Genomic DNA, 55,844 nt, shown 5'->3' on the forward strand with positions numbered 1-55,844 from the left:
TCAAGCGCTCAAGGAGTGGCAGCATAAGAAACCAGAGTTATTCGTCAAACGCGTTTATGACCAGGCGAGACTTGACAACTAACTTGTTCCAGCTGCGGTCACACGTAGCGCATTCCATAAATTTCCTATCTTTTTTTGTGAGTTAAAGAAAAAACTAACTTCAAAACATCAAAAATATGTCGCGTCCAGAGGGGGGATGTCCGGCACGCGCGCTCACAGCGTGGTATCGAAATGGAACTGGCAGAGCTGGCCTCGCAACTGGGCCAGCGCGGCAATGGCGACCCGCGCCGACGTCGAATTGGCCGCATCTGGCATGACCGTCACGCGCACATGGATCAGGCGCGGTTCGTAGATGGCGATCGCGCGCGTCAACACCAGTTCCCAGCGCTGCAGATCGGCGGCCAATTGCGCTGACAAGGCCAGCGTATCGGGCAAGCCGTAATCGCGCGGCGTGGGCGCGCCGTCCAGATACGCGCTCACGGTCATCCCATTGCGCGCGTTGAACAGGCGCGTGAGGTCGAGCCGCAGCGAGAGCTGAAGCGCTTCCAGGGCGGTCAGGCGGATGCCCGGCACCTCGACAAAGCGGTCGAACAGGGGAAGTGACGAGTGGGTAAGATGCATGCGCGGAGCCGTTTGATTGGGTTGGCGCCCTGTAATGATGGCGGTCGGGAGGATGGTAGAACCCGGGAACGGCGTAACACAAGTAACAAGTGAAGTAACAGCGGCAGTAACAGCGACGGCCACCGCGCTATCGGACGCGGTGGCGCGCGGGCCCGCCGGACGCTCTACTGGACTGGATACGCCTGCGCGATTTTGCTGCCCTGCTTGTAATGTGTGCCGGGCTGCGCGGTAAAACTGACGTTACTGGCGGCCTCGAACAGCACAATGATGTCGGAACCGCCGAACTGGAAATATGAAATTTCTTCCCCTTTGCGGAGGGTGACGCCCACTTCCGCGGTGAGGATGACCGACGACACCTGGCACATACCGATTGGTAAGATCGCAACCAGGCCAATCGGCGTCTGCATCACGACCAGACCCCGCGCCTGGCTAAATTGATAACCGGCGTTGTCTGGCGCGTCGAAGGTGCGCACCGGCTGCAAATGGTGTGCGCCGTCAGCGGCACCCGGGACCGGCACCGCCTCTACCTCGAGATACACCTGCCCGGGAATGACTCTGGCCTCGAGCACCCGGCCGCCGACCGGCGCGTGCTGCCGATGGTAGTCGTTCGGTCCGAGGAAGGCATGCATGAATTGTCCGCCCTTGAAACGGTCCTTGTACGGACTGCCTTCGAGTAATTCCTCAACCGACCAATGCAAGCCTTTCACGGTGATCTTTGAATTGCTGCGATTTTCCCACTGGCCGGCAAAGGTCGCATCGGCCGGCGACACGATCACGGACGGATCCATGATGGCTGCCACCGGACGATAGCCGGGCTTGTAGTTGCGGGCGAAAAATTGATTAAAACTTTTCCAGCCGCCGTGAGGTTCAATGTAGTCGTCCAGGTTGTACGTCGGCGAATCACGGAACGATTGCAGCGATGCTGGCGTCAGCGATTCCGGCTGATCGAGAAATTCACCCATCGCCTTCGCGTACATCACGAGCCATGCCGACAACGGCGTCAGTGGCGGCGACTGGTCTTCAGGGACGACCCTGTTTTGCAAGGTCAGCAGCGGTTCCTGGTCAAGAATAAAATAGAACTTGCAGAGCCGGACATACACTTCGCGGCCAGGGGCGTTCTCACACGGGACCCACCGTAAAAACGCATCGATCCAGTCGAGATAGTCGGCCAAGTCCTTGATATCAGCGATCTGGGGAATGTGCTTGCTGTGTGCAGCATCGATTGCGCGCTGAAATCGAGGCGCCCATGAATTTTCGCCAATCAGTTCCACCAGAGCTGCTACAACCGGATGGTAGGGTTTGTCATGCATGATCATCTCCTGAATGGATAAGAGTGTCTTGAAGTCAGTTTTTTACTTTCGACATGCTGCCAAGGCGCTGCCCCTGCAACACAGAAATACTGTCAAGGACGCCTGGCTGAAACAGCAGGATGTTAAGCGATCCGCCGTAAGAGAAATAACCCAGTTCATCGCCTTTGTTCACCTTGATCGGCGTTCCACCGGGACGAACATAGGTATGACTGGTGACCGAAGGATGAATCGCACTGATTGTATTGAGCCCGACCGGTATCACTGCCACATAGCCGTAGCCCGCCGTTTCGATAATAAAATAGGCGCGATGAAAGTCTTCAAAAATACTGAAATCGGTATCGCTTGCGCCGATATTGCCTTCGCCAAACCAGTGCTCGCCATCCATGATGCCGTTGTAGATACCTGGCACTTCCATGCCTTCCACGATGTTGCCTGCGACCGGCGCATGATAATGGTGATAGCTGGTAGGCATCAATACGCAGGAAATGGCGGTACCACCGACAAAATACTTCGCAAAGCTGGAATTGTTCAGTAACTGGTTCACGTTCATTTCGCGCGTTTTGACTGGCAGCGAGGTTTTCAGTGTCAGGTTCGACTCGATGAAGTTAATTTCGGTATCACCTGACGCGACCAGGATCGAATCGTCATCAGGGTCGGAAACCGGGCGCGGATGGTGCGTTGCGCTGATGTGCAGACAGCGGGTAAAGAATTCGTTAAACGTCTTGAAGCCACCGGGCGGGATGATGAAATCCTCATGGGGAAAAGTGGTCATCCATTCGCGCAGATAGTCCGGATTGATGGAAGCTGGTGAATCCATGAAGCGTCCGCGCTCCTTGATAAATTTCACAGTCCAGTTGAAGATTTCTTTCGAATATTCCTCGGCGGGTGCGGTTTTGCTTTGCAATTTATTCATGAAATAAAAAGCTTGTGGATTGTTGACATAGAAGAAGGTCAACGGAACGATAAAGCCCAGGCCGCTTTGTGGTTGCGGCAAAAACGTAAACCATTTATCGAAATAATTCACAAAATCGTCGACTGTGGTACCACTCCATGGATTTTCCTCCTGGATTCCCAACTCCATGATAAATGGATCCAGATTGGCGATGGCGGTGTTGTACGCCGCTTCCACCACAGGATTTGCGACAATTACCCGCAGCTCGTCCATGATTTTTTTCATTGCAGGCGTATGCGCCGGATATATTTCATCCGGAAACAACGCAGTCAATGAACTTTCGGATGTGGCCTGGTTATTTTTCGGTTCCATTTGATACGACCTCCCAAAATTTGACCTGCATGAGAAGATGGTAGAGAGACATACCGCACAACATTCCGCAGAGGAGTCCATCCGCACTCATCTGTCCCTGCACGCGGATGCCAAGCGCTTCAACGCCGCTCATCGCTACCCCCATGCAGAAAAACATGAATAAACTATTGACCAGCCGCGGCAATACCTGTCTCTTTAACGTTCGCCGGATCGTGTTCCAGCACCCGGCGCCCTTCATCGATTCCGGTGCGGCTTGATACGACAGGAAAATCCAGAACAACATTGCGACAGTGGTGAGCGGGAACCATTGCCAATGAAATTCGATGTGGCGCCCTATGCCGGTGAAAAAACCGCCGTCTCCGGACGAACGGCACTGGGCCAATAAAAGGACCGGCGCGCGATGCCAGAAATCGCCCAAGCTGGACATGCTGATCAAGGCGCTGCAGCCAAGCAGGGACCCGATTGCATGTCGATGCTGCCCCAGATGAAACAGCAACCAGGATGTCAGCACCAGGCATGCACCGCTGAGTGCGCCCCACAGCCACAGGGTCGCCACCCGGTGCGGCATCAGCGGCAGCAAGGTGGCCAGCCACGCAAGGCAAAACAGCAGGACCAGATCAAACCCGCGCCGAGTTGTGCGTGGATCGATCAATGCGCGCACCGTTCGTCCACGCCAGCTCGCTGCCAGACGCCAGACATGCCCTGCGCCGTGTGCCATTTATTTCACGCTGACCTTGAGCGCCTTCCTCAACGGTGCAGCAGTCGACGCCAGCGCAAAGCGGTTCACGCCGGGGTCTGGCCGGTGGCCGATAATTTCAGCACTGAAGATCGTGCCTGGCGCCGACACCTCGCTCTGCGCAAAATGATTCAGACTAAAATGCGCCTTGACATTCAAATGCGTCTGACAATTGGCGCAGCCTTGAATCGCATTTCTGCTCAAAACCGACTGCACACCGACCAGAATTTTTTGCCCGTTCACCGTCGCATAGCCGGCGATCACGAATGAGCCGCTGATGGCCGCTTTATTTGCCCCGCTTACCGTCAACACCTGGCCACTGTCGCCATTCGAACCATCCAGCATTTCCTGTGCCGGGGCCCCCGCTACCTCGGACCAGTCAGCCCGATCGAGCGAACCAATCGTATAGGTGTAGTTCAGTTGCTTTTCAATATTCACCACGTCATTGCTGACGACCACCTTGCCAGTCGCATCCATAAACGGCATCAACGGTGATTCCATCGACAGCCAGACGTTACCGGAAACGCCAGGTGTCGGACCCTGGCTGTCCACCGAGTTGGTACCCGGATATTGCGGGATGATGTCGAGCGCATCGAGGTTGCCGGTCTTCTTTTGCCAGACCCAGAAAATACGATCGACGTTGGCGTGGTGAAAGTAGAAAATGGGATCGAACGACGCCGTATCATTTTCACCCATGTCGCCATTGGCGCCGACAATCGGTGACAAGTCGACATTTTGCGCGCTGACGGTCGTAATATCGACACCGCCCAACGCCACATGGATGTCGTTGTGTGGCTGTTCCAGCGGCACCACCGGGACCGCGCCGGCCACATTGCAATCATTGTAATTCTGGGCAGAAGTCGTATTCGAGAATACGGTATAGTTTGGCGCATTCAGGCAGCTGTGAAACATGCTGTTGATTCCCACCGTGATCGATGGGGATGGATTGACGTTATCCGGTTGAATAACGACAGGAAGATTGAGCCAGTTAACCACGTTCTGGTTCAGCACAGCAGTTGCCTCGGACTGGTTCCACTGGGCGTTGTGGACCAAGGTCGCCTCCCGGTCTGCACTCGTTCCTACCAGGCCAGAATAGGGATAACGAACTGTCGAGTAACCGGCATTCTTGGAATACAGGCCTCCGGCGCCCCCTTCCTGATCGGTCGATACGTTATCCGTGATATTGACTTGAAATGTGTATGCACGCAGTGGATTGGGAATTTGCTTGCCATTGCTGTAAGTGAAAACCTCATCTGTCAGGCACGAGGGGATGCCATGGGTTAATGTGTATTCATCGGTTTCGTCCCAATAGGGCAACATTACATCTTCGCATCCAGGAATACTTTGCAGCGCGGCTTCCACCTTCATCAGATACATTCGGTGCCACGTAGGAAATAGAACATTCCCATGGTTGCACCAGCCCCCCCACCATGCGCTGCTGCCGTATCCCGCTCCCCGGAAAGGCTCACCATGGTAACCAGCCAGCACAAAGAATGAGGTCGGATCGGATGCCGCAATCGCCTGGATGCCAGCCCATGCCGTCATCAAATCTTCCAGCGTTTTGGTATCAGTCTTGTTCTCGAAACTGGTTTGGATTTCAAGAATGGAACGACGCGTGCGGATCGGTACTTGTGCCATAGCTTGCCTCATGGTGGTGTGGACGCCGGGTTGGCGAAAGCGCGGTTGCGTCGTTGATGCTAGGCGTGCGCTTGCCCGTATCACAAGTAACAGCAAGGTATCGAGCGTGCCGAAAGGCGGCGACGCACGACTGGTGCAGTCCGTGGGTGGACTAAATATGCCTCGATTGAAACAGGTCAGCGATGTTACTGTGTCACTTTCTATCAGACACAGCGCACCATGCCCGTTCGTTCAACGTCCGTTTTGCCGGACCGCCGCATGCACCCCGCCGCATGAATACGCCTTTCCAGTTCGGCGAATGGCAAGTCGATCCGCTTGCCAATGCGATCGAATCGACGGCTGAAAAACGCCAGATGGAGCCACGCACGATGGCGGTGCTGGTGGCCCTGTGCGAGGCGCGCGGCGCCTTGCTCAGCTCCGACGAATTGCTGACGCAGTGCTGGGGCAGCACGCTGTCCGGCGACAGCCCCCTGCACAAGAACATCGCCCAGCTGCGCCGCCTGCTGGGCGACAGCGCCAGTTCTCCGCGCTACATCGAAACGGTGCGCATGCGCGGCTACCGCACGGTTGCGCCACTCGACTTCAGCACTGGCGCGAACGGTGAGCGCAAGCCATGGCATGCGGGCTCGCCCTTTCGCGGCCTGCTGGCCTACGACGCCGGCCACGCCGACGTGTTCTTCGGACGCGACGAAGCCACGCGCCAGTTGGTGGACGCGGCCAATGCGCAGGTGGCCAGCGGCCTGGCGCTGCTGCTGGTGCTCGGCCCCAGCGGCTCCGGCAAAACCTCGGTGGTGCAGGCCGGCCTGCTGCCGGCGCTGGCACACGCGCCGGCTTCACTGCCGCTGTCACAGCCGCTTTCACAGCCGCTGCGCCTGGCCGCCAGCACCACCTTCGATCTGTTCGACCAGGGTGAGCAGACTTTATTTACCGCGCTGGCCGGCGCCCTGCTCGACCTGCAATGGGAAGACCAGTGGGCGTTCAGCGGCGCGAATGCCGTAGCACTGGGTGCGCGCCTGGATACCGATCCGGTGGGCGTGGCCGCGCAACTGGCCGCCTCCCTCGCGCAGCCGGGTGCGCGCTTCGGCATCTTCATCGACCGTTTCGAAGCACTGTTCCACGCCAGAGTCGACGGGGCGGCGCGCACGGCCTTCCTGCACACACTCGAGATTCTGGCGCGCAGCAGCGCCGTGTTGCTGGTGATCGCCTGCCGCAACGATTTTTATCCCAGCATCGCGCAGTTCCCGCTGCTGATCGAAGCGAAGCGCCACGGCGGCCATATCGATCTCGACCCGCCCGGCTTCGCCGACATCGCCCAGATGATCCGGCGCCCGGCCGCCGCCGCGCGGCTCAGTTTCGAGTCAGACCCAGCCACCGGCGCCAGCCTCGACGACATACTGTGCGCCAGCGCCGCCGGTCGCCCCGATGCGCTCCCGCTGCTGGCCTACTGCCTTCAGGAGCTATACCGGCTGCGCACCGCCGAGGACGTGCTCGGTTTCGACGCGTTCCACCAGTTGGGCGACCTGGAAGGCGCCATTGGCCAGCGCGCCGAGCAGGTCGTGCTGGCGCTCACCGAGCCGCAGCGCGCCGCGCTCGGCCACATCATGTCGCTGGTGATCATCCTGTCCAACGATGGCGTGAGCGTCAGCAGCCAGCGCGTGCCATGGCCGGCACTGCAAAACGATGACGCGCGCCAGGCCGTGACCAAACTGATCGATGCGCGCCTGTTCGTCAGCGACCTGGCCGGCGGCGCACCCGTGTTCGGCATCGCCCACGACGCCATTTTGCGGCGCTGGCCGCGCATGACTGGCTGGATCGCCGCCCATCGCAGCGCCCTCGGGGCGCGCAGCCGCCTGGCCCAGCACGCGACGCGCTGGTGCGCCGAAGGACGCCGTGCCGACTTGCTGCTCCCGGGCGGCAAACTGCTGGACGAAGCGCTGGCCTTGCAGCAGGCCGGCGCGTGGTCGCTGACAGCGGACGAAGATGCATTGATCGTGGCGTCGCAGCGGCGCGTGCGCCAGCGCGCGCGCGCGCGCATGGCGGCACTGGCGCTGATGATCGTGCTGGCCGTGCTGGCGGTCGTGCTGGGCATCAGCGCCCAGCTGGCAAACCGCGCCGAACAGCTGCGCCGCAGCGAGGCCGAGGGCCTGATGGACTTCATGCTGGGCGACTTCGCCGACAAGCTGCGCCCCCTGGGCCGGCTCGATTTGCTCGAGAGCGTCAGCGGCAAGGCGCTGCAATACCTGAGCGGCTCGGACGGGGCCGACCTCAGCCCGGCTGCGCTGACGCTGCGGGCCAAAGGCTTGCAGACCATCAGTGAGGTAAGCCGCGCACAGGGCAACCCGGCCGAGGCGCTGGACGCGCTGCGCCAGGCGCATGGTATTTTGATGCGCCAGTTGCAGCGTGCCCCAACCGATCTGCAGGTGCTGAAAAACCTCGGTGCGAATGCCTACTGGGTGGCGCAGATTTACCAGGACCAGAGCAACTGGGCAGCCGCCGAAGTGGCGGCACGCGACTACCTGCGCTACGCGGACCGCCTGCACCAGCTCGAACCAGACAACCCGGAATGGTGGATCGAGCAATCGTATGCGCATAACAACCTCGGCGCACTCGCCCAGGCGCATGAGCAACCAGCCCGGGCCGCGCCGTTTTTTGCGACGTCGATCGCGCTCAAGCAGCGCGCACTTGCGCTTACGCCGGCAGCGTCCTGGTCATCGGTTGCGGCTGCACTGGCCGACAGTTATTCATGGCTGGCATCGGCGCGGGAAGCGCTGGGCGAACTGGCTGCGGCCGAACAGCTGTATGCGCAGGAACTGGCGTTGGTGATGGCGTTGCGGGAACGCTTTCCGACCGAGTCGCTGTGGATCTACCGCGAAGTGAATGCCTTGCAGCATCGCGCCAGTAGTGGCGTGGCCCTTGGCCTCGATACGCGCGCCGTGCAGGACTACGATACCGCGCAGCGCCTGTTCGCGCCGCTGGTGGAACAGGATCCGAAAAACCAGGTCTGGCAAGTGGAGTTGGCCGGCCTCGAGCAAGACCGGCTGCGGATCATCGCGCGTACCGTTGATGCCGACTCGGTATTGGCGCCACTGGCAAGGGTGCATGCCAGGTTTCAGACCTTGCTGGCGCTCGACCCGAAGAACGTCGAATGGGCCCAGCGCGAGGCAGCAGCGCACCTGCGCATGGCATCGGTCATGCCGGCCGGAAGCGCGGCGAATCAACAAAGCAGCCAGGCGCTTGCCAAATTGCAGGTCATGCTTGCGAATAACCCGTCTGCCATGGGTGTACGGCTGGCCCTGATAGACGGGCTGATCGTGAGGGCAAGAATACAACAGTCGCGCAATGATCCCTCTTTCGTGTTGAGTTGCAGACAGGCACATGGCATTATTGGTAATCACTATCAAAATACCAATAACTACAAAATCCTGAATTTGTGGGTCCAGATCAATGCGTGTCTGGGCCAAGCAAAAGCGGCCCAGGCCGCCATTACACGCCTCGATGAAATTGGCTATCGCGATACGCTGTACCTGAAGTTAATCGCGAAACCAGTGTTCGGGGTAGCCGATCCTCGCCAACCAAAGTAAGGAAGCCAATGTCACAACCTGTCCCGTTACGCACCATTACCGTTTCGCTGAATGGAAATGGCACCGATGCAGTTGACTATTACACCTTTTGGTCGCCGTATTCCGGCACGAGCTTTACCAACAGTCCTGCCTGCGACATCACTGCTGATGCACCGGTTAATACACTGTTCGTGCTCGATTATTTCACGTCCCTGAACGGTTGGACCGTCACCGGCATTTCGCCCATGCCCGAATGGCCGTGCCTCGAATCGGTATTAGGCCCGCTGGGCTCATCGATCATGACGATTGATCCGCACACCACGATGCAGACTTACCGTTACTATATTAATTACACAAATTCGATCACGGGTGCCCAAATTTCGTGCGATCCACAACAGGTCAATGTTCCGAAACTGCAACCGCACTGATTGCATCATTCTGTAATCAAGGATTTCAGCGCTGCTTGCTTCACACTGCGGCGAGATAGTGCTGAAATTTGACGCAAATGGCGCTCGCCAGTTTTTCCTGGAGCGCCATGTCCATCTCTCCATTGCAATCGACCTGCGCCAGCCACGCGATATCGCCGTCGCGGGTATCGACCAGGCGCATCGACAGGCGCACATGTTGCCGTTCGACGCGGATGCTGCCCTCGAGGCGGTGGCGCGTCGGCGCATTGCCTGACTGCCAACCCGGTGCCTGCTGCGGCAACTGCACCAGGGCGCCGAATGCGTCGAACAGTTTGTAACCGAGTTCTTCATCGACGCCGGCGACGAAAGCCTGGGTGCCGTGGGCACCGGTGAGGTTACGCAGGGGCGTCAGTTGCAACGGACGTTGCCGATCAGAAACCGCCGCAGCGGGCGTGCACGCCGGCACATAGCTTCCCGGCGGGATCGTCAGGCGCGGGCCGGGCCGGGTTTGCGCAGCATTGTACTCGCGCAGCCGCGCGCGCAAGCGTCCCATCTGTACCCGCACGATCGGGTCGAGCGCCGTGTCGTAATCGCGCGCATCGCGCCGGAATACTGCCACGCCGATGGCGTGTTCGGTGATCTCGTATTCCTTGCCTGCAAGTTTTTTGCCGACCAAAAAAGCCAACAAGTTGCAGGAACGGGGCGCGCGGGCAAACAGCGCGCTCTGCAATACCTGTGCGAGTACATGCCGCAGCGCCCCGTCATCGGCCAACCATTCGACCCGAGCATTCATGGTGCGTCTCCCTCCAGTGTGTGTGCCATGCACTTGATACGTGCTGGAGACACAATAGGGAATCCGCCACTTTATGACCTTACGATCGTCTTACGGCCATGTGAAACACGAAAAGCTTCTCGATGGCGGCTACGCACATGGGTGTTGCTGTGTAGCACGATCGTCAGCACCCAATTTCCGCTTACGGCCTTAACCCGACCTTTGGACACGCCGACATTGTGCCTGCCCATACGGATCGCCATTTGCAGCTAGCGTGGCGCGCCCACTTGATGCGAGTACATCGGTTTCAAATGCGAGCCGCACGCTGTTCTTTCAATCCCGCCTAACGAGCGTTTCGTCACATATCTTAACTCGTACGGTCTATCGTCCTTCAGAATCTACCGCATTCAGGAGTTCATTTAATGGAATCGGAGAAACAAGTATGGATCATCGTTTGAAAGTTTTTATTGCCGCGCTTTGTATCGTGTCCACGGAGGCCCATGCCCACCCGATAGCCTGGGATGCCCCACAAAAACCGTTTGCTTTGTACGGAAATACCTATTATGTCGGTACCGCCGGCGTCAGCGCTGTTTTGATTACCTCACCGCAAGGACATATCCTGATCGATGGGACTGGCTCGAAAGGCGCCGAGATCGTCGCGGACAATATCCGTTTACTCGGCTTTAAGCTGAGTGATGTCAAATATATTCTCAATTCGCATGCACATTCCGATCACGCGGGCGGTATCGCCGCGTTACAAAAACTGACGAATGCGCCGGTGCTAGCCGGTCACGCAAATCTGGCAACATTGGCCAGTGGCAAAGCCAGCAGGGACGATCCTCAGTACGGAGAGTTGCCTGACTTCGAACCCGTGATCAGGTTGCGCGGGATTCGCAACGGCGAGGTAGTGACAGTGGGGCCGCTTACCCTAACGGCTCATGCCACACCCGGCCATACGCCAGGCGGTACAAGCTGGACCTGGAAATCCTGCGCCCATGGCAAATGCGAGAACATGGTATTCGGTGACAGCGTCACCCCGAACGCGGCCACGAACTATCGTTACACTGACCACCCTGACACCGTCGCCAGTCTTCGACAAGGCTTCGCCACTTTCGAAGCGATGCCGTGCGATATCCTGGTAACCGCGCACCCAGAGGCAAACGATTTATTTGGTCGTCTGCAGCAGCAGGCTCGGTACGAGAGTTCGGCATTCATCGATCCCAATGCGTGCCGTGATCTGGTTACCTATTATCGTGCGCGCCTGGATAAGCGGCTGGCAACAGAAAAGCGGTAGCACGATGTATATGGTCCAAGCTGTGCGTGCTCGCCTTGGCACTGACGCCACCTTTGGACCAGGCGATGCGGCAGCGTGCTACCCGAGAGATGAAGTACACGCCGGCGACCTTGCCAGCCGACTTGCTCAATACCGGATAGCTCGATACGATGCCATGCGCTTTGTTGCCCAGGTCGGATGGCTACTTTGGGTCGATTGCGACCGGTCGCGCGAGCAAGCCAACTTTTCGTTTTGGCAACATGTTATGCTGGTGCGAACGGCCGGATTCGGCGCAGGCTGTGTAAAAACGCAATCCGGTTTCCAAAATGCGGTCCTCGGGCCGACAACCTATATTTGAGGCGCTAAAACGTGTTGTAATGCGCCATATCTGTTGGCGCCGACGCCGAATTGACCCACTGCGCCGAATTTGCATGACCCAGGAATACCGATGGTAAGCCGCACCGACCCTGTTGTTGCAAGGATTCGCTTGGGTCACTTGAACTCGGCCGGTTGGGTCAACTTAGCGTCGGCGCCAACAAGCTGGCATACATCTCCTTGGACAGGTCACTGCAGCCCGCGCGTATGGCCCTGACGGGGCGGTCTGTCTTGCCGGCTCAATGCCGCGTGGTTTCCTCCGGCCGCAGCGTGAGCACCCGCACGCCCGTGCGCGTGACCGCCACCGTGTGCTCGAACTGCGCCGAAAGTTTGCCATCGACCGTCACCACGGTCCAGCCATCCTGCTCGGTACGCACGGCGTCCAGCCCCTGGTTGAGCATCGGCTCGATGGTAAACACCATGCCTTCGCGCAAGACCAATCCGGTTTTTGGCTTACCCCAATGCAGCACCTGTGGCGGTTCGTGCATTTCACGGCCGATGCCATGGCCGCAATACTCCTTGACCACGGCGTAGCCATTCCGTCGCGCGTGGCGCTCGATGGCGTGGCCCACGTCGCCCAGTCGCGCCCCGGGCCGCACCGCCTTGATCCCTTTCCACATCGCCTCGTAGGTGATCTGCACCAGGCGCTGCGCCTGCGGCGAGACTTCTCCGACCAAGTAGGTCTTGCTGGAATCGGCGATGTAGCCGTTTTTTTCCAGCGTGATGTCGAAGTTGACGATGTCGCCGCTTTGCAGAATGTCGCTGGCGGAGGGTACGCCGTGGCACACCACGCGGTTGCGCGACGAATTGAGCGAATAGGCAAACCCGTACTGGCCCTTGCTGGCCGGCCGGGCCTGCAGCGTGTCGACGATGTGACGGTCGACCAGGCTGTCGACCTGCAGCGTCGACATGCCGATCAGGTTCATGCCATCGAGATAGCCGAACACGCTGGCCAGCAGTTTGCCCGATTCGGCCATCAGGACGATTTCTTCAGGTCGCTTGGTCATGGCTAGGCCGCCTTGAGCGATTGCACTGTCACCCCTGCCGAGCGCATCTCGCGCGCGACGATTTCGTTGAAGCTCAGCGTCGGATGCATTTCGCACAGCATGCCGATCTTGATCCAGAAGCCCGCCTGGGCGTTGATCGAGCGGCACGACACCGTGCTCGCCTTGCGCACCTGATCGTGCAATTCTTCATCGATATTCACGATGCCCATTTTATTCTCCTATATACGAAACGTATACGAAGTATATAGTCAGGCAGCGTCAGCCCGCAAGTTCCAGGTCACCAGGCCATGGCGCGCAGCCAGGTGCAGCAGCTTGAAATCGTTCTCGACGCCGAGTTTCTGGCGGATCAGCGACAGGTAATTGAGGATGGTTTTCGGACTCAGTTGCATGGCGCCGGCAATCGCTTGCGAGGAGTCGCCGCGCACCAGCATGCGCAGCACCTCGAACTCGCGCGGCGTCAATTGTTGCAGGGCGCCCTCGCCGGCCGCCGATTCGCAGGCCAGGATCTGCGCGATTTCCGGAGAAAACACGCGCTTGCCGGTGGCGACCTTGCGGATGCCGTCGATCACGTCGAGCGGTTCGCAATGTTTACTCAGGTAGCCGAGCGCGCCGCAGCGCAGCGCCTGCGTGATGTGGCCCGCTTCCTCGTGCATCGACAGCACCAGGATTTTCAGGTCGGGCCGGCGCGCCAGCATGCCGCGGATCGCCTCGAAGCCACTGCTGCCGCGCAGGCTCAGGTCGACCAGCGCCACGTCAGGCCGGGTGTGCAGCATGACCTCGTTCGCCTCGTCGGCGCGGGCCGCCTCGCCGACCACCTGCAAATCGATCTCGGCGTCGAGCAGCCGGCGGTAGCCATTGCGGACCACGGCGTGGTCATCAACCAACAAAATGCGGATCATGCGACCTCCCCGACCAGGTTTGCAATCGGCAGGCTGGCCGCCAGGTGCACGCCGCCACCCGCACCGTTTGCCACCTGCAACTGGCCGCCAACCATGCGCAGGCGCTCGGCCATGCCGGTCAGGCCGCACCCGCGCGTGGCTGCCGACGCCAGGCCGCAGCCGTCGTCCTCGATGCGCACGGTCACGCTGGCACCCGTCACGCTGAACTCGACCAGGCAGCGCGCGGCGTGGCTGTGGCGCACCACATTCGTCAACGCTTCCTGCACGACCCGGTACAGCACCAGGCTGGCGTCCATGCCGATCGGCGGCAACTCGTCCGGCATGGTCACGGCAAACGCGATACCGCACTCGCGCTGCTGCCAGTTGCGCAGCAAGTCGCGCAACGCGCTGGCCAGGCCAGGGCCTTCGAGACTGTGCGGGCGCAGGCGCGAGAGCATGGCGCGCAACTGCTCGCTGCAGGCGCGCACGTCGCGCCGCAAGTCCTGCGCACACTCGTCGATTTTATGGCCGTCGAGCTGCGCCGCGTGGCGCGCCAGGTAGGCGGCGGTGAGGCTGATGGCCGTGAGCGTCTGGCCGACTTCGTCGTGCAGTTCCATGGCCAGGGTGCGGCGCTCGTCTTCCTGCACCCGAATCAGTTGATGGGCGAGGCGGCGCTGGCCATGCTGGGCCGAGGTCAATGCAGCGGCCAGGTGGTCGATCGCGGCGGCCACGCGGGCGAATTCGCGCAGCGCGAAGCGCGGCAAGGCGGCGTCCGGCTCGCCGTCGGCCAGGCGCTGCAGCCCGGTTTCCAGGGCGCGCACGGGACGCAGTGCGCGGTCGGCCGCCCACCAGGCGACGACCAGGGTTGCTCCGGAAAAGAACAGCAGGGTGCTCCATAACTGAACAATGTCGGCCAGGCGTTCGTCGATTTCGGAGGCGGGATTGGGCGCGATGCGCAGCACCTGGCCGCCGATGGTGACCGCGTGACCGGCGCCGGGGGCCAGTCCCAGCCAGCCGGCCAGGCGCGCGCCGGCACTGTTTGACAGCACCGGCGCGGCGCCATCGACACTGATGGCGATATGGCGCAGCGCGCCGCGTTCGAGGATGGCCGCCAGGCGCGCCGCGCCATCGTCGCTGGCGGCGACCTTGACCTGGCCGGCGCCCAGCAGCGCCAGCGCCAGCCGCTCGGACGAGCGGATCTCGGCGCCGACGTCGCTGCGCAGCGAGACCAGGTTGATAGTCACCGTCATCATCATCAAGCCCAATAAAATGGCGCCCAGCCACGCCACCAGTTGTCGCCGCAAATCCATCGCTGCCTCCCTGTTGATCCGTGTTGAAATCTTTGCAAGTTGCGTGCCAGCCACATCGGGAAGATTTCCCGGGTTCGCAAGGAAGCCTGCCCGGCCCGGCACCCGCAGCGCGCGCCTATACTTGGGCCAGCCGGCGATCGCAGACCGGCAGGCCAACCACAAGAGACGCCATGAAAACTTCCTTCACCACCATCGCCCTGCTGGGCGCCTTGAGTGCCCACGCGGCCGACCTCATCCCGCAAGTCATCGTGGTCGGCACCACGCCGCTGCCCGGCATTGGCCAGTTGAGTGAAGAAGTGGCAGCGCCCGTGCAAGGCGCCACCAGCGCCGACCTGGCCAGGAGCGGTGCGCTGGAGCTGGGCGACTTTTTGAACCGCCGCATGGGCAGCGTGCATGTCAACGAGGTGCAGGGCAACCCGTTCCAGATGGATGTCAGCTACCGCGGCTACACCGCCTCTCCCCTGCTGGGCAACGCGCAGGGCATCTCGGTGTATGTCGATGGCGTGCGCATGAACCAGCCCTTCGGCGACGTGGTCAGCTGGGATCTGATCCCGCGCGCAGCCATTTCCAGCATCGAGCTGATGCCGGGTTCGAACCCGCTGTTTGGCTTGAATACCCTGGGCGGCGCGCTGTCGGTGCATACCAAGGATGGCCGTCACGACGCCGGCAGCGCGGTCCAGGCGACGGTGGGCAGCAAGCGGCGCCACGCTGTGGAATTCGAGCATGGCGGTTTTAACGAATCGGGCTGGGACTGGTACGTGACGGGCAACCGTTTCAAGGAAGATGGCTGGCGCGATGATTCACCGTCCGACGTGCGCCAGCTGTTCGGCAAACTGGGTTGGCAGAACCGCGCCACCACGCTCGCGCTGTCGCTGTCCCACGCCGACAATACGCTGACCGGCAACGGTCTGCAGGAACAATCGTTCCTCGCGCGCGAGCGGGCCAGCGTCTACACCAAACCGGACATCACGGACAACCGCGCCAGCATGCTGAACTTCAGCGCCAGCCATGCCTTTAGCGACGCCCTGCAGTTCTCCGGCAACGCCTACGCGCGCCGCATCACCACGGCCACCTACAACGGCGACCTGAACGACGATGCGCTCGACCAGTCGGTGTACCAGCCCAGCGCTGCCGAACGGGCCGCCTTGCGCGCGGCCGGTTACGCAGGCTTCCCGGCCAGCGGCGCCACGGCCGCCAACACGCCGTTTCCGAAGTGGCGCTGCATCGGCCAGGCGCTGCTGAACGACGAGCCGGCCGAAAAATGCAATGGCGTCATCAACCAGACCCGCAGCACGCAGAACAACCATGGCGTCGCCGGGCAGCTGCGCTGGCTGAGCGAGACCGCGCAGGTCCGCAACGTGCTGGTGGGCGGCGCCGCTTTTGACGCCAGCCGCAGCAGCTTCGGCCAGTCGTCCGAGCTCGGCTACCTCAATCCCGACCGCAGCATTACCGGTGTGGGCGCGTTTGGCGACGGCGTCTCCGGCGGCGACGTCGACGGCGAACCGTACGACACCCGGGTCGACTTGAATAGCCGCGTGCGCACCTGGAGCGTGTTCGCCAGCGACACCCTGTCGCTGCAAAAGACGCTGCACCTGACGCTGTCGGCGCGCTACAACGACACCTCGGTGAAAAACCGCGACCAGATCCATGCGGACGGCGACAGTGCGTCGCTGTCCGGCGAGCACCGCTTCAAGCGCCTGAACCCGGCCGTGGGCCTGTCCTACAGCCCGAGCCCGTCGCTCAACCTGTATGGCGGGGTCAGCCAGAGCAGCCGCGCACCGACTGCCATCGAACTCGGTTGCGCCAACCCCGAGCAGCCGTGCAAGCTGCCCAACGCCATGGCGGGCGACCCGCCGCTCGACCAGGTCGTCACGCGTACCTTCGAGGCGGGCCTGCGCGGCGGCAACGCGAGAACACAGTGGAACGCCGGCTTGTTCAGCGCCGTGAACCGCGACGACATTTTGTTTGTGGCCGACGACCAGGCCGGGTTTGGTTATTTTAAAAACTTTGGCAAGACGCGCCGGCGCGGATTGGAACTGGGCGCCATTGCCAACTTCGGCGCGCTCACCGTTGGCGCCCATTACACCTGGCTCGATGCCACCTACCAGAGCCGCGAGACGGTCGACGGCAGCAGCAACAGCAGCAACGACAGCGCCCTCGCCGGCGAGCACGGCGTCGACGGCACCATCGGCATTGCGCCGGGCGACCGCATCCCGCTGGTTCCGCGCCAATTATTCAAACTGTCGCTCGACTACGTGCTCACGCCGGCCTTGTCGCTCAACGGCGGCATCGTCGCCACGTCCAGCAGCCTGGCGCGCGGCAATGAAAACAACGGGCACCAGCCGGACGGCGTGTATTACCTCGGTAACGGCTACAGCGCTGGCTATGTCGTGGCCAACCTGGGCGCCACCTGGAACGTGTCGCCGCGCTGGCAACTCATCGCCAGCGTCAGCAACCTGTTCGACACGCACTACAACTCGGCGGCGCAACTCGGTGCCACGGGCTTTGACGCCAGCGGCAATTTCCTGGCGCGGCCGTTTGCCAACAACACGGCCGCGCTGCGCAACGCGACGTTCTACGCGCCCGGTGCGCCGCGCCTGCTTGCATTGAGCCTGCGCTACACGCTGGGTGGGAAAACTGCGCGCTGATCAGCCAAACAGCAGCAGGCCGGCCAGCACCAGCATCGTCACACCCGTAAACGCCTCGATGGCGCGCCAGACGGCGGGTTTGCCGAGCACGCCGGCGCCGAGGCGCGCGACCAGGCCCAGGCTTGAAAACCAGAACAGCGACGCGGCCATCGCGCCGGCCGTGAAGGCCGGACGGTGGCTGGTCGCCAGGCTGGTGCCCACTGCGCCCAGCAACACCACCGTGTCCAGGTAGACGTGGGGGTTGAGCAAGGACAGCGCCAGCACGCTGCCAAACGCCGCCCCGGCGCTGCCCGCTGGCGCGCCGGCCAGCACCGGCGCCGCAGCACCGCGCCAGCTGCTGCGCAGGCAGCGCTGGCCGTACCAGACTAAAAAGAGCGCACCACCGTAGCGACTGAGCGCCAGCAGCATCGGCGATGCGGTCACCAGCGCGCCGAAACCGGCCATGCCGAGCGCAATCAGGCTGATATCGACCAGGATGCAGGTGACCACGGTCAGCAGCACGTGGCGGCCGCGGATGCCGGTGCGGATGACGTGCGCGTTTTGCACGCCGATCGGCATGATCAGGCTGGCGCCCAGGCCCAGGCCTTGCAGGAAAACTTGTTGTGAAAACATCGGTGTGTGACTGACTTTTTAAAAGCGCAAGCATGGCCGGGGCAAGCCTGAGCATCAACCAGATTCACGCAATTTAAGGGGCCGTTAGCGGGGCTAATGGAATATGGCGCATCGGCGTGAGCAGCCATGCGAGCGCTGCCAGTGTCAACAGCACCAGGCCACCGCCGAGGAACAGCTGCGGCAGCGAGACAAAGCGCAGCAGCCAGCCGGCGCCCGCGGCCGACAGCGGTGCCAGGCCCATGAAAATGAACATGAAGATGCTCATGGCCCGTCCCATCAGCGCCGCCGGCACGCGCCGGCCGATCCAGCTGTAGATGGTGATTTGCAGGTAGCCGGACAGGACTCCCAGCCCCAGCAACAGGAGCGCGGCCAGCCAGGCGCGATCGACGACACCGAGCGGCATGACCAGGCACCCGACCAGCGCATCGACCAGCAGGATGGTGCACCCGAAGCGGGAAAAGCGCAGACGCGGACCGCCCAGTGCGGCCGCCGCCATGCCCAGCAAGATGCCACCGCCGTTGGCCGCCATCAGCCAGGCGAGCGTGCCGGCGCCGGCCAGCTGGGTGGCCAGCACCGGCAAGGCCACCTGCATGGCGCCGCCGATGCACACGGCCACCAGCGCCCAGTAGATGAAGCACAGGCGCAGCGCGCTGTCGCGCCAGAGCTGCACCAGCCCGGCGCCCAGTGCGCGCAGCAGCGGCGCGGCGCCGGCCGGACGGTCGGCGTGCAGGACGACCCGCGCAAGCATCCACGCCGAGACCAGAAAACTGGCTGCATCGAGCGCGAACGCGAGCGCCAGCCCGTGCTGACGCGCGCCCAGCAGCCACACCGCCAGCAAGGGCCCGGCCAGCAGCGCCAGCTGGCGCAGTCCCATCAACGCGCCGTTGCCCGCTTCCAGCAAGGTCGCCGGCAAGGCCGCAGGCACGATCGCGGCGCCAGCAGGGATGCTGAAGGCCTGGGCCAGGCCGAGGCTGAACGCCAGGGCGCACACCAGCATCAACACCAGGTGCGGCGTCAGCGTCACGGCGATCGACAGCAGCGTACCCAGTTCCAGCGTGAGGACCGGGTGCGTGTTCATGACGAGCAGCGCCAGCAGGATCAGCAAAACGGCGTTGGCCAGCTTGCTGGCCATCAGGACGCGCTGCGGCGAGAAGCGGTCGACCAGCGCGCCGCCGAGCAGGATAAAAATGGCGCGCGGCAGGCCGATCAGCGCAATCACCAGGCCGAGGGCCAGCGGGTCGCCGGTCAGCTGCAGCACCAGCAGGGGCAGCGCCACCACGGTCAACTGGTCGCCCAGGTTGGAGACGATGGCGCCGCGCAGCAGCCAGCGAAAGTTGGGGTTGGTCTTGAGGGTGGGAACATGCATGGCGCTCTCCGGTCTGATCAGGGAACTTGTATGCTACGTGATAACTCCTTGAGCGCGCAAGTAAACTCCCTGGTTTGTTGGAAGTATGCCCACGCCGCCCCAAATTAAACTATATTTATCGAATTCCCCACCAGTTAAGCAAAACTAATGACGAACATCGAGCCCCGCCGCGGCGCAGCGTTTCTCGCCGCCATCGATAGCGGCAGCCTCGAGCAGGCCGCCGTGCTGCTGCACATCACCCCGTCGGCAGTCTCCCAGCGCATTTCGGCGCTGGAAGACGAGCTGGGCATGCCGCTGCTGGTACGCACCCGCCCCTGCCGCCCGACCGTGCCCGGCATGCGGGTTTTGCAGTTTCTGCGCCGGCGCGCGCTGCTGGAGGCGGAGTTCGCCGCCGACATGGACACCGACCCCGGCCTGGTAAAGGTCGCGCTGGCCGTCAACAATGACACGCTGGCCACCTGGCTGCTGCCGGCGCTCGCGCCGATTCTGCTGGTCGAAAACCTGCTGATCGATCTGGTGCTGGACAACCAGGGCCACACCTTCGCCTTGCTGGAACAGGGCCGCGCCGTGGCCTGCATCGCTGGCGCGGCGCAGCCCATGCGCGGCTGCACCGTCACGCCGCTCGGGGTGATGCGCTACCGGATGGTGAGCGCGCCGGCTTTTGCGCAGCGCTATTTCCCGGACGGGCTCGAACGCGAGGCGGCGCGGCGCGCGCCGGTAATGGTGTTCGACCCAAAGGATCAATTGCAAAAGCATTTCCTGCTGCAGCATCTCGGCTTGCAGGAAGGCGACTACCCCTTTCATTTTGTGCCGGCCAGCGACCCGTACGTGCAAGCCATCCTGCTCGGACTCGGTTACGGCATGCTGCCGCAGCAACAGTGCATGCCGCTGCTGGCGGCCGCCAGGTTGGTCGACCTGGCGCCGCAACTGTACGTCGACGTACCCTTGTACTGGCATGCCTGGCAGGTGCAGCCAGTGCGGCTGGAGCGGATGGGGGCGCAACTGGTCGCCGCCGCGCGCCAACTGTTGTTGCCGATGCCATAAAACGGGCGCTGGCGCCCCGCCGTGCTTGGGACGGCAGGTTGGCTGCGGTACAATGCGCGATTCAAGATTACCGCCCTTTCATCATGGAGACTGGAAGGCGGCGCTATCGTCCTGACCCTCGCGCCAGGTGGCGGCACAGCCACCCGTGACGGCCCCTCGACGACCAACATTCATCGCCAGGATTTTTACATGCAGTCGTCTCCAAGCGTGACCCCGCCAGCCGCCATTCCGCACACCGTGGCCGAAGATGCCTACGGCCTGGTCTCGGGCGTGTTGTTTGCCGCGGTCGGCATCGCCATGCTGAAAGCAGCGGGCCTGGTCACCGGCGGCATCGCCGGCATTGCGCTGCTGGTGTCCTACGTCATCCCGGCGCCGGTCGGCATCCTGTTCATGCTGATCAACCTGCCGTTCTTCCTGTTTGCGTACCTGTTCATGGGCTTGCAGTTCACCGTCAAGTCGCTGATCGGCAGCGCGCTGATCATGGGCTTGCTACAACTGGTGCCGTTCGTATTCGTGCTGCAGTTCGTGCACCCGGCGTTTGCCGCGCTGATCGGCGGGACCCTGTGCGGCATGGGCGTGCTGGCGTTTGCGCGCCATGGCGCAGGCATGGGCGGCACGGGTATCGTGACCTTGTGGATGTACAAAAAATTCGGCATCAACGCCGGCCGCTCGCAAATGGCGATCGACAGCGTGATTTTATTGACGTCGCTGCTGGTGGTGGCGCCCACGCTGGTGGGCTGGTCGGCGCTGTCAGGCGTGGCGCTGTCGGCGATGATGATGACGTGGCATCGGCCGGGGCGCTACACGAGCAGTTAAGTCGCTCCCCGCCTTCGCGGGGAGTCATGTTCGCCAATGGCGAACATGACGTGCTCGCGATTAAGCCGCGTTGACCGCTGGCGTTGGCACACCCGCCTCCGCCACCGCCAGCGCCGTCATGTTGACGATGCGCCGCACCGTCGCACTCGGCGACAGGATGTGTACCGGCTTTGCCGCACCCAGCAGGATCGGCCCCACCGTCACGCCTTTACCGGCCGCCACCTTCAGCACATTGAACAGGATGTTGGCCGCATCAAGCGACGGCATCACCAGCAGGTTCGCCGCGCCGCCGAAGCTGCCATCCATTTTGTAGAGCTTGCGGATCTCTTCCGACAGCGCGGCGTCGCCGTGCACTTCGCCGATGACCGCCAGCGCCGGCGCGGTTTCCTTCAAAATTTGCGCCGCTTCGCGCATTCTCCGCGCCGATGGCCGCTCGGACGCGCCCAGCATCGAATGCGACAGCAGCGCCACTTTCGGCTCAATGCCGAACTGGCTCAAACTGGCCGCGGCCAGCTTCGTGATACTGGCCAGTTCGCGCCCGGTCGGGTCATCGTTGACGTAGGTGTCGGTGATGAACAGGGTCATCTTGTCGAGCACCAGCGCATTCATGGCGGCCATCACGTCAGCGCCAGGCGCCAGCCCAATTTCGGCTTTCACGTGCGCCAGGTGGCTGTCGTAGCTGCCGCGCATGCCGCAGATCAGGGCATCGACGGCGCCGCCCTTGAGCAGGCGCGTGCCTTGCAGGGTGGTGTCGCCGTGCGCTTCGACCAGCGTGTAATCGACGTCCAGTTTCAGCCGCAAACCGGCCTGCTTGATGGCGCGTTCGACGGCGCCCGGCGCGCCGATCAGCACCGGCTTGGCCAGGCCTTCGTCGACCAGCGTCTGCACCGCGCGCAGCACGCGCTGGTCGTCGCCTTCGGCAAACGCCACGCGGCGCGGATCGGCCTTCGCTTGCGTGAACACGGGCTTCATGAAGAAACCGGTGTGGTAGATCATCTGGCCCAGCTGTTCGCGGTAGGCGTCCATGTCCGCGATCGGGCGCGCGGCCACGCCGGACGCGGCGGCAGCGGCGGCAACCGCCGGCGCGATCGCGGCGATCAGGCGTGGGTCGAACGGTTTCGGGATGATGTACTCGGGACCGAACACCAGGTCATGGCCTTCGTAGGCCGAGGCCACGATGTCGGACGCTTCCGCCTGCGCCATGTCGGCAATTGCGCTCACGCACGCCAGCTTCATTTCGTCGGTGATGCGGGTGGCGCCGCAATCGAGCGCGCCGCGGAAGATGTACGGGAAACAGAGGACGTTGTTAACCTGGTTCGGATAATCCGAGCGGCCGGTGGCGATGATGCAGTCGGGCCGCGCAGCCTTCGCCACTTCGGGACGGATTTCCGGCTCCGGATTGGCCAGCGCCAGGATGATCGGCTGGGTGCCCATGGTTTTCACCATGGCGCCGGTCAGCACGCCGGCGGTCGAGCAACCGAGGAACACGTCGGCCTGGTCAACGATATCGGCCAGGGTGCGCGCGGAGGTGTCCTGCGCAAACCTGGCTTTGTTCTCTTCCATCTTCGCATCGCGACCCTGGTAGATCACACCCTTCGAGTCGGCCACGAAGATGTTCTCGCGTTTCACGCCCATCGCCACCATCATGTCGAGACAGGCGATGGCGGCTGCGCCGGCGCCCGAAGCGGCCAGCTTGACCGAACCGATATCCTTGCCGACCACCTTCAAGGCATTGAGCAGCGCCGCGCTGGAGATGATCGCGGTGCCGTGCTGGTCATCGTGAAAGACCGGGATGTTCATGCGCTCGCGCAGCTTCTTCTCGATGTAGAAGCACTCCGGCGCCTTGATGTCTTCCAGGTTGATGCCGCCCACGGTGGGCTCCATCATGGCGATTGCGTCGATCAGTTTGTCGGGGTCGTTCTCAGCCAGTTCCAGGTCGAACACGTCGATGCCGGCAAATTTCTTGAACAGGCAGCCCTTGCCTTCCATGACCGGCTTAGACGCCAGCGGGCCGATGTTACCGAGACCGAGCACCGCGGTGCCGTTGGTGATCACCGCCACCAGGTTGGCGCGCGAGGTGTACTCGGCCGCCATGGCCGGATTGGCGGCGATTTCTTCGCAGGCGTAAGCCACGCCGGGCGAATAGGCCAGCGACAGGTCGCGCTGGTTCGACAGCGGTTTTGTGGCCACCACTTCGATCTTGCCGCGGGTCGGGCTGCGGTGATATTCCAGCGCGTCTTCGCGCAATTGCAGCTCGCGCTGCGTCTGTTCGGTGTTGTCATTCATATTAACTACTCTCCAGGTGCAATAAATTCGGTGTGTCGTTGCCGCGTGCGGCGGTGGGGGAGTTTAATGCAAGATGGATGATACTGTGCGAAGGGCGCTCATCGGGAACGGGTCGCGCATGCCCGCGGACTTGTCAACCCGGCCAAAAGCCTGCACTATCGGGGCGCAAGTTCAACCACCGACAGCGGGACACCAACTTATGAGCCTGTGTGACCAGTTCGTGCGCATGGCCGCGTATAACGAATTCATGAACGAAAAGTTATATGGCCTGGCTGCGCAGCTTGCACCGGAAGCGCTGTTCGCCGACCGCAAGGCCTATTTCGGCTCGCTGTTTGCGACGCTGAACCACCTGGTGGTGGCCGACACGATCTGGCTGAAACGCTTTTGCGCCCACCCGGCGCGCCAACCGGCGCTCGATGCGCTGCGCGCCACCCCCGCGCCCACCGCCTTGACCACGGCGCAGGCAGCCGACCTGGCCAGCCTGCTGGCGCTGCGCCGGGAACTGGACCGCACCATCGTGCAGTGGGCCGCGCAGCTGGACGACACCGGCCTCGCACAGCCGCTCGTGTATGCCAACATGAAAGGCGTGGTGTCGAACAAGCGCTACGACAGTCTGATCCTGCACTTCTTCAATCACCAGACGCACCACCGGGGCCAGGCCACTACCCTGCTCGCGCAAAGCGGCATCGATACCGGCGTCACCGATCTGCTGCTGCTGGTCCCAAACGAAACGTCAGACTGACACTTCAGCGCGGCCGCCGCGCACGAGAAAGTACCAGTCCAGGGCCGCGATGAGCAGCAGCGAGGCGCCCACCAGCGGGAACAACAGGCCGCCGCAGAACAGCATGGCGAACACAGTGCGCATCGCCCGGCGCTCGACCGGCAGCGCAGGCACGCCCAGACTGCCGCGCGGCCTGCGCTTCCACCACATGATGCAGGCGCTAACACACAACAGCAAAATGGCAAGGCAGGTGACGACCAGCAGTGCCTGATTCGGCACGCCGAATTGCTGGCCGAGATGGACGTTGATGCCCCACTCCAGCCAGCGGCCCAGCGGCCCGTAGTCGGCATAGCGCATGTCGATCAGTGTCTTGCCGCTGTACTGGTCGAGGTGGATCACGCGTTGCTGCTGCAGGTCGTGCGGATAGACCGAGGCGCTGTAGGGTGCTCTCGGCCCGGTGGGCAGCAACACGGTGTAGCCTGGCGCGATGCCGAGGCGCGTAAACAGCAGGACGGCCTGGTCGAGGCTGAGCGCCCCTGGCGCCGCGCCGTGCTGAACTTGCCCCCCGTGCCCTTCGTGCCCCTCATGTGCCTGATGTCCCTCATGCCCGCTGGCGGGCGGCGGCGCCACCAGCGGCAGCCGCGCCTGCCCGAGCGACCAGGCGGTCGGGGTGGCATCGGCCAGGCGCTGCTGCGACATCGGCAACTGCACCCGCACGCCGGCCGGATAGCCGAAGTTCGAGCCGTTCGCCCACTGGTTCACTTGCGCGCCCCACAGCACCGACCAGGGCATGCCGGTCACGGCCAGGAAGGTCAGCATGGCGCCGACCAGCACGCCCGTGGTGGCATGCAGGTCGCGCCAGAATACCCGCTGGCGCGGCTGGCCACGCACCGACAGCACGCTGGCCTTGCCCGCGCGCGGCCACCACAGGTAAACGCCGGTGAGCACCAGCAGGATCGCCCAGCCGGCCGCCAGTTCGACCGCGCCGCGCGCGACCGGCCCGAAGTACTTCAGGCTGTGCAGCTTGCGCACGGTGGTCGCCACGCTGCCACCCTCCGGCAGCGTGCCCAACACGCGGGCGCGGCGCGGATCGACGTAGACCTGGAGTCGCCGGCCGTCCGCCAGCGCGATACCGACTGCGGCGGAAGCGGTCGGCGTCGACGGCGGCGTATAGCTGCGTACCTGGCCCGGATAGCCGGCCAGCGCTGCCGCCACCAGCACGCCGGGCGCGCGCACGGCCAGTGCGCTGGCGGGGACGAATCGCAGGTCGGCGTGAAAGTAATCGTCGATCTGATCCTTGAACACGAACACGCCACCGGTGACTGCCAGCCAGGCGAGCAAGGGCAGCACCAGCAGGCCGGCATAGAAATGCCAGCGCCACACGGCGCGGTAGAAACTGCCGGACGCGGACGCACCCATCAGAAGCGCAGGTTCAGGGTGGCGTAGGCGGCGCGGCCATCGGCCGGGGAGAACCCGGACGAGCCGCTGTCGTACCACGCGTAGACATACTGCCGGTCGGTCAGGTTCTTGAGCTGCAGGTTGACACTGAGCGCTTCCGACACCCGGTACTGTGCGCCGAGATTGAGCACGGCGTAATTACCAAAGCGTCCCAGGGCGTTGCTGCGGTCGATAAAATAGGCGCCCTGGCCATTGCCCCACGCCGACAGCTTGAGGCGCTCAGTGGCCTGCACGTCGATGCCGGCCGAGAACAGATTGTGCGGCACGTTTTCGATTTCCTTGCCCTGGGTTTGCGGCGCACCCGGGTCGGCGACGGTGATGGTGGCTTTCTGGTGCGAGTAGGATACCCACGCCACCGTCCGCACCAGCAATCTGGCGTTGAGCTGAGCGTCATAACCCCGGCGCAGCGTCTTGCCGACATTGCCGGAGCCGCCCGGGTCCGGCAAGCCATTCACGCCCAGTACGGTGGCCACTTCCCCGGAGGCGCGCTGCTCCCAATACGCCAGGCGGCAATCGAGCCCGGTCCATGGCGTCAGTTTCAGGCCGGTTTCCCAGCCATCGTTGATCGATGGCGCCAGGTTGCGCGCCTGGGTGCGGTAGGTATCGATGCCCGCGCCCACCTGGAAGGTGCGGCCCCAGTTGGCGTAGACGCTGGCCCGGGGCGCCAGGGCATACACGATACTGATCTTCGGTTGCCGGATCGGGCCGTAGTCGTGCGCCGGCGACTGCGTGCCGGTGAGACGGTCGCGCAAGTTGCCGTCAACCTGATCGATGCGGTAGGCGGGGATGATTTTCAGCGCCGGTAGCGGGCGGATCACGGCCTGCACATAGGCGCCGCGGGTTTGCAGATCGAAATCCCAGTCGCGGAACTGGCTGCTGCGCACCCGGTTCACGGTGCGATAGCGCTGGTTGACATTGTCCTGCCACTGCGCGTCGAAGCCGCCTTCCAGTGTGAATTCATGGACCAGGCTGGTGCTCGGCCGCCAGGTCAGCGAGGTGATGAAGCCATGCTGCTGCTCATCGCTGTCACGCTCCTGCTGGACCCCGGCGGCCGAAAAGCGCACCCAGCGCTCGTTGCGGTAGCTGTTCGCATACAGTTTTCCCGACCACGACAGTGCATCGGACAGTTCACCGTCAATATGGGCGCTGAGCTGGCCCGTCTCGCGCTCACCCTGGTCGGCCGCCGCGTAAGACGGCGAGCTGCGCGGGGCCGCGCTGGCCTGCTGGTAGGTCAGATAGCCCGATTCCAGCGCCGCGTTGCGGTAGTAGCGGGCGATCGCGCCGGCGCGCCAACGGCGGTCGTCGCTGGCGTAGAACCACTTGCCGGACAGGGCCAGTTTACGGGCCTCGGCATGGTCGCGGTAACCGTCCGAGTCGCGCCACGACAGTCCATAGTTCTGGCGCCAGTTGCCCTGTTCAATCCCTTTCACCAGTTCCAGCTCTTTGGTGCCGAAACTGCCCACGGTCAGACTGGCCCGGCCTTCGTTGCCACCGATATGGGTGCGCACATTGGCATTGCCGGCGATGTTCTGTAAACCGTAGCGCGGATCGTTGGTGCCGCGCACAATTTCGATTGCCTCTATATCGAGTGGAAACACCGCATCGAGAAAGGGCATGCCGCCCGCGTTGTCGTTGCTTGGTATGCCATCGATGAGCAGCTTGACGGCGTTAATCCGGCCTTCGCCATTGAAACCACGGAACGAGAAGCGGCCGGCGTCGGTACCTTGCTTGAACTGGGTCACCTGCACGCCCGGTGCGCGCGCCAGCAGTTCCCAGCTGTAGTCGACATGCTGATCCTCGACGAGCTCGGCGCCCAGGATGTCGACCGAACCGGAGACGCTGCGGGTTGAGAGCGGGCCGGTCGCCTTGCCGTAGACGTGGACCGTGCCCATGGTCAGCGCCGGGTCGGCTGCATCGGCACTGGCAGCGGTCTGTGCCTGTGCCGGCGCCGCGAACGCGGCAGCCAGTGCTGCCGCCAGCAGCAGTGGCGCCGGCGCGGCGCGGTTGAGGATGGACGGGCGTGGAAAATGAGGGTGTTTCATGGTGCGCTTTCGCTGGATACAAGGTGATACATGATGGTCTTGACTCGCGTCTGCCCCATCGGGCACGTGCACTGTGCACAAGCACGTGCCAGCGTGCCCGATGGCGGGCGCAGACGGAAGTGACGAGGGAGGTCGAAGCAGCGCAAGGCGCGGCCCCCGGGACGATCAAGCCAGCGCGGGCGGGCCGCGCGGATTGCACGGGGTCCAGGAAAACAGTGGCGTGGATGACTGGTAGAACAGGTCGGGCCAGGTCGCCGTCAGCGAGGGCAGCGCAAAAACGGCGCGCGCGCCAGGCGGAAGCATCAGCATGCTGCCCTGGGTTGCGCAATACGGACAGTGTTCGAAGCTGTGGAGATCGATGCCGGAGGGCGCCTTGTGGGCCGCGACCTGCGCGGTGTCAGGAGACTTGAAACCGGACAGCGAACGGTCAGCCGTGCAAATTTCCATGGTCAGCGCCGACTGCTGCGTCGCAGCCATCGCGTGCGAAATCGTGGGCGCCAATGCACTGAACAGGACGCCCAGCATGGCGATCCAGATGAGCGCCACCTGACGTTTGAAAAAATAGTGCATCCCTCGATTATAACGCGCCCGAAAACAGCATGGGTCAGTCCAGGCGCTGAAATTCCATCGTCCAGTTGGTTTCCCACGTCGCGCCGCCGTCGTTGGAAAACGCCTGCTCCCAGCGCGGATGCGACCCGGGCGGCGCGGTCCAGGTAAAGCGCACCTTGATGGGCGCACCGTCGAACAGGTCGTCGGCCAAAAAAATGCCGGTGTGGCCGGAAAACTTGCCAACCACGGGGACATCGAGCATGCCCGGGTTACGGCCGTCGAGCCACCAGATCGACCAGGTGCCGGATGCGCGGCAGAAGGAACGCAAAGCCACCGCGCGAAAACTGCCTTCAGGGAAATGGAGAAGATTGTCTTCCAGGTTACCGAAGCCGCCCAGGGTCGGGACGGTCGACGACAAGCCCTCGAACTCGGTCCACGCGTCGCACTGTACCAGGCGCGCGTTCAGGCGGCGATGCCTGACACGCCAGTCGCCCACAATAAAATCGAAATCGCCGGGGGCATCGGGCGCGCGCGCTAAAGGCATGCAGTGTCTCCTTGTGATGCGGCCGCGATTGGCCGCAATGGCAAGGTTACACCGGCTTCAAGCCGCCGTCCACAGTGCCACGCTGTCCCCCGGCAGCCTGCTGCAGTTGCGCGATCAGCGACCGATGCGGCGCGACGAACAGGCCCGCCATCGACAGGCGGCGGTCAGCACAAGGCCGCAGCCTGATCCGGCCCGATGGGCTCGAGCGTACGCAAAGCCGCTTGCTTTTCAAGGGCCAGCATTGATGACCGCTTCAATACGGTAGCCGTCGGGATCGACCATGAACGCGGCATAGTAGCTGTCGCCGTAGTCCGGGCGCAGCCCCGGCGCCCCGTTGCAGCGCCCGCCGTGGCGCAGCGCGGCAGTGTGGAACTGGTCGACCTGGGCCGGCTCGCGCGCCGCAAACGCCAGATGAAAACCGTCGCCAGGGACGATCACCGGGCTGGCCAGCTTCAGGCACAGCTTGTCGCCGCCGCCCGGGTAACCGTAGCCCACCGCCTCGTCGTCAGCGAACACCTGGGTGTAGCCGAGCGGTGCGAGTACCGCGTCGTAAAAGGTCGACGCGCGGTGCAGGTCGGCGACGCCGATGGACAAGTGATGCAGCATGGATTTCCTTGATATTGGTCGGGCCAGGCTTGGCCGCGACATTCTAAGGCAAGGCCGTCCGAACGGCACGTAATGGCCATGCCACGGACGATGACGTCAGAGTTCGCGCTCCGGCAACGGAAACTCGAAACTGAGCGTTTTGACACGGATGATCGTCCCCTGCGCCGTGTTCCAGTCCTTGCTGTAATCGGATTTGTCGGTCAGGCCGTCGACAACGACCGTGATCTCGGACGGGTGCCCGCATTTTAACAAGGCCAACAGCGACGCGAAGCGCTCGGCCGACTGGTGTACCTCGATGACACAGTGCGGCTTTCCTTTCGACACGGCATACTGGACCGAGCCGAGCGGCGCCGCCGCCACTTCATCGGCACCGCGCTTCCAGATCGTCATGTTCCAGCCCGCCTTGCTGATGACCGAGAAATCCGACGCGTAGATGGTCGGACCGTCAGTGAGGACCAGCTGCAGCGTGATGAAGGGCGCGGTTTCCACCTCTTCGTCCTGGCGCAACACATGGTAGTTCTGCCTGCTTTCAAAATACAGAACTGTGTCCATTTTGTCCCCTGTTGAATAATGATCCTGCAATCTATTGGCTCCACGGAAAACAAGCAGGAGAGTTACGTCTGCGCATCTTTTTTTGCGGCGCAAGGTGATGCGCCGCCGCGACTGGCTATACTGCGCCTTTGCGCAAACTGCGCGCATTGCGCCGGCCCATCCTACCATGCGATTTGTACCTCTTCTGCCGACCCTGGCGAGCGACGCCGCAGGCCCCGCCACATGAGCGACCTGCCCGCCTTCGACGCACCGTTCCACCAGGGCGTACGCCTGATGCTTGCGGGCGACCGCGCCGGCGCGCAGGCCGCTTTTCGCGCCACGCTTGCGCTGGCGCCGCAGCTGGTCGCCGCACAGATCAATCTGGGCCTGCTGCTCAGGGAAGACGGTTGCCTTGACGAAGCCGAGCACCACTACCGCGCCGCGCTCGCGGTCGACCCCGGGCACTATCAGGCGCATCTGCACCTGGGCGTGCTGCTGGCGGCGAGCAAACGGTTTGCGGAAGCGGAGCACGCCTACCGGCAGGCGCTCGCAATCGATCCCGAAGCGCCCGCGGCGTGGTCGAACCTGGGCGTGCTGCTGGCCTGCCTGCAGCGCGAAGTCGAGGCGGAAACCTGCTACGCAACGGCGCTGGCCCTTGCACCGGATTATCGGAATGCCCGCTTCAACCTGGCCTACCTGATGCTGCGCCAGGGCCGCTTCGCCGAAGGCTGGGCCGCGTTCGAAGCGCGCGACTGGTATGCGCGCCTGGCCAGCCATTTCGCCTTCCCGCGCTGGCAAGGTGAAGCGCTGCACGGCAAACGACTGATGATCGGTTTCGAAGCCGGACATGGCGACATGATCCAGTTCTGCCGCTACGCCAGCGTCGCCAAAACGCTCGGTGCGGCGCACATCACCATCGTCTGCCATCCTGGCCTGAAAACGCTGTTCACGCGCCTGGCCGGCGTCGACACGGTGTTTGGCTTCGACGAGGATGTTGCGCGAACGGGCTGGGACTACTGGACCGCGCCACTCAGTTTCCCTCTGCTGTGCGGCACCCTGATCGACACCATCCCGGCGCGCCTGCCCTACCTGGCAGCCGATCCTGTCAAGGCGGCCCGCCTCGCGCCCCTGCTCGACGGTGCGCTGCGGGTTGGGCTGGCATGGCAAGGCAACCCGCGCTTCGAGAACGACGCCGACCGCTCGCTGGCGTCGCTGGCCATCCTGGCGCCCCTGTTCGACATCGGCGGCGTCAACTTTTTCAGCCTGCAAAAGGACAGCGTGGAAACGCACCCGGCGCTCACCAGCCTGGCGCAGCATATCGGCGACTTCGACGACACCGCGGCCCTGATCGCCAATCTCGACCTGGTCATCGCGGTTGACACCGCCGTGGCCCACCTGGCCGGCGCCATGGGCAAGCCATGCTGGCTGCTGCTGCCTGACTACCGCACCGACTGGCGCTGGCTGACACAGCGCACCGACTCGCCCTGGTACCCCGGCATGCGCCTGTTCCGCCAGGCGCGCGGCGGCGCCTGGCCGGCCGTCATCGACGAGGTCAAGGCTGCGCTGCAGCTGCTGCCCAAGGCGCGCGGGTAAAAGCGCCGGTCAAGCCGGGCTGCGGCTGTCCGACGGCGCCAGCGTCTCGAATTTGTGCCACACGCGGCGCATGTGGCGCGCCGAACCGAAACCGGCGCGCGCCGCGACTGCCTCCATGTCGAGCGACGATTGCGCAATCAGTTCGCGCGCCACGGCCACGCGCAGCCGGTGCAGGTAGTCGAGCGGGCTGGCGCCGGCGTGCTCGTGGAACAGGCGCGCCAGATGGCGGGTGCTGGTGCAGGCCACCTGCGCCATCTGTGCCACGCTCCACGGGCGCACCGGATCGGCGGCCAGCGCGTCCTGGACCCGGTGCAAGGCTGGATGCAGGTGATTGCGCCCGCTGAGCCAGGCCGACAATTGCGGATCGGTGCCGCTCCTGCGCATGTAGACCACCATATTGCGCGCCACTGCGCAGGCGGCGCGCGGCCCGGCCAGGCTGGCCAGCACGCTCAGCATCAGGTCGATGCCTGCGGTAATGCCTGCACTGGTGCTCACGCCGCCATCGGTCACATATAAACGGTTTTCCAGCACCCGTGGGCGCGGCGCCGCGCGCCGCAAGTCGTCGCACAGGGCGTAATGGGTGGTGCACTCGCGCCCGTCCAGCAAGCCGGCGCGCGCGGCGATCAAGGCGCCCGAGCAGATGCACAGCACGCGGGCGCGGGCGCCGGCGCCCGCCACGACCCGCTGCAACCAGTCGACGACCGTTGCGCTGGCAGTATCGAAGGCCCGCCGCGCTTGCGCGCCGACGCGCCCCGCGACGCCGACCAGCACCACGATCGCGCCGTCCGGCAACACCTCGGGTAGCGCCGCAATGCCGGCCAGCGGCAAGCCGATCGAGGTCGCCACCTGGTCGTTTGGACCGACGTAAGCGAGCGCGAATTGCGGCGCGCTGCCATCGCCCAGCTGCGATGCGATGCGCAGCACTTCGGCCGGCCCGGCCAGGTCCAGCATGAGGGTGTTCGGCAACAGCACGAACAGGACCGGGATCGGCATCAGTCTGCGCGATCCAGACTTGCCAGCGCCTGTGCCACGGTGACGATGCGCGCGAAGCGCTGTTCCAGTACCAGTTCGGTGCGCTCGCGGATCTCCTGCGCGCTGTAGGTACGGCCGCTACGCGCATGGGTCATGGGGAAGGTCAAGGTTGCCTCGGTGACGAAATCGACGCCAAAGCCGGTGTCGGATGCGTAGCGGGTCGTGGTTTCGCAGCGCTGCTCGGTGCGGATGCCGCTGACGATCAGGCGACGAATGCCCTGCCCCGTCAGCCATGCGGCCAGGTCGGTGCCGGCGAAGGCGCTGTGATGCTGCTTGTGGATGGTAACGCCAGGCGCAATCGTCAACCCGTCCAGGGTGCGCACGTGGCCGGATGCCGTGGCAAACGGCCCCTGCGCCCCGGTATGAAAAATCTGTACGACCGGCACGCCGCGCGCAGCACAGCCGTCGATCAGCGCCTGCTGGCTGGCCAGGTACTGCGGCAGGTCCGATTCGGACCAATAAGGGGCGTGGCGGAATGATTCCTGGACATCGATCACGATCAGGGCGGTAGTGTGCATGGTGTGGCTTTCCTTTGGTGGCTGGATGAAAGAAGACCCTATGATGCAGCAGTTCCGCAGCCGGCAACAGGCGCAATGCAGACCGTTAGCGGACCGATCGGGACATTGTAGACCAAGCGCCAGGCCGCCCTGCAAGTGCTGGTCACATGCGCCACTGTATCGGGCATCGCGTTTCCTTTATGCTGAGCACATGGCCAACCCGGCCGAATGCAAACCAGGACCTTCATGACCCAACTTTTCGCCCCATTCCAGCTCGCCGCCACCACGCTCCAGAACCGCATCGTGATGGCGCCGCTGACCCGCTCGCGCGCACCGGCCGACATCGCCAACGAGACCGTCGCGCTGTACTACACGCAGCGCGCCACTGCTGGCCTGATCGTCAGCGAAGGCACGCCCATCTCACGCGAAGGCCAGGGCTATCTGTTCAACCCGGGCATCTACACACCGCAACAGATTGCCGGCTGGCGCCTGACCACGCAGTCGGTGCACGCCGTCGGGGCGCGCATGTTCGCGCAGATCTGGCACGTCGGTCGCGTTTCGCACACCTCGATCCAGGAAAATGGCAAAGCACCGGTCAGCGCCAGCAGCAAGACGGCACAAGGCGCGACCGCGTTCGGCCACGATGAAAACGGCAAGCCGGCGCTGGTGCCTGCCAGCGCGCCGCGCCAGCTCACAACAACCGAAGTCGCACGGGTGGTGCAGGATTTTGCCGCGGCCGCCGGCAACGCCATCGACGCGGGTTTCGACGGCGTCGAAATCCATGGTGCGAATGGCTACCTGCTGGAGCAATTCCTGAACCCGCTGGTGAACGACCGTACCGACCACTACGCGGCCGACACGATGGACAAGCGCCTGCGCTTTGCGTTGGAAGTCGTCGATGCAGTGGTGGCCAAGGTCGGTCGTGAGCGCGTCGGCATCCGGCTCTCTCCGTACGGGCAGCTGTTCGACATGCCGCACTACGACGACATCGCCGCCACCTACACGGCACTGGCAGCAGCGCTGGGCGAGCGCGGCATCGCCTACGTGCACGTCATGGACCAATCCGGCTACGGCACCAGTCGCGGCGCAGCGGGCGACTCGGTGTCCGACCAGATCCACCGGCTGCTCCGCGCATTCCGCCCGCTCCTGCCGCAGACCAAGCTGATCCTGGCCGGCGGCATGACGCGCGAACGTGCAGAACACCTGATCGCCGACGGCGTCATCGACCTGGCGGCGTTCGGCCAACCGTTCATTTCGAATCCGGACCTGGTGGCGCGTTTGAAGAATGGCTGGCCGCTGGCCGCGCCGGACCGCACCACCTACTACGGCGGCGACGCGCACGGCTACATCGACTATCCGCCGTACCAGGCAACACCTGGCTAGCGTAGCGCGGCGGCCTGGTACACGACCTTGCCGCCCACGACAGTCTGCAGCACCTGGATGTTGGCGATGTCCTCGGCCGGAATCGTCAGGAAGTTCCGGTCGATGACGATGAAATCGGCCAGCTTGCCCACCTCCAGCGACCCGGTCAGCCGCTCCTGGCGCAGCGTGTACGCCGCATGCATGGTGATCGCGCGTAGCACGGCCGCGCGCGGCATGCCCGGCTGCGCGGTCAGCGTGCCGGCATATTCCTTGCCGGCGTCCGGCGCGGCGGTACGCGTCACGCCCACCTTCAGCGCAAACCACGCGTTCAAAGGATCGACCGGCCAGTCGCTGCCGTAAGCGATGCGCGCGCCGGCGTCCAGCAGCAGCGACTGCGGCTCGACGATGGCGTAGCGCGCCGGCCCCAGGTAGTCCTTCAGCGCGCCCACCGTATCGGGCGCCGGCTTGGCCCACTGGAACGACAACACCGGCGTCACGTCGAGCCGGGCGAAACGCACAAAATCAGCAGGATCGACGATCTCGTCATGCGCCAGCGCCGGCCGCACGCGCTTGCCGGCCGGGGTGGCGCGCAGGGTCTCGATGGCGTCGAGCGATGCGCGCACGGCGCGGTCGCCGTCGACGTGGATGTGCGGATCGATGCGCGCCTTCGCCAGCAGGGCCAGCGTGGTGTTCAGCGCGGCTTGCGTGAAATAGGTAGCAGGCCCACGGTTGGCGCCGGGCTGCCAATCGGGCTGCTCCGCGCTACCTTTATTTTCCAGGTAGGGCTGCAGCATGGCGCCCGTAAAAGCCGGCGCGGCGATGACGCCATCCATGAACAGCTTGGCGTGGCGCACCTGCATCGACGGCGCGGCCCGGGTCGGCCCCTGGTCAAACTGCTTTTGCTGCTTCAGTAAAGCGGCAACGGCCTGCTGCGGTGTCGCCCCCTTGTCCAGGTCGATCAGCACACCGAAGTGCGCGCGCGCGGTCAGCTTGCCCTGGCGCTGCAAGGTCGTGAACGCGGTCATCGTCTCGGGGTCGGTCCAGGCGTCAAGGAAGGTCGTGATGCCCTGCTCACGCATGGCCGCCAGCGCCTTGCCGGAGGCGGCCAGGTTCTCGGCCACCGTCAACGGCGGCAGCAAATTCATCGCCAGGTCCTGGGCCGCGTCTTCGAGCAGGCCAGTGGCCTGCCCCGCCGCATCGCGCACGATCTTGCCGCCGGCCGGGTCAGGGGTAGCAGCCCCGATCCCGGCGCTCGCGATGCCATTCGTGTTGAGCAGCGCCGAATGCCCGAACGATGAGCGCACGATGATGGGGCGCTGGGTTTCCAAGGTATCGAGCGTGGCGGCGCTGGTGGCCACGCCGTCCGGCTGCATCCCTTGCTGGAACCAGTTGACCACCACCATCCAGCGCGCCGGATCCTTGTTTGCATCCTGGTCCAGGCACGCCTGGATACGGGCTTGAAACTGCGGCACCGTCAGCGGCAGGTAATCGAGGCTGCAATTGAGCAGGCGGCTGCCACCCGATTGCGGGTGCATGTGCGCGTCGATCAGGCCCGGCATCAGCATGCGGCCGTGCAGGTCGATGACGCGCGTGCCCTTGCCGGCCAGTCTGGCGGCGCCGGCATCGTCCCCGACATACACGATGCGCCCGGCCCGCACAGCCAGCGCCTGGTGTACGCTGTCGCGGGCATCGACCGTGTAAATGATACCGTTGCGATACAGCGCGTCGGCCGGCGGCGCGGCCACCGCACCGCTTGCGCAGGCCAGCAGCGAGGCGGCCAGCAAAAAACCTCTCGTCATGGTGGTTTTCTGCTTGATTGGTCAGCGTTCGGGCTGCGCCAGCGCTGCGTTGATCGCCGCTACCAGCTGCGGATCGTCCGGCGTGACATCGGGATTAAAGCGTGCCACGACCTCACCGGCGCGATTGACGAGGAATTTTTCGAAATTCCACAACACGTCGGCAGTGTTCTCGCGCTGCATGCCGTAGTTCTCCAGCTTCTTGGCAAACGCGCCGTCGTGCGTATCGATGGCGACCGGCTGGGCGCTTGTGAGCGCCTGGTACAGCGCGTGCGTCGCCGGACCCTTGACCACCAGCTTCTGGGCCAGCGGGAACGACACGCCATAATTAAGCGAACAAAATGACGAGATTTCTTCGTTGCTGCCCGGTTCCTGCGCGCCGAATTCGTTGGCCGGAAAACCGATCACGACCAGGCCCGCGGCGTGCTTCTCGGTGAACAGCTTTTCCAGACCTTCGTATTGCGGCGTCAGGCCACACTTCGATGCGACGTTGACCAGCAGGCGCACCTGGCCCGCATACGCGGCCAAACTGGTTTGCGTGCCATCCATGCCGGTGAACGGGACTTGCTCGATTGCTGTACTCATCTTGCCTCCATTGATTGATCGCGTGTATTCGGTTAAAGCGGCAGCGTCACTGTATCCTGTCCGGCCAGGCTGCGCGAGTTCGCATTGGTGCGAAACACGATCGGCTGCTCGATCACCTGCGCGCTGGCAGAGCCTGGCTGGCTGGCAAAGCGTATCACCTGGTCGATCTTGTCACGGTTGGGCGACTTTGAACATACCGGGTCGGTGGCCGCAGCGTCGCCCGCCAGCATGAACGCCTGGCAGCGGCAGCCACCCAGGTCGCGCGCTTTTTCGTCGCAGCTGCGGCACGGTTCCTGCATCCAGTCGTCGCCGCGGTAGGCGTTGAAGGCGGGGCTGTCGCGCCAGATCTCGCCCAGCGCCATCTCGCGCACGTTCGGCAAATTCAGTCCCGGCAGGTCGCGCGCATTGTGACACGGCAGCGCCACCCCATCGGGCGCCACGCCCAGGAACACGGCGCCCCAGCCGCTCATGCAGGCTTTCGGGCGATCCTCGAAATAATCGGGCACCACGAACAGCAGTTTGCAGGCGTCGCCGATGCGCGCGCGGTAGTCGGCCACCACGCGCTCGGCCTCGCGCACCTGCGCCAAGGTCGGCATCAACTGGGCGCGGTTCTTCATCGCCCAGCCGTAGTACTGGGTATTGGCCAGTTCCAGGTACTCGGCGCCCAGCGCCAGCGCCATCTCGATGATCTTGTCCACGTGCGGCAGGTTGTAGCGATGCAGCACACAGTTCAGCACCATCGGGTAGTCGTACTGCTTGATCAGCTTTGCCACTTTCAGCTTCAGGTCGAAGGTCCTGGTGCTGCTCAAAAAATCGTTCAGCTCTTTGGTCGAATCCTGGAACGACAGCTGGATGTGGTCCAGGCCGGCGTTCTTCAGCGCGCCGATGCGCGCTTCGTTCAGGCCCACGCCGGACGTGATCAGGTTGCTGTAAAAGCCGAGGCGGCGGGCTTCCGCCACCAGTTCTTCAAGGTCGTCGCGCACCAGGGGCTCGCCGCCCGAGAAGCCGAGTTGCACAGCGCCGAGCGCGCGCGCTTCGCGCATCACGCGCACCCATTCACCGGTGCTCAATTCATTTTTCACGCCGTCGTAATGCAGCGGGTTGTAGCAGAACGCACAGTGCAGCGGGCACTGGTAAGTGAGCTCGGCGAGCAGCCAGTACGGCGGCGCAACAGGCGTGGGCGTCATCACACGATCCATTTCTGCTGGACTGCATGTTCCAGCAAGCCTTCGATGTCGGCGCGCAGGCCGCTGGCCTGGAATTTCTCCTCCAGAGTCGCGACGATCTGGTCGACCGTGGTGGCGCCATCGCAGCATTTCAAAATTTCGCCGGCGCTGGTATTGAGCTTGACCATGCCTTCCGGGTACAGCAGCACATACGCTTGCTGGACCTCTTCATACTGGAGGCGAAAGTGGCGGCCGATGGCCGGGGTGGCGGGGATGGTCATGCGGGATACGCCTTGTCGATCGCATCGAGCATGGCCCACAGGATGTCGAGCTTGAATTTCAGGATGCCCAGCGCGTGCTCCTGCTGCGCGCGGGTCGTAAAATAAGCGAGCGTCACGGCCAGGCCGTGTTCGACATCGCGCTGCGCCAGCGGGATGCGGGTGCGAAAGTAGGTCAGGCCCTGCTCCTCCACCCACGGATACTGGCTCGGCCAGCCAGCCAGCCGGTCCTTGTGGATCTGCGGCGCGAACATCTCGGTCAGCGACGAACAGACGGCTTCCTGCCACGGCGAGCGGCGCGCAAAATCGACGTAGGCGTCGCAGGCAAAGCGCACCGCCGGCACCACGTGCTGCAGCGACCAGAGTTCGGCGCGCGCGATGCCGGCCGCTTCGCCCAGCTGGGTCCACGCCTCCATGCCGCCCTGCGCGTCGCCCTGGTAATCGTCGTAGCCGTCATGGTCGAGGATGCGCGCGATCCACAGCCGGCGCGTGGCGCGGTCGTCGCAATTCGAGAGGATGGCCGCATCCTTTTTCGGGATGATGAACTGGTAGTAGAACCGGTTCGCAATCCAGCCGCGAATTTGGGCTGGCGAGCATGCTCCCGCGTTCATGCGCAGGTTGAACGGATGGTGGATGTGGTAGCGCTTGCCCATGGCGCGCAGCTGCTGCTCGAATTCGATGCGCGACCAGGGTTGGATGTCGGGTGTGCTCATACGCTGATGTCCATGCCGTCGAACGCGACCTCGATGCCGTGCGCCGCCAGCTCAGCGCGTTGCGGCGAGTCCTCGCGCAGGATCGGGTTGCTGTTGTTAATGTGGATGAGAATCTTGCGCCGCGCCGGCATGCGGTCGAGCAGCGCGATCATGCCGTCCGGGCCGGATTGGGCCAGGTGGCCCATCATGCGCGCGGTCTTTTTCGACAGGCCGAGCGTGATCATTTCGTCGTCGCTCCAGCAGGTGCCGTCGACCAGCAGCACATCGGCTTGCCGCATCGCCGCTTCCACCGCCTCGGTCACCTGGCCCAGGCCCGGCGCATAGAACACGCGCGCGCCGCTGGCGCTGTCCTGCAGCATCAGACCGATGTTGTCGCCCGGGTGCGGGTCGTCGCGGTGCGGAGAATATGGCGGTGCCTTGCTCAGCAAAGGCACCGCCAGGAAGGTGGTATTGGCCAGCGGCGCAATGGTCAGCGCAGCGCCATCGATGGCGAGCGGATGCGCGTCGACACCGCAGTAATGCCCCAGCACGCGGGTGATCGGCAAGGCGTGCGCCAGATCTGCCAGCACCTGCGCGCTTGCGTACAACGGCAAGGGGCTGCCACGTTCGCGCAGCATCAGCAAACCGGTGACGTGGTCGATCTGCGCGTCCATCAACAGCACCGCCGCAATGCCGCTGTCGCGCACCAGGCGGGCGGGCTGCAAGGCCGGGTTGGCGCGGATTTGCACCAGGATGTCGGGAGATGCGTTGATCAATACCCAGTCGACGCCGTCGTCGCTGACGGCGATGGACGATTGGGTACGGCTGACGGCGTTGATGGTGCCATGACGCACGCCGTCACAATTAAAGCAGTTGCAGTTCCATTGCGGGAAACCGCCACCTGCCGCTGAACCGAGAACGCGAATTTTCACTGCAGATGCCTTTCGGGAAGCAAGTGCCATCGGCACTTGCCATCTTCAACATGAACCTTGGGAATCAACGGTTCGAGATGTACATCGTGATTTCGAAACCGAGGCGGACGTCGACTGCTTGCGGTGTTTGCCAGATCATGGGGGAACTCCTTCAATGTGGATAAATACGTCGGTGGCAGGCGAGAAAACCTGTGCTCTTATTGTGACGGAATTAACATTTATTTGCTGATCGCACGCAACGGGCGTGTGAGCCGGCGAACCAAGTGTGCAACATTTCCAGCAAATAATCGATAGTTGTTGACAGTATTGACAACAGAAAATACAGTTTCATTTTAACGACAGACGTTCCACTGAGAGAAACGCTGCGTTAATCAGGTGCATGTACGCCGGCCATTCTGGCCGCCGCATCCCGCCCAAGGAGACAGTTTCAATGAAAAAAAGCATCCTCACGCTGGCCGTTCTGAGTGCTGGTATGAACACCGCAATGGCCCAGTCGAATGTCACCATCTACGGCATCGTCGATGCCGGTATCACCCATGTCACCAACGACAGCGGCAACCGCACCACGGTCGAAGCCGGCCAGATGCAGGTGTCGCGCTGGGGCTTCAAGGGCCTCGAAGACCTGGGCGGCGGCGTCAAGGCCCGCTTCGGCCTGGAAGGCACCCTGCTCAACGACACCGGCGGCGCCGGCGTGGGCACCGGCACGCCGTCGAACACCAGCCTGTTCGACCGCGAAGCCACGGTCGGCCTGATCAGCAATTACGGCTCGATCGATATCGGCCGCCAGAACATTTTGGGCGTGCAGTCGGTCGGCATGGCCGATCCAATGGGCCTGGCCTTTGCCGCCACCAGCCCGAACGTGCTGTTCTCGGCGATGAACAACTCGGCCGTCTACGGCGCGTATGGCGCCAACAACGGCGGCACCGCGCTGCGCCAGAACAATTCGGTGCGCTACATCTCGCCGAACTGGAAAGGGCTGACCTTTGCGCTGATGCGCGCACTCGGCGAGCAGCCGGGGAATATCCAGAAAAGCTCCTACGCCGCTGTTTCGGCACTGTACGCAGAGGGACCGTTCTCGGTCGGTGGCGCCTACGCGCGCCTGAAGAACAACCTCGATTCCGACCTGCTTCACTCGCACGCATTCGGCATCAAGTACACCTGGCCGACGGTCGTGCTGAAATCGACCTATTCGCAGAACAAGCTCGACAGCACGCGCCGCAAGATCAGCGTGTTCGGCGTCGGCGCCGATTTTCCCGTCACGCCAGCCATTACGCTTACCGCCGCCTTTTACAACACCAAGCGCTCTGGTGACGCCAGCGACAAGTCGCAGCAACTGATCGGCATTGCCAAGTACGCGTTCAGCAAGCGCACCTCGGCCTACCTGTCGATCGGCCGCGCCACCACCGACACCGTCGTCACCGCCACCCAGATCAACCTGGCGCAGGGCTTCGTGGCGATCGGCAGCGACAAGGCGAACCGCGTCACCAGCGGCGTGATCCATTACTTTTAATTAGCCCAGCGGCGCGCGCTGCTCCAGCGCGCGCCACTGCACCTTGCCGGTCGCCGACTTGGGCAAGGTGCGACAGAATTCCACCACGCGCGGGCACTTGTAGGCGGCCATGTTGTCATGCGCCCAGTCGATGATGTCCTGCGCACTCACCTGCCCCATCCCATCCTTGAGCGCGACCACCGCTTTCACGCTCTCGCCGCGACGCGCATCGATGCACGCCACCACGCACACCTCGCGGATCGCCGGATGGCGGTACATCAGCGCCTCCACTTCGGCCGGCCAGACTTTATAGCCGGCCGCGTTGATCATCCGTTTGAGCCGGTCCACCATGAAAAAATAGCCGTCGTCGTCGACGCGGGCCAGGTCGCCGGTGCGCAGGTAACGCTTGCCGTCGAGGGTGACGAAGGCCTCGGCAGTGGCCGCTGGATTGTTCCAGTAGCCGCGCATGAGCTGCGGCCCGTGCACCACGATCTCCCCCACCAGACCGGGCGCCAGTTCGGTCAGCGCTTCGGGGTCGACCACGCGCGCATCGACATCCTGGATCGGGATGCCCAGGCACTGCCGCTTCGGCTTGTGCACCGGGTTGACGTGGGTCGGCGCGATGGTCTCCGACATGCCATAGCCCTCCACGTAGGGGATGCCGAGCAGGTCCTGCAGCTTGGCGGCGATTACATCCGGCATGGCGGCGCCGCCGCCGCTGATGCGCGTGAGGCTGGACAGATCGTAGAGGTCGATGCGCGGGCTCGATAGCAGGTCAACCACCATCGTCGAAATCAGCTGCACGGCGTTGACATGGTGCCGGCGGATCAATTCGGCCGCGGTATCGCGGTCCCAGCGCGCCATCAGCACAATGGTCGCGCCGCTGAAGATGGGCCCGTTCATCCCGCCCTGCATGCCGGTCACATGAAACAGCGGCAGCACCGACAGCGCGATCACATCCTGCTGTGCGCCGAACCACTGCACGCCGGCCAGCGCGTTGTACATGACACTGGCGTGCGTGTGCATGCAGCCTTTCGGGTGGCCGGTGGTGCCGGAGGTGTAGGGCATGACGCACAGGTCGCCGGGACCGGCCGTCATCGGCCCGGGCGCGGGCGCACAGGCGAGGATGTCAGACCAGAGGGCAACGCCGTCTCCGGTGATCCGTTCGCGCGGCGCGGCAACCTGCGCCGGCACGTTCAAGTCGGTCGGCACCGTGAGGTAGTCGGCATACGCCGCCACCACGATATGGCGCAGGCCAAGCTGCGTCACCTGGGGATACAAGTCCTGCGCGGTGATGATCGTGGTGGCGCCGGTGTCAGTAACGTAGTGGCGCAGTTCTTCGGCCAGGTTCATCGGGTTGACCGGCACCACCACCGCGTTGGCGCGCAGGATCGCATAGTAGGCCAGCATGAACTGCGGACTGTTTTGCAGATAGAGCAGCACGCGCTCGCCGGCCTGGACGCCGCAGGTACCTTGCAGATAGCCGGCCAGGCGCTCGGCCTGGTCGAAAAAGGCGGCGTAGCTGATCGGGGTGTCGTAGAAGATTGCCAGCGGCTTGTCCGGATAGCGGCGCGCCGCCACTTCCAGGTTGTAGAACAGGTTCGTTTGCGGAACCGTCAGGTGGTGTGGCACGCCAGGCGGCCAGGATGCGTGGTGGGGTGCAAGCATGAGAGCGCGCTCCAGTCGACTGCAATGCGAAACCGCGTTTTATTCTAGCAGCGATAATAGGGGCAGTAAATGCCAATTCCTTGACATATGCCGGCCGGGTGTTTTACTTTGCAAAACATGGACAATAAAATCGAATCGGATGATCCCGCGCTGCCGCCAGGCTTCGAGCGTCTGCGCCGCGGCGGGCCGTTCATGGCGGGTCTCGGACCGCTGTACTGCCGCCGCAGCGACGGGCACATCGTCATCGCGCTGCGCATCGACGCGCGCCACACGAATATGCGCGGTATCGCGCATGGCGGCATGCTGGCCACGCTAGCCGACGGCGCGCTCGGCATCGGTCTCACCTTGGCCTGCGACGACAAGCTGTCGTTCGTGACGGTCAACCTGAGTACCGATTTCGTTGCGGCGGCGCGGCCCGGCGATTGGGTCGAGGCGCATATCGACATCCAGCGCGTGGGCAAGCGGATGGCGTTCGCGAACTGCTATTTGCTGGTGGGGGAAGAACGGATCTTGCGGGCCAGCGGCGTGTTTGCGGTAATGGCGCCGCTGACCGCCGCGCAACTGGCGGCGGGGTAAGCACATTTTTGTCACTACCTGTAGCGGCTCGCCCTTGAAATGGGCGGTGCTCGCATGGACGCGTTTTACGGCGCAGATAAAGTGCAAACGACGGAAAGCCATCCTCACGCCGCCTGCAAATGAAAACCACGCCGATGCTGACAGGCCGCTTCCGACCCAGGCAGTGTAAAAACGCAAAAACGATGCAGAGCAGATATGGCGCCATCAGAGGCGCAGCGCTATTCCTCCAGGTAGATCGTCGCCTGTCGCAGCAGCAGTTTCCAAGTGCCCGACGCATCGCTCCAGATTTCCGTAGTACGGCGGCGCAACTGCTTGCCGGCCATCTTGGCATGGCCCTGGGGCTTGAGGCTTTCCTCCCCCATCAGCACGACCTGGTGTTCGCCCATGCGAGCCGCATATTCGACGGCGCGATCCAGGCTGGCGTAATCAATCAAGCCCGTTTTCAGGTTGGCGACTGCATCGCGCTTGCGGGCAATCTTGTTGTAGGGGTTGTTTACCACGGCCTCGTCGTCGAACATGCTCTCGAACACCGCCACGTTCTTGCCCAGAATCGCCTGGTCGAAGCGTTCGGTCGCTTTCAGGGCAGACGCAATTTTCGGAATCTTGACCGCCTGCTCTGCCTGCGGGGTTGTGGCTACCCACGCCGCATGCGCGGGCAGAACCAGGCTACACAACAGGATAAACAGCGCGTTCTGAGCTTGCATGGTCAGATTCCTCGTTGAGATGGCGGTTCAGACGGGTGGCAGCGCCGGCCCGGCCAGTCTGACCATCATACGCGCTTGGCACCGGCAGAGACGCCGCCGTTTGCAATTGGCGCAAGCGGCGCAAATCGTCCATTGAAGCAAATTTGCCGTGTGTTCTGAAGTAATATGGCGGCGCAAGCTTGTCCGGGCCGACTGCGTGAAGGCGTTGCCTGGACAAATCGACCCCGGTTGTGAAATTGGCATGGCAGCATGCAGCGGTGCCCATCACTGGGCCCGCCCGCTGCAGTCACACGGCTTTACGGTCAAACTGATTGCGCCCCATTTCGTCAACCGTACGTCATGAGTAATAAAACAGGTCGAACCGGCGCTGACAGAACCCGAGAATGTCTGAGGCGTCCAAGTCCGTCAAAACGGATATTCAGCTTTGTGTCGAGCCACCTATGATTTTTCCGCAGCATCAGCACAAAGCTTCTTGAACAACACTATGTCGAAATAGCCAACGTGCACCGTGCCAACTAAGGCAAGCACGACAATGCCTATAAATATCATCATCATATCTATTTATCATTTTTTAAAGGTACGGTTTTGGCCGAATCTCGCCGCTCGCTGCCCAGGGCAGCTGCGACCATTAACGAATGGTCATGCGTTGTCAACCGCCGAGCTTTGGCCCAACTTTGATTCTACTTTGCGAACTCGTGCACCTAATGCGACTACAGGCGTTTGTGACAAAAAAATGATGCCGATAGCGAATGCAAAAATTGCAAGCGTGGACATCTCGCCCTCAATGCGCTGACCCACCTAACTACCCCCAAGGCCCATCAAAAAAGCGCCCACCGCAATCATAAGTTTGGAAAACATGAAATCCCTATAGTGGTTATAGTCGACCAAGCAGTATAGTTTAGGCAACTAAGCTGTGTCGATATCGATTTGTGCGAATGACTGGTTTTGGATGAAAGCGGAAGTGGGCCGTGAGCCATTGCACCGGTCAGCTACACGCGTGCGAGGCCCCGCCATCGAGGCAATTTTCGTGTTTTATAAGGGTTGGTACAGCAATGGCAAGACATCATCGCCCGATTGTCCAGACCCAAACGAGATAATGTCCACGGCCTTCGGGTGCTTGCAGTTAACGCGAGTAAGTCACGACACAATGCGAGCCGACGCCGACGATTGCAAGCGCATTTGCCGATAGCGCGGGCGCCAGTTCATTTGCAGGTAATGCAAGCCGAAAACGGCATCGAACGCGAGTCCGTTCCTTTTTCAAACGCCGCCGTTACAATGCTCCGCAAAACCGTCACCCCGGCGAAAGTCGGGGCCGATACTGTGCTTGCGTTGATGCGGCGTTGGCGGCTTTCAGGACGTTGGCGGCAAGCGCGTTGCGCGCAATCTTACGACTCAAGCCGCTTCGCGATCTCGAGCAGGCGCGGCCTGGCCTCGTCCAGCAAGAACTGCTGCGACACGCTCGACGCCGGCCCGCCGCAGTTAATCGACATCAGCTGGCTGCCGCCGATCGGATAGAACCCCACCGCGATGCCATTCACGTCCTTTTGCCACTCGCCGAACGAGGTCGCGCAGCCGAACTGCTCGTAATCCTTCAAACCCTTGGCCAGTGCATCGCGCATGGCAGTGTAGGCCAGTTCGTCGAGCTCCTGGCTGCGGCTGAGGATCTCCTTGCGTTCCTGCTCGCCCGCCTTGACCAGGTAGGCGCGCCCGATCGCCGAGGCAGCCAGCGGCATGCGCGAGCCGACCTGCAGCGACAGCGACAACGCGGCCGTGCTGCGGCACACCTCGACGTAGATCATCGACAGGCGGTCGCGCACCGCGATCGACACCGTGGTGCCAGAAAAATCGGCCAGTTCCTGCATCATCGGGCGCGCCATCTGGCGGATATCCAGGCGCGCCAGCATCGAGCTGCCCAGCGCCAGCGTGGCGGTGCCAAGGGTGAACTTGCCGCCCGCCTCCACCTGCAGCAGATAGCCCAGGCGCGTGAGCGTGTAGGTAAACCGCGTGACGGTGGACTTGGGTAGGCCGCAGCGTTCGGCGATCTGCTGGTTCGACAGGCTTTTGTCCGCAGCACGGAAGCAGGCCAGCACTTCCAGCCCGCGCGCCAGCGCCGTGATGAAGTAGCGCTCCTCGTTGCTGCGCGCCAGATCGGCGGGCGCGGAGCCTTCCTGATTGATGTCGCTATCTTGCATAAATTACCTTATAGTCCATAAACACGGCGCCCCGCCACCAAGACGATCACGCGCGCAAATCGTTGCCGTGCACACCAAAATATCGTATTCTTTTTCCAAGTTCCATTTTACATGGCTTGGTTTTGCTTGGCAAAACCCATCTCAGGTCAAGGAGACGTCCCCACCGCGCACCATAAGCGTATTCGACAGGAAACACCGCGGCACAGACCGCTTCCACCGGATACAGGAAGTACCCATAAAAACCAATGGAGACAAGACCTTGGAACTTTTTTTTCAGCAGTTACTCAACGGGCTGACGCTGGGCGGCGTCTATAGCCTGGTGGCGCTTGGCCTCACCCTCGTCTACGGGATTTTGCACGTGCCCAATTTTGCGCATGGTGCGTTCTACATGGCCGGCGCCTTTGTCGCGTTTTACCTGATCAGCAGCCAGGGCCTGAATTACTGGGTGGCCATGGCTGGCGCCGCGGCGGCGGTCGCGCTCATCGCCGTGCTGTCCGAACGGCTGGTGTTCCACCCCCTGCGCAATGCGCCCTACCTGCACCACATGATCGCATCGATCGGCATCCTGCTGTTTCTCGAGTCCGGGGCGCAGGCACTGTGGGGCGCCGACTTCCACCGCCTGCAGACGCCCTACAACAACATCATCGAACTGGCTGGACTGACCCTGCCGGCCCAGCGCGTGCTGATCATCGTCGCCGCGTTCGTGCTGGTCGGATTGCTGCAACTGTTCCTGAAAAAAACCATCGTTGGTGCGACCATCGTGGCCATGGCGCAGAGCCGCGACGGCGCCGCGCTGGTCGGCATCGACGCCAACCGCGTGGCCATGCTGACGTTTGCCATCTCCGGCGCGCTGGCCGGCATGGCGGCGGTGTTGTATGCGCCGATCAACCTTGTCTACACCTCGATGGGCAGCCTGGTGATCACGAAGGCCTTCGTCATTATCGTCCTGGGCGGCATGGGCAGCGTGCCCGGCGCAATTGCCGGTGGCCTGATCATCGGCTTTGCCGAAGCGTTTGGCGCCTTTTATATTTCGACCGACTACAAGGACATCATCGCCTTCGTGCTGCTGGTGGTGATCCTGTCGTTCAAGCCCGAAGGCCTGTTCAGCAAGGGGGCGCGCTGATGCGGCTGTCCCCACAACTCGGCTGGAGCGCCCTGCTCCTGGGCGCGCTCGCCTTTCCTTACCTGGCCGGCAACGACTACCACCTGACCGTGATGTCGACCGCCTATATCTACGCCATCGCCACCGTCGGCCTGAACCTGATCACCGGTTACACCGGCCAGTTCAACCTGGCCCACAGCGGCTTCATGGCGGTGGGCGCCTACACGGTCGGCATCCTGACGGTGGACCATGGCTGGCCATTCTGGCCGGCGTTCGCGCTGTCCGGCGTGGTCGCTGCCATCCTTGGCCTGTTCGTCGGGCTGGTGTCGCTGCGCCTGAAAAGCCATTTCTTTTCGATCTTTACGCTGTGCGTCGGCTACATCATGTTCCTGCTGATCGAGAAATGGGAAAGCCTCACCCACGGCACGGTCGGCATCATCGGCATCCCGGCGCCGGGCGCCATCGGGCCTCTCGACTTTACCGAAGCGCGCCCGCTGTATTACCTGGTGCTGTTCTTCCTGGTGGCCAGCCTGTGGATCATGCACCGCATCGTCCACTCGCTGCTGGGTCGCACCTTCGTCGCGATCCGGAATGGCGACCACCTGGCAGAGGCGCTCGGCATCAACCTGATGCGCAATAAACTGCTGGCCTTCATGCTGTCGGTGTTCTTTGCCGGCCTGGCCGGCGGCCTGTACGCGGGCTATGTGCGCTTTCTCGGCCCAGGGATTGCCGGCGTCGAGCATACCTTCGACATGACCATGTACATGCTGGTCGGCGGCATTGGCACCCTGCTCGGGCCGTTGCTGGGCGCGATTGCCGTGCCGTGGCTGACGCAGTACCTTCAAGTGCTGCAGGATTATCGCTTCGTCGTCTTCGGGCCGCTGCTGGTGGTCCTGGTGATCTTCGTGCCGCACGGCGTGGTGGGGTCGTGGCTGCGCTGGCGCCGGCGCCGCGTGGCGCCAGCGAGCCCGGTGCCGGCAGCAAGCCAGGAAGGAGCGCGCCATGCTCGCGGTTAGCAAGCTCACGCGCCAGTTCGGCGGCCTGAAAGCCGTGAACGACGTCAGCATCGATTTCGAGCGGGGCGCGATCAATGCCATCATCGGCCCGAACGGCGCCGGCAAGACCACATTTTTTAATCTGATCAGCGGCGCACTGGCGCCCAGCTCGGGGCACATCGTCTTCAACGGCCAGGACGTGACGGGCCTGCGCGCCGACCAGGTGGCGCGCCTGGGCGTGGCGCGCACCTTCCAGAGCACCACGCTGTTCGACAGCGCCACGGTGCTGGACAACCTGATCGTCGGCCACCGCCTGCGCACGCGCGCCAATCTGGTGGACGTGATCCTGGGGACGCAAAGGCTGCGCGATGAGGAACGAATCTGCCGCGCCAAGGCGCGTGCGGCGCTCGACTTCGTGGGGCTGGCGCACCTCGAGCAGCGCATCGCCGGCGACATTTCGCAGGAAGAAAGGAAACGCGTCGCCTTCGCGCTGGCCCTGGCCACCGACCCGGTGCTGCTGCTGCTCGATGAGCCGGCCGGCGGCGTGAATCCCGAAGAAACCGCGGGTCTGGCCGCGCTGATCCGCAAGATGGCCGACAGCGGCCTGACCATCTGCCTGATCGAACACAAGATGGACATGATCATGAACCTGGCCGACAAGATCCTGGTGCTGAACTATGGTGAAAAGATCGCCGAAGGCACGCCTGCCGACATCCGCGCCAACCCGGCGGTCATCGAAGCCTACCTGGGGAGCGAACATGCTCACGCTTGAGAATGTATCGCTGTCGTACGGCAGCTTCCGGGCGCTCGACAAGGTCACCCTGCACGCGCGCGAAGGCGAACTGGTGGTGCTGCTCGGGTCGAACGGTGCCGGCAAAAGTTCGCTGTTTCTCACCATGAGCGGCTTGCACAAGGCCGCCGCCGGCAGCATCCGCTTTGGCGCGCAGGAACTCACGGGGCGCAAACCGTCGCAAATCGTCGCCGACGGGCTGGTGCACTGCCCAGAGGGCCGCAAACTGTTTCCCGGCATGTCGGTGCTGAAGAATTTGCTCCTGGGTGCCTACGTGCACCGGCGCGACCAGGCCGGCACCCGCCGCTCGCTCGAGGAAGTGTTTGCGTTGTTCCCCATCCTGGACGAAAAAAAGAACGATGCGGCCGGCTCGCTGTCCGGCGGCCAGCAGCAGATGGTGGCCCTGGCGCGCGCGCTGATGGGGCGACCGAAAGCGCTGCTGCTCGACGAACCGTCGCTGGGCCTGGCGCCGCTGGTGGTCAAGCAGATGTTCGAGATCATTGCGCGCATCAACCGGGCCGGCACCACGATCCTGCTGGCCGAACAGAATGCGTACGCGGCGCTGAACATCGCCAGCCGCGCCTACGTCCTCGAGCAGGGCCGCATCGTGCTTGAAGGCGGACGCGAAGAATTGCTGAACAATGCGCAGGTGCGCAGAGCATATATCGGGGCTTGACCTTTGGAGCGTAAGACTCCGCATTCGTAGCACAACAATCAGGAGACAACCATGAAATTGCAAACGAAGATACTGCTGCTCGCCGCCAGCCTCGCCGCGATCGGTAGCGCCCACGCCCAGGAAGTCATCAAGATCGGCTTTTCTGGCCCGCTCAGTGGAGGCGCCGCTCTCTACGGCAAGAACGTGCTGAGCGGAATGGAGATGGCGGCCGCCGAAATCAACGCCAAGCCGCTCGACATCGGCGGCAAGAAATACAAGGTCGAAATCGTCCCGCTGGACGACAAGTACAACCCGAGCGAAACCGGCATCAACGTCCAGCGCCTGGTGCAGCAGCATAAAACCGCGGCCGTGCTGGTACCGCACTCGGGTGGTGTCTTCGCCGTCCAGGCGTTCAACGAAAAATCGAAGGTGCTGCTGCTGGCCTACACCAGCCTGCCGCAGGTGACCGAGCGCGGCAACCAGCTGACCATCCGCATCCCGCCCGATTTCACCGGCTACGTGGTGCCGTTCACCAAAGCGATGATGGCGCGCTTCGGCAAGAACATCGCGTTTGCAACCGGCGACCACGACTACGCCAAGGCCTGGACCGCCGCCTTCAAACCGGCCTGGGAAGCGGCCGGTGGCAAGGTGGTCGGCGAAAACCCGATGTCGTACAACAAGGCGGCCGACTTCTACAGCGGCGTCTCGCGCGTGCTGCAATCGAAACCGGACGTGCTGCTCATCGGCGGCGCCTCGGAGCCGACCGCGCTGGTGGCGAAACAGGCGCGCGAACTGGGCTTCAAGGGCGGCTTCGTGGTGCTGGACCAGGCCAAGCTCGACGAGATGGCCAAGGTCACCGGCGGCTACGCCCAGCTGGAAGGCGCAATCGGCGTGATGCCGCTGGCCGGCGACGACCGCCCTTCCCCGACCGCGTTCACGGCGCGCTATCACAAGCTGTATCCGGGCAAGGACCCCAGCACCGAAGTGAGCCTGAATTATTCCGCCGTGCACGCAACCATTGTCGCGATGAAACTGGCCGGCACGACCACCGATGCGGTCGCCATCCGCGCGCAGATGGACAAGGCCTTCAGCACCTTGCCCAAGGAGATCAACCCGAACGAGATCGAGGGCTTGACCGACAAGGGTGGCACGGTGGCCAACACCATCATTGCCGTGGTGGAACAGGGCAAGCTGAAGGGCCAGTTCCTGCGCGCGACCGAGTCGGCCAAGAACTGAACCTGGTCAACCGCCTGTGCCGTACAGCGGGTTCGGCGTGACGTAGACCGGGATGCGCCGCGCCAGCAGGCCCGGCGGCGCTACCTGGTTCAGGTGGAACGTGGCGACATTCGGGCTGACCTGGAAGTTCCAGGTGAAGGCCTGGTCGCCGGCGATGAACCGGACCGTGTCACCGCTGGTGACGTTGACCCAGCGGGTGGCGGGTGTGATGGCAATCACGCGCTCTCCCGGCTGCACTGCGGCCTGATCGATCACGGGCATACCGAGCAAATCGATGCGCGGCGACACCGGGTACGCGGTACCGCCCGCGCAACCGGACAGCGCTGCCGCCGCGGCCACGGCGGATAAGTATGGATAAACATGCGGGATGGTCATGGCGCCCTCCTGAGCGACAGTAGACTGCACTGCAACCGAATAGAACTGAGTTGGATTCCGAGGGGCGTTATTTGTTCCTCATGATGAGGCAGCCGCCAGTTTGCCAGGTCGCGCAACCATGCGCGCACAAGTCCCGTGCATGGCCTGGGAAAAATAAGGCGTCTGGCCCGTGACTGCGGGAACAAACTTCAGCGGTCCATGAACCAGGCCCGCGTCACTGCGTCAGCCGCGAAAAACGATTCGATGCGCAGTTCGTGCAAGGTCACATCGCGTGGCGTGCCAAGCGTGGTGATGGTGGTGAATAAATGCAATTCGACGCCGTCCTTGCGCAGCGCCACCGGCAGGAAGGGCAAACCGGCCTGGTCAGCCGGGGACACCGCGCCGTCCAGCGCGCCATCGGTCAGGGCAGGCAGTTCGGCAAGCAGGCAGGTCGCTTCGCTCCCGGGTCCATCGCTCACCGCTTCGCGCTGGATCCATTGCAGCAAATCCGGCCCCACCTCGCGCCAGTTGACGAGATACGGGCGCACGCCGGCCGGATCGAGCAGCAGCTTCACCACATTGACGCCGCCTGGCATCGCCTGTTCATCCGGCATGTCGAGCAGCCATTTGACGAGATCTGCGGCCGGCTGGTTGCTCCTCTGAAGATTCCACAGGCGATCCACGACCAGCGCCGGGAACGGTGCGTGATTGGCAAGCATCATCTCAAGCGCTTGGCGGGCCGTCGCCAGCTCGGGATCGCTGAGTTTGCGCTCCGGATAGGCGGGGCGTTTCCCGACATGGCCCAGGCGCGCCAGTGGTACGCATCGCCAGGCTACCGCGCCATTTTGCCACTGCGTCTGCGCAATGCAAGCAGCAATGTGTTCCTGGCGCCGGGCGTCGATGCGCATCACGCGGCCACGGATGTACTGCGCCGCGCGCCGTGACACAGCGACGGTTTACAACTCAGCTGCGTGCGCTGCAATAAATTCCCTGAACCATCGCTGGCCCGGGTGGGTCTCACTGCGACGATGCCAGATCAGGTGAAACACCATCTCCGGCAGTGCAACGGGTGGCGCAAACAGCGTCAGGCGATGACTTACCTGTGCGTGCAGCGCCACACGCTTGAGTATGGTCGCGCTCAGGCTGGTGCGCGCAACGACCTCCGGGACGGCGAATATTTGGGGCAAGGTCAAAGCGAGCCTGCGCTGCATGCCTTGTTCGGCAAGCGCCTGATCGACCAGTCCATGGCGCTGCCCTTCAGGCGACACGAGCACGTGCTGCAGGGCGAGATAGGCCTGCAGATCCATGGCGCGGCTGGCCGCTGCATGGCCGCTGGACACGATGGTCACGAATGCATCGCGGATTAGCGCGCGTGTCAGGATGCGCCCATCCGTATTGGCGGGCGACACGCCAATCGCGGCATCGATCATCCCGGCATCGAGCAAGTCGACCGCCGCGTTGCGGTCATTAAAGGCATGCACCTCCAGCGCTACGCCAGGCATGCTTTGTTCAAGTGCCGCCAGCAGCGCCGGCAACAGGACGATGGTCGGGTAATCCTGCAGTCCCAGTTTGAACGTCACCGTCGCGCTTGCAGGATCAAATACCGGCGGGCGGACCATTGCCGCTTCAATCTGGCGCAGCGCCGCGGCGAGCGGGACCGCCAGATCGCGCGCGCGAGGCGTGGGCAGCAAACCGCCAGCGCCACGCTGGAACAGGGGATCGCCCAACAGGGTGCGCAAGCGGGACAGCGCAGCACTCATGGCCGGCTGGCTCACGCCCACCTGGAATGCAGCACGCGTGACATTGCGCTCGTTCATCAATGCATCGAAAGCGACCAACAGATTCAAATCGATACCGTGAAAATCCATGGGGCGAATAAATAGATATATCGGTTATTTGTTGGACTGATTATAGCGTGCCGTTCACACTGCTGGCTCCTTCACCAGCGCAATCGGACCACCATGAACACTGCAATAACAGAATTGTCCCGTCAATTAGAGGCCGAACGCATCGCAGTCGAGACGCTGTATCGCGCATTCAGCGAGCACGACCCGGATCTCGTCGATGCCGTGCTCGCGCCAGACTGGGATGACATTCCGCTGGCGCCAGGCCAGGGGCCCGGCCCGGGCGGTATCAAGCCCATCATTCGCAGCCTTTGCGCCGCCATGCCAGACGTACAGATCGCCATCCACGACCTGATTCAGGTGCCAGGCAAGATTGGCGTGCGCGCCGAGATTATCGGCACCCATCTGGGCACGCTGTTCGGTATCGCGCCGACCGGAAAGAAGGTGCGCTTTCGCCTGCACGAGTTTCATACGCTCGCCAACGGCATGGTCACCACCACATGGCATATGGAAGACTGGTTTGGGCTATTCATGCAGCTTGGCCAGTTTCCGCCACAAGATTGATGCGCCGCGCGCTGTAGCGTCGATTCAGGTGACGCCGCGTTCCTTCAATTGAGCCAGCTGTTCTGACGACAGCCCAAGCAACGCTTGCAGAACATCGTTGGTTCCCTCCCCCAGTTGCGGCGGCGCGCTGCGCACCGGCAGCCGTTCGCCGTCGAACCTGTACGGCGAGGCCAGCACGCTGACACTACCCACTTCCGGGTGCGCCATCGTATTGACCAGGCCGCCGGCGACTGCCCGCTGCGAGGTCATCGCCTCGTGCAGGCCGGCCACTTCGCCGCATGGAATGCCGGCGGCAGTCATGCGCTGCAACAGGCCGGCACGCTGGCGGCTACCCAGTTCGCGCCGGATTTCCGGCATCAGTTCATCGCGATGCTGGGTGCGCGCGATGTTGGTCTTGAAGCGCTCATCTGCCGCGATATCCGGCCGTTCGATGACGTCGGTACAAAAGCGCAGGAACTGGCTGTTGTTCCCCACCGCGACCACCAAGGGACCATCGGCCGCCTCGTACACGCCATACGGCATGATCGACGGATGGCCATTCCCGAAGCGCGGCGGGTCATTCCCGCGCAACAGCGCTTCCAGGCCATAGTAGGCGGTGATCATCAGGCCGCAATCGAACAGCGCCATGCCGATGTGACGCCCCTTGCCGGTTTTCTCGCGCTCGTACAAGGCCGCCAGCACGCCCTGGGCGGCGTACATCCCGGTCATCATGTCAACCGCGGCGACGCCAAATTTCAGCGGCGGCTGGGTCGGTTCGCCGTTCAGCGCCATCAGCCCGGCCTCGCCCTGAATCACCAGGTCGTAACCGGGCCGCGCCGCTTCCGGCCCGGTGCGGTCATACCCGGTGATGGAGCAGTAAATCAGGCCCGGCTGTTCGGCACTGAGCGCGTCGTAACCCAGTCCCAGTTTTTCAATGTCGCCGAACTTGAAATTCTGGATCACGACATCGCTCTTTTTGACCAGGTCGCGCGCGATCTGCTGGCCTTCCGGCGTTTTCAGGTCGAGGCACACCGAGCGCTTGTTGCGGTTGACGCTGTTGAAATACGCGGTCTCGGTGGAGCCGATGCGCATGCCCCAGTCGCGCGTGTCGTCACCGCGCTCGGGGTGCTCGACCTTGATCACTTCGGCGCCCAGGTCGCCCAGCACCATCGCGCACCAGGGACCGGCCAGCACGCGCGACAAATCGAGCACGCGCACGCCGGCCAGCGGCAGTGAGGGTGGCAAGCCCAGGCTCATGCAGCTTCCCTGCTCAAGGTAATGTAGCGCTGCAGATGATGGTCTTCATCGCCCAGCTGGTGGTCGATCATCACCAGGCGCTTGGCGTAATGCGCCAGCGGCAGTTCCCACGTCATGCCGATGCCGCCATGG

54 protein-coding genes and 1 pseudogene (1 of these 55 running past the window's edge) are annotated in these 55,844 nt (G+C 63.2%); 19 read left to right on the plus strand and 36 right to left on the minus strand.

Annotation, left to right across the window (positions count from 1 at the left end; all coding sequences use genetic code 11):
• Positions 1 to 213 precede the first annotated feature (213 nt).
• The 5 genes from tssE to V6M87_RS19830 form a co-directional block, all read right to left on the minus strand.
• Entirely contained in the window at positions 214 to 621 is a 408-nt protein-coding gene (gene tssE, locus V6M87_RS19810) for a type VI secretion system baseplate subunit TssE (RefSeq protein ID WP_332878383.1), read from the minus strand.
• A 164-nt stretch (positions 622 to 785) separates the two neighbouring features.
• Positions 786 to 1,931 carry a phosphatidylserine decarboxylase gene (locus V6M87_RS19815; RefSeq protein WP_332878384.1) on the minus strand — a complete coding sequence of 382 codons (1,146 nt, stop codon included), beginning with the start codon at positions 1,929 to 1,931 and terminating at the stop codon, positions 786 to 788.
• A gap of 34 nt (positions 1,932 to 1,965) precedes the next feature.
• The gene (locus tag V6M87_RS19820; RefSeq protein ID WP_332878385.1) at positions 1,966 to 3,195 is read right to left on the minus strand and encodes a phosphatidylserine decarboxylase; all 1,230 of its coding nucleotides are present in this window, start codon (positions 3,193 to 3,195) and stop codon (positions 1,966 to 1,968) included.
• On the minus strand, positions 3,179 to 3,856 hold the full coding sequence (locus V6M87_RS19825; protein ID WP_332878386.1) for a hypothetical protein: 678 nt from the start codon (positions 3,854 to 3,856) through the stop codon (positions 3,179 to 3,181). The genes V6M87_RS19820 and V6M87_RS19825 overlap by 17 nt, the downstream gene beginning before the upstream one ends.
• A gap of 57 nt (positions 3,857 to 3,913) precedes the next feature.
• Complete coding sequence (locus tag V6M87_RS19830) at positions 3,914 to 5,569, minus strand: tyrosinase family protein (protein WP_332878387.1); 1,656 nt, start codon at positions 5,567 to 5,569, stop codon at positions 3,914 to 3,916.
• A gap of 272 nt (positions 5,570 to 5,841) precedes the next feature.
• Here V6M87_RS19830 and V6M87_RS19835 point away from each other — a divergent pair, with 272 nt between their 5' ends.
• Both V6M87_RS19835 and V6M87_RS19840 read left to right on the plus strand, forming a co-directional pair.
• Complete coding sequence (locus V6M87_RS19835; protein WP_332878388.1) at positions 5,842 to 9,150, plus strand: nSTAND1 domain-containing NTPase; 3,309 nt, start codon at positions 5,842 to 5,844, stop codon at positions 9,148 to 9,150.
• Positions 9,151 to 9,158: 8 nt separating this feature from the next.
• Positions 9,159 to 9,557 carry a hypothetical protein gene (locus V6M87_RS19840; protein ID WP_332878389.1) on the plus strand — a complete coding sequence of 133 codons (399 nt, stop codon included), beginning with the start codon at positions 9,159 to 9,161 and terminating at the stop codon, positions 9,555 to 9,557.
• 40 nt (positions 9,558 to 9,597) lie between these two features.
• On the opposite strand, the gene V6M87_RS19845 is transcribed toward V6M87_RS19840, so the two are convergent.
• Positions 9,598 to 10,329 (minus strand): hypothetical protein, encoded by a 732-nt coding sequence (locus V6M87_RS19845; protein ID WP_332878390.1) that lies wholly within the window; start codon positions 10,327 to 10,329, stop codon positions 9,598 to 9,600.
• A 421-nt stretch (positions 10,330 to 10,750) separates the two neighbouring features.
• Between V6M87_RS19845 and bla the strand changes: the two genes are divergently transcribed.
• Positions 10,751 to 11,602 (plus strand): subclass B3 metallo-beta-lactamase, encoded by an 852-nt coding sequence (gene bla, locus V6M87_RS19850; RefSeq protein WP_332878391.1) that lies wholly within the window; start codon positions 10,751 to 10,753, stop codon positions 11,600 to 11,602.
• 593 nt (positions 11,603 to 12,195) lie between these two features.
• On the opposite strand, the gene map is transcribed toward bla, so the two are convergent.
• Genes map through V6M87_RS19870 form a run of 4 tightly spaced genes read right to left on the minus strand, consistent with a single transcriptional unit; the run spans position 12,196 to position 15,151 of the window.
• Positions 12,196 to 12,963, minus strand: coding sequence for a type I methionyl aminopeptidase (gene map, locus V6M87_RS19855; RefSeq protein WP_332878392.1), 768 nt, complete (start codon positions 12,961 to 12,963; stop codon positions 12,196 to 12,198).
• Between the two features lie 2 nt (positions 12,964 to 12,965).
• Positions 12,966 to 13,172, minus strand: coding sequence for a ParD-like family protein (locus V6M87_RS19860; RefSeq protein WP_332878393.1), 207 nt, complete (start codon positions 13,170 to 13,172; stop codon positions 12,966 to 12,968).
• Between the two features lie 39 nt (positions 13,173 to 13,211).
• Complete coding sequence (locus V6M87_RS19865) at positions 13,212 to 13,862, minus strand: response regulator transcription factor (RefSeq protein ID WP_332878394.1); 651 nt, start codon at positions 13,860 to 13,862, stop codon at positions 13,212 to 13,214.
• Positions 13,859 to 15,151: a sensor histidine kinase gene (locus V6M87_RS19870; RefSeq protein ID WP_332878395.1), complete on the minus strand. Its 1,293-nt coding sequence runs from the start codon at positions 15,149 to 15,151 to the stop codon at positions 13,859 to 13,861. The genes V6M87_RS19865 and V6M87_RS19870 overlap by 4 nt, the downstream gene beginning before the upstream one ends.
• A gap of 170 nt (positions 15,152 to 15,321) precedes the next feature.
• On the opposite strand from V6M87_RS19870, the gene V6M87_RS19875 reads away from it, so the two are divergent.
• A complete protein-coding gene (locus V6M87_RS19875; RefSeq protein WP_332878396.1) occupies positions 15,322 to 17,799 on the plus strand; it encodes a TonB-dependent receptor in 2,478 nt (825 codons plus the stop codon).
• Here the strand turns inward: V6M87_RS19875 and V6M87_RS19880 are convergent, their stop codons facing one another.
• The gene (locus tag V6M87_RS19880; protein WP_332878397.1) at positions 17,800 to 18,411 is read right to left on the minus strand and encodes a LysE/ArgO family amino acid transporter; all 612 of its coding nucleotides are present in this window, start codon (positions 18,409 to 18,411) and stop codon (positions 17,800 to 17,802) included.
• A 73-nt stretch (positions 18,412 to 18,484) separates the two neighbouring features.
• On the minus strand, positions 18,485 to 19,777 hold the full coding sequence (locus tag V6M87_RS19885; protein WP_332878398.1) for an MFS transporter: 1,293 nt from the start codon (positions 19,775 to 19,777) through the stop codon (positions 18,485 to 18,487).
• 147 nt (positions 19,778 to 19,924) lie between these two features.
• On the opposite strand from V6M87_RS19885, the gene argP reads away from it, so the two are divergent.
• Together argP and V6M87_RS19895 are read left to right on the plus strand one after the other, a co-directional pair.
• Positions 19,925 to 20,821 (plus strand): HTH-type transcriptional regulator ArgP, encoded by an 897-nt coding sequence (gene argP, locus V6M87_RS19890; RefSeq protein WP_332878399.1) that lies wholly within the window; start codon positions 19,925 to 19,927, stop codon positions 20,819 to 20,821.
• 189 nt (positions 20,822 to 21,010) lie between these two features.
• Positions 21,011 to 21,637, plus strand: a complete 627-nt coding sequence (locus V6M87_RS19895; protein ID WP_332878400.1) for a YitT family protein — start codon at positions 21,011 to 21,013, stop codon at positions 21,635 to 21,637.
• 60 nt (positions 21,638 to 21,697) lie between these two features.
• On the opposite strand, the gene V6M87_RS19900 is transcribed toward V6M87_RS19895, so the two are convergent.
• A complete protein-coding gene (locus tag V6M87_RS19900) occupies positions 21,698 to 23,923 on the minus strand; it encodes an NADP-dependent malic enzyme (RefSeq protein ID WP_332878401.1) in 2,226 nt (741 codons plus the stop codon).
• A gap of 199 nt (positions 23,924 to 24,122) precedes the next feature.
• On the opposite strand from V6M87_RS19900, the gene V6M87_RS19905 reads away from it, so the two are divergent.
• Positions 24,123 to 24,665 carry a DinB family protein gene (locus tag V6M87_RS19905; RefSeq protein ID WP_332878402.1) on the plus strand — a complete coding sequence of 181 codons (543 nt, stop codon included), beginning with the start codon at positions 24,123 to 24,125 and terminating at the stop codon, positions 24,663 to 24,665.
• Here the strand turns inward: V6M87_RS19905 and V6M87_RS19910 are convergent.
• From V6M87_RS19910 to V6M87_RS19935, 6 genes are all read right to left on the minus strand, one after another.
• Positions 24,657 to 26,063, minus strand: a complete 1,407-nt coding sequence (locus tag V6M87_RS19910; protein ID WP_332878403.1) for a PepSY-associated TM helix domain-containing protein — start codon at positions 26,061 to 26,063, stop codon at positions 24,657 to 24,659. The two genes, V6M87_RS19905 and V6M87_RS19910, sit on opposite strands and share 9 nt — an antisense overlap.
• Positions 26,063 to 28,144, minus strand: a complete 2,082-nt coding sequence (locus tag V6M87_RS19915; RefSeq protein ID WP_332878404.1) for a TonB-dependent receptor — start codon at positions 28,142 to 28,144, stop codon at positions 26,063 to 26,065. The genes V6M87_RS19910 and V6M87_RS19915 overlap by 1 nt, the downstream gene beginning before the upstream one ends.
• Before the next feature lie 165 nt (positions 28,145 to 28,309).
• A complete protein-coding gene (locus tag V6M87_RS19920) occupies positions 28,310 to 28,714 on the minus strand; it encodes a DUF2946 domain-containing protein (RefSeq protein ID WP_332878405.1) in 405 nt (134 codons plus the stop codon).
• A gap of 34 nt (positions 28,715 to 28,748) precedes the next feature.
• Positions 28,749 to 29,237, minus strand: coding sequence for a DUF1579 domain-containing protein (locus V6M87_RS19925; RefSeq protein ID WP_332878406.1), 489 nt, complete (start codon positions 29,235 to 29,237; stop codon positions 28,749 to 28,751).
• Between the two features lie 228 nt (positions 29,238 to 29,465).
• A complete protein-coding gene (locus V6M87_RS19930; RefSeq protein ID WP_332878407.1) occupies positions 29,466 to 29,843 on the minus strand; it encodes a VOC family protein in 378 nt (125 codons plus the stop codon).
• A 96-nt stretch (positions 29,844 to 29,939) separates the two neighbouring features.
• Positions 29,940 to 30,395 (minus strand): hypothetical protein, encoded by a 456-nt coding sequence (locus V6M87_RS19935; protein ID WP_332878408.1) that lies wholly within the window; start codon positions 30,393 to 30,395, stop codon positions 29,940 to 29,942.
• 222 nt (positions 30,396 to 30,617) lie between these two features.
• Here V6M87_RS19935 and V6M87_RS19940 point away from each other — a divergent pair, with 222 nt between their 5' ends.
• On the plus strand, positions 30,618 to 31,967 hold the full coding sequence (locus V6M87_RS19940) for a tetratricopeptide repeat protein (RefSeq protein ID WP_332878409.1): 1,350 nt from the start codon (positions 30,618 to 30,620) through the stop codon (positions 31,965 to 31,967).
• Positions 31,968 to 31,976: 9 nt separating this feature from the next.
• Here the strand turns inward: V6M87_RS19940 and V6M87_RS19945 are convergent, their stop codons facing one another.
• Both V6M87_RS19945 and V6M87_RS19950 read right to left on the minus strand, forming a co-directional pair.
• Positions 31,977 to 32,960 (minus strand): GlxA family transcriptional regulator, encoded by a 984-nt coding sequence (locus tag V6M87_RS19945; protein WP_332878410.1) that lies wholly within the window; start codon positions 32,958 to 32,960, stop codon positions 31,977 to 31,979.
• Positions 32,960 to 33,517 (minus strand): isochorismatase family protein, encoded by a 558-nt coding sequence (locus V6M87_RS19950; RefSeq protein WP_332878411.1) that lies wholly within the window; start codon positions 33,515 to 33,517, stop codon positions 32,960 to 32,962. Before V6M87_RS19950 ends, V6M87_RS19945 begins: the two co-directional genes overlap by 1 nt.
• 225 nt (positions 33,518 to 33,742) lie before the next feature.
• On the opposite strand from V6M87_RS19950, the gene V6M87_RS19955 reads away from it, so the two are divergent.
• Complete coding sequence (locus tag V6M87_RS19955; protein WP_332878412.1) at positions 33,743 to 34,879, plus strand: alkene reductase; 1,137 nt, start codon at positions 33,743 to 33,745, stop codon at positions 34,877 to 34,879.
• Here the strand turns inward: V6M87_RS19955 and V6M87_RS19960 are convergent.
• From V6M87_RS19960 to pqqA, 7 genes are read right to left on the minus strand one after another with little or no spacing between them, the layout of a single operon-like run.
• Positions 34,876 to 36,657 carry an amidohydrolase gene (locus tag V6M87_RS19960; RefSeq protein ID WP_332878413.1) on the minus strand — a complete coding sequence of 594 codons (1,782 nt, stop codon included), beginning with the start codon at positions 36,655 to 36,657 and terminating at the stop codon, positions 34,876 to 34,878. The two genes, V6M87_RS19955 and V6M87_RS19960, sit on opposite strands and share 4 nt — an antisense overlap.
• A gap of 21 nt (positions 36,658 to 36,678) precedes the next feature.
• On the minus strand, positions 36,679 to 37,239 hold the full coding sequence (locus V6M87_RS19965; RefSeq protein ID WP_332878414.1) for a glutathione peroxidase: 561 nt from the start codon (positions 37,237 to 37,239) through the stop codon (positions 36,679 to 36,681).
• Between the two features lie 32 nt (positions 37,240 to 37,271).
• Complete coding sequence (pqqE, locus tag V6M87_RS19970; RefSeq protein ID WP_332878415.1) at positions 37,272 to 38,426, minus strand: pyrroloquinoline quinone biosynthesis protein PqqE; 1,155 nt, start codon at positions 38,424 to 38,426, stop codon at positions 37,272 to 37,274.
• Positions 38,426 to 38,686, minus strand: a complete 261-nt coding sequence (gene pqqD, locus V6M87_RS19975; protein ID WP_332878416.1) for a pyrroloquinoline quinone biosynthesis peptide chaperone PqqD — start codon at positions 38,684 to 38,686, stop codon at positions 38,426 to 38,428. Before pqqD ends, pqqE begins: the two co-directional genes overlap by 1 nt.
• On the minus strand, positions 38,683 to 39,396 hold the full coding sequence (gene pqqC / locus V6M87_RS19980) for a pyrroloquinoline-quinone synthase PqqC (RefSeq protein ID WP_332878417.1): 714 nt from the start codon (positions 39,394 to 39,396) through the stop codon (positions 38,683 to 38,685). Before pqqC ends, pqqD begins: the two co-directional genes overlap by 4 nt.
• Complete coding sequence (gene pqqB / locus V6M87_RS19985) at positions 39,393 to 40,337, minus strand: pyrroloquinoline quinone biosynthesis protein PqqB (RefSeq protein ID WP_332878418.1); 945 nt, start codon at positions 40,335 to 40,337, stop codon at positions 39,393 to 39,395. Before pqqB ends, pqqC begins: the two co-directional genes overlap by 4 nt.
• Before the next feature lie 34 nt (positions 40,338 to 40,371).
• A complete protein-coding gene (gene pqqA / locus V6M87_RS27285; protein ID WP_442920621.1) occupies positions 40,372 to 40,446 on the minus strand; it encodes a pyrroloquinoline quinone precursor peptide PqqA in 75 nt (24 codons plus the stop codon).
• Positions 40,447 to 40,737: 291 nt separating this feature from the next.
• On the opposite strand from pqqA, the gene V6M87_RS19990 reads away from it, so the two are divergent.
• Positions 40,738 to 41,817: a porin gene (locus tag V6M87_RS19990; protein WP_332878419.1), complete on the plus strand. Its 1,080-nt coding sequence runs from the start codon at positions 40,738 to 40,740 to the stop codon at positions 41,815 to 41,817.
• On the opposite strand, the gene V6M87_RS19995 is transcribed toward V6M87_RS19990, so the two are convergent.
• Complete coding sequence (locus V6M87_RS19995; RefSeq protein ID WP_332878420.1) at positions 41,818 to 43,464, minus strand: long-chain fatty acid--CoA ligase; 1,647 nt, start codon at positions 43,462 to 43,464, stop codon at positions 41,818 to 41,820.
• Between the two features lie 117 nt (positions 43,465 to 43,581).
• On the opposite strand from V6M87_RS19995, the gene V6M87_RS20000 reads away from it, so the two are divergent.
• A complete protein-coding gene (locus tag V6M87_RS20000; protein ID WP_332878421.1) occupies positions 43,582 to 44,040 on the plus strand; it encodes a PaaI family thioesterase in 459 nt (152 codons plus the stop codon).
• Positions 44,041 to 44,258: 218 nt separating this feature from the next.
• Here the strand turns inward: V6M87_RS20000 and V6M87_RS20005 are convergent, their stop codons facing one another.
• Positions 44,259 to 44,744: a nuclear transport factor 2 family protein gene (locus V6M87_RS20005; RefSeq protein WP_332878422.1), complete on the minus strand. Its 486-nt coding sequence runs from the start codon at positions 44,742 to 44,744 to the stop codon at positions 44,259 to 44,261.
• A gap of 223 nt (positions 44,745 to 44,967) precedes the next feature.
• Here V6M87_RS20005 and V6M87_RS27290 point away from each other — a divergent pair.
• Positions 44,968 to 45,102, plus strand: a pseudogene (locus tag V6M87_RS27290) (IS110 family transposase); the annotation flags it as partial.
• Positions 45,103 to 46,129: 1,027 nt separating this feature from the next.
• Here V6M87_RS27290 and V6M87_RS20015 read toward each other — a convergent pair.
• Entirely contained in the window at positions 46,130 to 46,936 is an 807-nt protein-coding gene (locus tag V6M87_RS20015; protein WP_332878423.1) for an IclR family transcriptional regulator, read from the minus strand.
• Positions 46,937 to 47,195: 259 nt separating this feature from the next.
• On the opposite strand from V6M87_RS20015, the gene V6M87_RS20020 reads away from it, so the two are divergent.
• From V6M87_RS20020 to V6M87_RS20040, 5 genes are read left to right on the plus strand one after another with little or no spacing between them, the layout of a single operon-like run.
• Complete coding sequence (locus tag V6M87_RS20020; protein ID WP_332878424.1) at positions 47,196 to 48,059, plus strand: branched-chain amino acid ABC transporter permease; 864 nt, start codon at positions 47,196 to 47,198, stop codon at positions 48,057 to 48,059.
• On the plus strand, positions 48,059 to 49,054 hold the full coding sequence (locus V6M87_RS20025) for a branched-chain amino acid ABC transporter permease (protein ID WP_332878425.1): 996 nt from the start codon (positions 48,059 to 48,061) through the stop codon (positions 49,052 to 49,054). Before V6M87_RS20020 ends, V6M87_RS20025 begins: the two co-directional genes overlap by 1 nt.
• Entirely contained in the window at positions 49,041 to 49,805 is a 765-nt protein-coding gene (locus V6M87_RS20030; RefSeq protein ID WP_332878426.1) for an ABC transporter ATP-binding protein, read from the plus strand. The genes V6M87_RS20025 and V6M87_RS20030 overlap by 14 nt, the downstream gene beginning before the upstream one ends.
• The gene (locus V6M87_RS20035; protein WP_332878427.1) at positions 49,792 to 50,499 is read left to right on the plus strand and encodes an ABC transporter ATP-binding protein; all 708 of its coding nucleotides are present in this window, start codon (positions 49,792 to 49,794) and stop codon (positions 50,497 to 50,499) included. Before V6M87_RS20030 ends, V6M87_RS20035 begins: the two co-directional genes overlap by 14 nt.
• A gap of 51 nt (positions 50,500 to 50,550) precedes the next feature.
• The gene (locus V6M87_RS20040; RefSeq protein ID WP_332878428.1) at positions 50,551 to 51,714 is read left to right on the plus strand and encodes an ABC transporter substrate-binding protein; all 1,164 of its coding nucleotides are present in this window, start codon (positions 50,551 to 50,553) and stop codon (positions 51,712 to 51,714) included.
• A gap of 6 nt (positions 51,715 to 51,720) precedes the next feature.
• Here V6M87_RS20040 and V6M87_RS20045 read toward each other — a convergent pair whose 3' ends face one another.
• Entirely contained in the window at positions 51,721 to 52,089 is a 369-nt protein-coding gene (locus V6M87_RS20045) for a CzcE family metal-binding protein (RefSeq protein ID WP_332878429.1), read from the minus strand.
• Positions 52,090 to 52,277: 188 nt separating this feature from the next.
• Positions 52,278 to 52,790, minus strand: coding sequence for an MmyB family transcriptional regulator (locus tag V6M87_RS20050; protein WP_332878430.1), 513 nt, complete (start codon positions 52,788 to 52,790; stop codon positions 52,278 to 52,280).
• On the opposite strand from V6M87_RS20050, the gene V6M87_RS20055 reads away from it, so the two are divergent.
• Positions 52,773 to 53,012 carry a DUF1330 domain-containing protein gene (locus tag V6M87_RS20055; protein WP_332878431.1) on the plus strand — a complete coding sequence of 80 codons (240 nt, stop codon included), beginning with the start codon at positions 52,773 to 52,775 and terminating at the stop codon, positions 53,010 to 53,012. The two genes, V6M87_RS20050 and V6M87_RS20055, sit on opposite strands and share 18 nt — an antisense overlap.
• A 12-nt stretch (positions 53,013 to 53,024) precedes the next feature.
• Here V6M87_RS20055 and V6M87_RS20060 read toward each other — a convergent pair whose 3' ends face one another.
• Entirely contained in the window at positions 53,025 to 53,936 is a 912-nt protein-coding gene (locus V6M87_RS20060) for a LysR family transcriptional regulator (RefSeq protein ID WP_332878432.1), read from the minus strand.
• Positions 53,937 to 54,029: 93 nt separating this feature from the next.
• Between V6M87_RS20060 and V6M87_RS20065 the strand changes: the two genes are divergently transcribed.
• Positions 54,030 to 54,476, plus strand: coding sequence for an ester cyclase (locus tag V6M87_RS20065; RefSeq protein WP_332878433.1), 447 nt, complete (start codon positions 54,030 to 54,032; stop codon positions 54,474 to 54,476).
• Between the two features lie 24 nt (positions 54,477 to 54,500).
• On the opposite strand, the gene V6M87_RS20070 is transcribed toward V6M87_RS20065, so the two are convergent.
• Both V6M87_RS20070 and V6M87_RS20075 read right to left on the minus strand, forming a co-directional pair.
• The gene (locus V6M87_RS20070; RefSeq protein WP_332878434.1) at positions 54,501 to 55,712 is read right to left on the minus strand and encodes a CaiB/BaiF CoA transferase family protein; all 1,212 of its coding nucleotides are present in this window, start codon (positions 55,710 to 55,712) and stop codon (positions 54,501 to 54,503) included.
• Positions 55,709 to 55,844 carry the end of an acyl-CoA dehydrogenase family protein gene (locus V6M87_RS20075; RefSeq protein WP_332878435.1) on the minus strand. It continues 1,004 nt past the right edge of the window, so only the last 136 of its 1,140 coding nucleotides appear in the window; its start codon lies off the right edge, out of view; the stop codon is at positions 55,709 to 55,711. Before V6M87_RS20075 ends, V6M87_RS20070 begins: the two co-directional genes overlap by 4 nt.

The sequence above is a fragment of the Massilia sp. S19_KUP03_FR1 genome, assembly GCF_036688685.1.
Classification (GTDB): domain Bacteria; phylum Pseudomonadota; class Gammaproteobacteria; order Burkholderiales; family Burkholderiaceae_D; genus JALYUM01.

Bases quoted from the DNA above. Each gene is read 5' to 3' on its own strand.
- pqqE (WP_332878415.1), bottom strand. From the start codon at position 38,426: ATGACGCCCACGCCTGTTGCGCCGCCGTACTGGCTGCTCGCCGAGCTC.
- V6M87_RS19905 (WP_332878402.1), top strand. From the start codon at position 24,123: ATGAGCCTGTGTGACCAGTTCGTGCGCATGGCCGCGTATAACGAATTC.
- V6M87_RS20070 (WP_332878434.1), bottom strand. From the start codon at position 55,712: ATGAGCCTGGGCTTGCCACCCTCACTGCCGCTGGCCGGCGTGCGCGTG.
- V6M87_RS19930 (WP_332878407.1), bottom strand. From the start codon at position 29,843: ATGCTGCATCACTTGTCCATCGGCGTCGCCGACCTGCACCGCGCGTCG.
- V6M87_RS20015 (WP_332878423.1), bottom strand. From the start codon at position 46,936: ATGCAAGATAGCGACATCAATCAGGAAGGCTCCGCGCCCGCCGATCTG.
- V6M87_RS20040 (WP_332878428.1), top strand. From the start codon at position 50,551: ATGAAATTGCAAACGAAGATACTGCTGCTCGCCGCCAGCCTCGCCGCG.
- argP (WP_332878399.1), top strand. From the start codon at position 19,925: ATGACGAACATCGAGCCCCGCCGCGGCGCAGCGTTTCTCGCCGCCATC.
- V6M87_RS19875 (WP_332878396.1), top strand. From the start codon at position 15,322: ATGAAAACTTCCTTCACCACCATCGCCCTGCTGGGCGCCTTGAGTGCC.
- pqqC (WP_332878417.1), bottom strand. From the start codon at position 39,396: ATGAGCACACCCGACATCCAACCCTGGTCGCGCATCGAATTCGAGCAG.
- V6M87_RS20000 (WP_332878421.1), top strand. From the start codon at position 43,582: ATGGACAATAAAATCGAATCGGATGATCCCGCGCTGCCGCCAGGCTTC.
- V6M87_RS19995 (WP_332878420.1), bottom strand. From the start codon at position 43,464: ATGCTTGCACCCCACCACGCATCCTGGCCGCCTGGCGTGCCACACCAC.
- V6M87_RS19840 (WP_332878389.1), top strand. From the start codon at position 9,159: ATGTCACAACCTGTCCCGTTACGCACCATTACCGTTTCGCTGAATGGA.
- V6M87_RS20025 (WP_332878425.1), top strand. From the start codon at position 48,059: ATGCGGCTGTCCCCACAACTCGGCTGGAGCGCCCTGCTCCTGGGCGCG.
- V6M87_RS19940 (WP_332878409.1), top strand. From the start codon at position 30,618: ATGAGCGACCTGCCCGCCTTCGACGCACCGTTCCACCAGGGCGTACGC.
- V6M87_RS19990 (WP_332878419.1), top strand. From the start codon at position 40,738: ATGAAAAAAAGCATCCTCACGCTGGCCGTTCTGAGTGCTGGTATGAAC.
- V6M87_RS19945 (WP_332878410.1), bottom strand. From the start codon at position 32,960: ATGCCGATCCCGGTCCTGTTCGTGCTGTTGCCGAACACCCTCATGCTG.
- V6M87_RS19870 (WP_332878395.1), bottom strand. From the start codon at position 15,151: ATGGATTTGCGGCGACAACTGGTGGCGTGGCTGGGCGCCATTTTATTG.
- V6M87_RS19865 (WP_332878394.1), bottom strand. From the start codon at position 13,862: ATGATCCGCATTTTGTTGGTTGATGACCACGCCGTGGTCCGCAATGGC.
- V6M87_RS20050 (WP_332878430.1), bottom strand. From the start codon at position 52,790: ATGATGCTTGCCAATCACGCACCGTTCCCGGCGCTGGTCGTGGATCGC.
- V6M87_RS20065 (WP_332878433.1), top strand. From the start codon at position 54,030: ATGAACACTGCAATAACAGAATTGTCCCGTCAATTAGAGGCCGAACGC.
- V6M87_RS19885 (WP_332878398.1), bottom strand. From the start codon at position 19,777: ATGCATGTTCCCACCCTCAAGACCAACCCCAACTTTCGCTGGCTGCTG.
- V6M87_RS19915 (WP_332878404.1), bottom strand. From the start codon at position 28,144: ATGAAACACCCTCATTTTCCACGCCCGTCCATCCTCAACCGCGCCGCG.
- pqqD (WP_332878416.1), bottom strand. From the start codon at position 38,686: ATGACCATCCCCGCCACCCCGGCCATCGGCCGCCACTTTCGCCTCCAG.
- V6M87_RS19925 (WP_332878406.1), bottom strand. From the start codon at position 29,237: ATGCCTTTAGCGCGCGCGCCCGATGCCCCCGGCGATTTCGATTTTATT.
- V6M87_RS19950 (WP_332878411.1), bottom strand. From the start codon at position 33,517: ATGCACACTACCGCCCTGATCGTGATCGATGTCCAGGAATCATTCCGC.
- V6M87_RS19820 (WP_332878385.1), bottom strand. From the start codon at position 3,195: ATGGAACCGAAAAATAACCAGGCCACATCCGAAAGTTCATTGACTGCG.
- pqqB (WP_332878418.1), bottom strand. From the start codon at position 40,337: ATGGCACTTGCTTCCCGAAAGGCATCTGCAGTGAAAATTCGCGTTCTC.
- V6M87_RS19935 (WP_332878408.1), bottom strand. From the start codon at position 30,395: ATGGACACAGTTCTGTATTTTGAAAGCAGGCAGAACTACCATGTGTTG.
- V6M87_RS19955 (WP_332878412.1), top strand. From the start codon at position 33,743: ATGACCCAACTTTTCGCCCCATTCCAGCTCGCCGCCACCACGCTCCAG.
- map (WP_332878392.1), bottom strand. From the start codon at position 12,963: ATGACCAAGCGACCTGAAGAAATCGTCCTGATGGCCGAATCGGGCAAA.
- V6M87_RS19860 (WP_332878393.1), bottom strand. From the start codon at position 13,172: ATGGGCATCGTGAATATCGATGAAGAATTGCACGATCAGGTGCGCAAG.
- V6M87_RS20045 (WP_332878429.1), bottom strand. From the start codon at position 52,089: ATGACCATCCCGCATGTTTATCCATACTTATCCGCCGTGGCCGCGGCG.
- V6M87_RS20030 (WP_332878426.1), top strand. From the start codon at position 49,041: ATGCTCGCGGTTAGCAAGCTCACGCGCCAGTTCGGCGGCCTGAAAGCC.
- bla (WP_332878391.1), top strand. From the start codon at position 10,751: ATGGATCATCGTTTGAAAGTTTTTATTGCCGCGCTTTGTATCGTGTCC.
- V6M87_RS20035 (WP_332878427.1), top strand. From the start codon at position 49,792: ATGCTCACGCTTGAGAATGTATCGCTGTCGTACGGCAGCTTCCGGGCG.
- V6M87_RS19920 (WP_332878405.1), bottom strand. From the start codon at position 28,714: ATGCACTATTTTTTCAAACGTCAGGTGGCGCTCATCTGGATCGCCATG.
- V6M87_RS19815 (WP_332878384.1), bottom strand. From the start codon at position 1,931: ATGCATGACAAACCCTACCATCCGGTTGTAGCAGCTCTGGTGGAACTG.
- tssE (WP_332878383.1), bottom strand. From the start codon at position 621: ATGCATCTTACCCACTCGTCACTTCCCCTGTTCGACCGCTTTGTCGAG.
- V6M87_RS19830 (WP_332878387.1), bottom strand. From the start codon at position 5,569: ATGGCACAAGTACCGATCCGCACGCGTCGTTCCATTCTTGAAATCCAA.
- V6M87_RS19880 (WP_332878397.1), bottom strand. From the start codon at position 18,411: ATGTTTTCACAACAAGTTTTCCTGCAAGGCCTGGGCCTGGGCGCCAGC.
- V6M87_RS19835 (WP_332878388.1), top strand. From the start codon at position 5,842: ATGAATACGCCTTTCCAGTTCGGCGAATGGCAAGTCGATCCGCTTGCC.
- V6M87_RS19900 (WP_332878401.1), bottom strand. From the start codon at position 23,923: ATGAATGACAACACCGAACAGACGCAGCGCGAGCTGCAATTGCGCGAA.
- V6M87_RS19910 (WP_332878403.1), bottom strand. From the start codon at position 26,063: ATGGGTGCGTCCGCGTCCGGCAGTTTCTACCGCGCCGTGTGGCGCTGG.
- V6M87_RS19965 (WP_332878414.1), bottom strand. From the start codon at position 37,239: ATGAGTACAGCAATCGAGCAAGTCCCGTTCACCGGCATGGATGGCACG.
- V6M87_RS19895 (WP_332878400.1), top strand. From the start codon at position 21,011: ATGCAGTCGTCTCCAAGCGTGACCCCGCCAGCCGCCATTCCGCACACC.
- V6M87_RS20060 (WP_332878432.1), bottom strand. From the start codon at position 53,936: ATGGATTTTCACGGTATCGATTTGAATCTGTTGGTCGCTTTCGATGCA.
- V6M87_RS20005 (WP_332878422.1), bottom strand. From the start codon at position 44,744: ATGCAAGCTCAGAACGCGCTGTTTATCCTGTTGTGTAGCCTGGTTCTG.
- V6M87_RS19845 (WP_332878390.1), bottom strand. From the start codon at position 10,329: ATGAATGCTCGGGTCGAATGGTTGGCCGATGACGGGGCGCTGCGGCAT.
- V6M87_RS19960 (WP_332878413.1), bottom strand. From the start codon at position 36,657: ATGACGAGAGGTTTTTTGCTGGCCGCCTCGCTGCTGGCCTGCGCAAGC.